49 protein-coding genes (1 of these 49 running past the window's edge) are annotated in these 57,671 nt (G+C 37.7%); 19 read left to right on the top strand and 30 right to left on the bottom strand.

The window, feature by feature from the left end:
- Positions 1-30 precede the first annotated feature (30 nt).
- The 7 genes from AC5YDM_RS01875 to AC5YDM_RS01845 all read right to left on the bottom strand — a co-directional run bounded on the left by AC5YDM_RS01875 (position 31) and on the right by AC5YDM_RS01845 (position 5,286).
- The gene (locus AC5YDM_RS01875; RefSeq protein WP_496150440.1) at positions 31-267 is read right to left on the bottom strand and encodes a hypothetical protein; all 237 of its coding nucleotides are present in this window, start codon (positions 265-267) and stop codon (positions 31-33) included.
- An 11-nt stretch (positions 268-278) separates the two neighbouring features.
- Complete coding sequence (locus tag AC5YDM_RS01870) at positions 279-515, bottom strand: hypothetical protein (protein ID WP_496150438.1); 237 nt, start codon at positions 513-515, stop codon at positions 279-281.
- A gap of 188 nt (positions 516-703) precedes the next feature.
- Positions 704-1,009 carry a hypothetical protein gene (locus AC5YDM_RS01865; RefSeq protein WP_496150436.1) on the bottom strand — a complete coding sequence of 102 codons (306 nt, stop codon included), beginning with the start codon at positions 1,007-1,009 and terminating at the stop codon, positions 704-706.
- Positions 1,006-1,482, bottom strand: coding sequence for a hypothetical protein (locus tag AC5YDM_RS01860; protein ID WP_496150435.1), 477 nt, complete (start codon positions 1,480-1,482; stop codon positions 1,006-1,008). Before AC5YDM_RS01860 ends, AC5YDM_RS01865 begins: the two co-directional genes overlap by 4 nt.
- A gap of 39 nt (positions 1,483-1,521) precedes the next feature.
- On the bottom strand, positions 1,522-2,619 hold the full coding sequence (locus AC5YDM_RS01855; protein ID WP_496150433.1) for a YheT family hydrolase: 1,098 nt from the start codon (positions 2,617-2,619) through the stop codon (positions 1,522-1,524).
- Positions 2,620-2,714: 95 nt separating this feature from the next.
- Positions 2,715-3,122, bottom strand: coding sequence for a nuclear transport factor 2 family protein (locus AC5YDM_RS01850; protein ID WP_496150432.1), 408 nt, complete (start codon positions 3,120-3,122; stop codon positions 2,715-2,717).
- 139 nt (positions 3,123-3,261) lie between these two features.
- On the bottom strand, positions 3,262-5,286 hold the full coding sequence (locus tag AC5YDM_RS01845; protein WP_496150431.1) for an oxidoreductase: 2,025 nt from the start codon (positions 5,284-5,286) through the stop codon (positions 3,262-3,264).
- Between the two features lie 146 nt (positions 5,287-5,432).
- On the opposite strand from AC5YDM_RS01845, the gene AC5YDM_RS01840 reads away from it, so the two are divergent.
- Positions 5,433-5,981, top strand: a complete 549-nt coding sequence (locus tag AC5YDM_RS01840; RefSeq protein ID WP_496150429.1) for a PadR family transcriptional regulator — start codon at positions 5,433-5,435, stop codon at positions 5,979-5,981.
- An 80-nt stretch (positions 5,982-6,061) separates the two neighbouring features.
- The gene (locus tag AC5YDM_RS01835; protein ID WP_496150428.1) at positions 6,062-6,973 is read left to right on the top strand and encodes an alpha/beta fold hydrolase; all 912 of its coding nucleotides are present in this window, start codon (positions 6,062-6,064) and stop codon (positions 6,971-6,973) included.
- Positions 6,974-7,043: 70 nt separating this feature from the next.
- Here AC5YDM_RS01835 and AC5YDM_RS01830 read toward each other — a convergent pair whose 3' ends face one another.
- From AC5YDM_RS01830 to AC5YDM_RS01820, 3 genes are all read right to left on the bottom strand, one after another.
- Complete coding sequence (locus AC5YDM_RS01830; RefSeq protein WP_496150427.1) at positions 7,044-8,294, bottom strand: CaiB/BaiF CoA transferase family protein; 1,251 nt, start codon at positions 8,292-8,294, stop codon at positions 7,044-7,046.
- Positions 8,295-8,374: 80 nt separating this feature from the next.
- Positions 8,375-9,817 carry an MFS transporter gene (locus tag AC5YDM_RS01825; protein WP_496150426.1) on the bottom strand — a complete coding sequence of 481 codons (1,443 nt, stop codon included), beginning with the start codon at positions 9,815-9,817 and terminating at the stop codon, positions 8,375-8,377.
- A gap of 227 nt (positions 9,818-10,044) precedes the next feature.
- Positions 10,045-11,265, bottom strand: a complete 1,221-nt coding sequence (locus AC5YDM_RS01820) for an acyl-CoA dehydrogenase (protein WP_496150425.1) — start codon at positions 11,263-11,265, stop codon at positions 10,045-10,047.
- 242 nt (positions 11,266-11,507) lie between these two features.
- Here AC5YDM_RS01820 and AC5YDM_RS01815 point away from each other — a divergent pair, with 242 nt between their 5' ends.
- Complete coding sequence (locus AC5YDM_RS01815; RefSeq protein ID WP_496150424.1) at positions 11,508-12,470, top strand: LysR substrate-binding domain-containing protein; 963 nt, start codon at positions 11,508-11,510, stop codon at positions 12,468-12,470.
- Between the two features lie 25 nt (positions 12,471-12,495).
- A complete protein-coding gene (locus AC5YDM_RS01810; protein ID WP_496150422.1) occupies positions 12,496-13,206 on the top strand; it encodes an SIR2 family NAD-dependent protein deacylase in 711 nt (236 codons plus the stop codon).
- A 171-nt stretch (positions 13,207-13,377) separates the two neighbouring features.
- On the opposite strand, the gene AC5YDM_RS01805 is transcribed toward AC5YDM_RS01810, so the two are convergent.
- The gene (locus AC5YDM_RS01805) at positions 13,378-14,289 is read right to left on the bottom strand and encodes a DUF4349 domain-containing protein (RefSeq protein ID WP_496150421.1); all 912 of its coding nucleotides are present in this window, start codon (positions 14,287-14,289) and stop codon (positions 13,378-13,380) included.
- 185 nt (positions 14,290-14,474) lie between these two features.
- Positions 14,475-15,932, bottom strand: a complete 1,458-nt coding sequence (locus AC5YDM_RS01800; RefSeq protein ID WP_496150420.1) for an aspartate ammonia-lyase — start codon at positions 15,930-15,932, stop codon at positions 14,475-14,477.
- Between the two features lie 424 nt (positions 15,933-16,356).
- On the opposite strand from AC5YDM_RS01800, the gene putP reads away from it, so the two are divergent.
- Positions 16,357-17,850: a sodium/proline symporter PutP gene (putP, locus tag AC5YDM_RS01795; protein WP_496150418.1), complete on the top strand. Its 1,494-nt coding sequence runs from the start codon at positions 16,357-16,359 to the stop codon at positions 17,848-17,850.
- 122 nt (positions 17,851-17,972) lie between these two features.
- Here the strand turns inward: putP and AC5YDM_RS01790 are convergent, their stop codons facing one another.
- Positions 17,973-18,461, bottom strand: coding sequence for an Lrp/AsnC ligand binding domain-containing protein (locus AC5YDM_RS01790; RefSeq protein WP_496150551.1), 489 nt, complete (start codon positions 18,459-18,461; stop codon positions 17,973-17,975).
- A 112-nt stretch (positions 18,462-18,573) separates the two neighbouring features.
- Here AC5YDM_RS01790 and putA point away from each other — a divergent pair, with 112 nt between their 5' ends.
- Positions 18,574-22,461: a trifunctional transcriptional regulator/proline dehydrogenase/L-glutamate gamma-semialdehyde dehydrogenase gene (gene putA, locus AC5YDM_RS01785; protein WP_496150417.1), complete on the top strand. Its 3,888-nt coding sequence runs from the start codon at positions 18,574-18,576 to the stop codon at positions 22,459-22,461.
- A gap of 266 nt (positions 22,462-22,727) precedes the next feature.
- Here the strand turns inward: putA and AC5YDM_RS01780 are convergent, their stop codons facing one another.
- Both AC5YDM_RS01780 and pepN read right to left on the bottom strand, forming a co-directional pair.
- Entirely contained in the window at positions 22,728-22,940 is a 213-nt protein-coding gene (locus AC5YDM_RS01780) for a hypothetical protein (protein WP_496150416.1), read from the bottom strand.
- A 234-nt stretch (positions 22,941-23,174) separates the two neighbouring features.
- Positions 23,175-25,784, bottom strand: a complete 2,610-nt coding sequence (gene pepN / locus AC5YDM_RS01775; protein WP_496150415.1) for an aminopeptidase N — start codon at positions 25,782-25,784, stop codon at positions 23,175-23,177.
- Positions 25,785-26,167: 383 nt separating this feature from the next.
- Between pepN and AC5YDM_RS01770 the strand changes: the two genes are divergently transcribed.
- Positions 26,168-27,328: a hypothetical protein gene (locus tag AC5YDM_RS01770; RefSeq protein ID WP_496150414.1), complete on the top strand. Its 1,161-nt coding sequence runs from the start codon at positions 26,168-26,170 to the stop codon at positions 27,326-27,328.
- Positions 27,329-27,355: 27 nt separating this feature from the next.
- A complete protein-coding gene (thiM, locus tag AC5YDM_RS01765) occupies positions 27,356-28,219 on the top strand; it encodes a hydroxyethylthiazole kinase (RefSeq protein WP_496150413.1) in 864 nt (287 codons plus the stop codon).
- 95 nt (positions 28,220-28,314) lie between these two features.
- Here thiM and AC5YDM_RS01760 read toward each other — a convergent pair whose 3' ends face one another.
- From AC5YDM_RS01760 to AC5YDM_RS01750, 3 genes are all read right to left on the bottom strand, one after another.
- A complete protein-coding gene (locus AC5YDM_RS01760; protein ID WP_496150412.1) occupies positions 28,315-28,683 on the bottom strand; it encodes a 5-carboxymethyl-2-hydroxymuconate Delta-isomerase in 369 nt (122 codons plus the stop codon).
- 163 nt (positions 28,684-28,846) lie between these two features.
- Positions 28,847-30,562 carry an AAA family ATPase gene (locus tag AC5YDM_RS01755; RefSeq protein ID WP_496150411.1) on the bottom strand — a complete coding sequence of 572 codons (1,716 nt, stop codon included), beginning with the start codon at positions 30,560-30,562 and terminating at the stop codon, positions 28,847-28,849.
- Between the two features lie 229 nt (positions 30,563-30,791).
- Positions 30,792-32,858 carry a hypothetical protein gene (locus AC5YDM_RS01750; protein ID WP_496150410.1) on the bottom strand — a complete coding sequence of 689 codons (2,067 nt, stop codon included), beginning with the start codon at positions 32,856-32,858 and terminating at the stop codon, positions 30,792-30,794.
- A 261-nt stretch (positions 32,859-33,119) separates the two neighbouring features.
- On the opposite strand from AC5YDM_RS01750, the gene AC5YDM_RS01745 reads away from it, so the two are divergent.
- The 3 genes from AC5YDM_RS01745 to AC5YDM_RS01735 all read left to right on the top strand — a co-directional run bounded on the left by AC5YDM_RS01745 (position 33,120) and on the right by AC5YDM_RS01735 (position 36,983).
- A complete protein-coding gene (locus AC5YDM_RS01745) occupies positions 33,120-33,950 on the top strand; it encodes an SDR family NAD(P)-dependent oxidoreductase (RefSeq protein ID WP_496150409.1) in 831 nt (276 codons plus the stop codon).
- Between the two features lie 601 nt (positions 33,951-34,551).
- Positions 34,552-35,724 carry an iron-dependent methanol dehydrogenase gene (mdh, locus tag AC5YDM_RS01740; protein ID WP_496150407.1) on the top strand — a complete coding sequence of 391 codons (1,173 nt, stop codon included), beginning with the start codon at positions 34,552-34,554 and terminating at the stop codon, positions 35,722-35,724.
- A 209-nt stretch (positions 35,725-35,933) separates the two neighbouring features.
- Positions 35,934-36,983 carry an alpha/beta hydrolase gene (locus AC5YDM_RS01735; RefSeq protein ID WP_496150406.1) on the top strand — a complete coding sequence of 350 codons (1,050 nt, stop codon included), beginning with the start codon at positions 35,934-35,936 and terminating at the stop codon, positions 36,981-36,983.
- 81 nt (positions 36,984-37,064) lie between these two features.
- On the opposite strand, the gene AC5YDM_RS01730 is transcribed toward AC5YDM_RS01735, so the two are convergent.
- On the bottom strand, positions 37,065-38,249 hold the full coding sequence (locus AC5YDM_RS01730) for a transcriptional regulator (protein ID WP_496150405.1): 1,185 nt from the start codon (positions 38,247-38,249) through the stop codon (positions 37,065-37,067).
- A gap of 202 nt (positions 38,250-38,451) precedes the next feature.
- Between AC5YDM_RS01730 and exaC the strand changes: the two genes are divergently transcribed.
- The 4 genes from exaC to eutC all read left to right on the top strand — a co-directional run bounded on the left by exaC (position 38,452) and on the right by eutC (position 43,861).
- Positions 38,452-39,963, top strand: coding sequence for an acetaldehyde dehydrogenase ExaC (exaC, locus tag AC5YDM_RS01725; RefSeq protein ID WP_496150404.1), 1,512 nt, complete (start codon positions 38,452-38,454; stop codon positions 39,961-39,963).
- Between the two features lie 227 nt (positions 39,964-40,190).
- On the top strand, positions 40,191-41,630 hold the full coding sequence (eat, locus tag AC5YDM_RS01720; protein ID WP_496150403.1) for an ethanolamine permease: 1,440 nt from the start codon (positions 40,191-40,193) through the stop codon (positions 41,628-41,630).
- 26 nt (positions 41,631-41,656) lie between these two features.
- The gene (locus AC5YDM_RS01715; protein ID WP_496150402.1) at positions 41,657-43,039 is read left to right on the top strand and encodes an ethanolamine ammonia-lyase subunit EutB; all 1,383 of its coding nucleotides are present in this window, start codon (positions 41,657-41,659) and stop codon (positions 43,037-43,039) included.
- A 9-nt stretch (positions 43,040-43,048) separates the two neighbouring features.
- Positions 43,049-43,861, top strand: a complete 813-nt coding sequence (eutC, locus tag AC5YDM_RS01710) for an ethanolamine ammonia-lyase subunit EutC (RefSeq protein WP_496150401.1) — start codon at positions 43,049-43,051, stop codon at positions 43,859-43,861.
- Positions 43,862-43,987: 126 nt separating this feature from the next.
- Here eutC and AC5YDM_RS01705 read toward each other — a convergent pair whose 3' ends face one another.
- The 3 genes from AC5YDM_RS01705 to AC5YDM_RS01695 form a co-directional block, all read right to left on the bottom strand.
- Positions 43,988-45,037 (bottom strand): NAD(P)-dependent alcohol dehydrogenase, encoded by a 1,050-nt coding sequence (locus tag AC5YDM_RS01705; protein ID WP_496150400.1) that lies wholly within the window; start codon positions 45,035-45,037, stop codon positions 43,988-43,990.
- Between the two features lie 166 nt (positions 45,038-45,203).
- Positions 45,204-45,803 carry a 2-hydroxychromene-2-carboxylate isomerase gene (locus tag AC5YDM_RS01700; protein ID WP_496150399.1) on the bottom strand — a complete coding sequence of 200 codons (600 nt, stop codon included), beginning with the start codon at positions 45,801-45,803 and terminating at the stop codon, positions 45,204-45,206.
- Positions 45,804-46,051: 248 nt separating this feature from the next.
- On the bottom strand, positions 46,052-46,816 hold the full coding sequence (locus tag AC5YDM_RS01695; protein ID WP_496150398.1) for an SDR family oxidoreductase: 765 nt from the start codon (positions 46,814-46,816) through the stop codon (positions 46,052-46,054).
- A 207-nt stretch (positions 46,817-47,023) separates the two neighbouring features.
- On the opposite strand from AC5YDM_RS01695, the gene AC5YDM_RS01690 reads away from it, so the two are divergent.
- The gene (locus AC5YDM_RS01690; protein ID WP_496150397.1) at positions 47,024-47,740 is read left to right on the top strand and encodes a glutamine amidotransferase; all 717 of its coding nucleotides are present in this window, start codon (positions 47,024-47,026) and stop codon (positions 47,738-47,740) included.
- Between the two features lie 157 nt (positions 47,741-47,897).
- Positions 47,898-48,521 (top strand): LysE family transporter, encoded by a 624-nt coding sequence (locus tag AC5YDM_RS01685; protein WP_496150396.1) that lies wholly within the window; start codon positions 47,898-47,900, stop codon positions 48,519-48,521.
- Between the two features lie 111 nt (positions 48,522-48,632).
- Here the strand turns inward: AC5YDM_RS01685 and AC5YDM_RS01680 are convergent, their stop codons facing one another.
- The 5 genes from AC5YDM_RS01680 to AC5YDM_RS01660 form a co-directional block, all read right to left on the bottom strand.
- Complete coding sequence (locus AC5YDM_RS01680; protein ID WP_496150395.1) at positions 48,633-49,220, bottom strand: YceI family protein; 588 nt, start codon at positions 49,218-49,220, stop codon at positions 48,633-48,635.
- A gap of 131 nt (positions 49,221-49,351) precedes the next feature.
- On the bottom strand, positions 49,352-49,804 hold the full coding sequence (locus AC5YDM_RS01675; RefSeq protein ID WP_496150394.1) for a GNAT family N-acetyltransferase: 453 nt from the start codon (positions 49,802-49,804) through the stop codon (positions 49,352-49,354).
- A 164-nt stretch (positions 49,805-49,968) separates the two neighbouring features.
- On the bottom strand, positions 49,969-50,184 hold the full coding sequence (locus AC5YDM_RS01670) for a hypothetical protein (protein WP_496125891.1): 216 nt from the start codon (positions 50,182-50,184) through the stop codon (positions 49,969-49,971).
- Positions 50,185-50,376: 192 nt separating this feature from the next.
- Positions 50,377-52,365: a transketolase gene (tkt, locus tag AC5YDM_RS01665; protein ID WP_496150393.1), complete on the bottom strand. Its 1,989-nt coding sequence runs from the start codon at positions 52,363-52,365 to the stop codon at positions 50,377-50,379.
- 187 nt (positions 52,366-52,552) lie between these two features.
- Positions 52,553-53,710, bottom strand: coding sequence for a GGDEF domain-containing protein (locus AC5YDM_RS01660; RefSeq protein WP_496150392.1), 1,158 nt, complete (start codon positions 53,708-53,710; stop codon positions 52,553-52,555).
- Positions 53,711-54,173: 463 nt separating this feature from the next.
- Here AC5YDM_RS01660 and metK point away from each other — a divergent pair, with 463 nt between their 5' ends.
- A complete protein-coding gene (gene metK / locus AC5YDM_RS01655; RefSeq protein WP_496150391.1) occupies positions 54,174-55,340 on the top strand; it encodes a methionine adenosyltransferase in 1,167 nt (388 codons plus the stop codon).
- Positions 55,341-55,470: 130 nt separating this feature from the next.
- On the opposite strand, the gene AC5YDM_RS01650 is transcribed toward metK, so the two are convergent.
- Positions 55,471-55,716, bottom strand: coding sequence for a hypothetical protein (locus AC5YDM_RS01650; protein ID WP_496150550.1), 246 nt, complete (start codon positions 55,714-55,716; stop codon positions 55,471-55,473).
- Positions 55,717-56,077: 361 nt separating this feature from the next.
- Here AC5YDM_RS01650 and AC5YDM_RS01645 point away from each other — a divergent pair, with 361 nt between their 5' ends.
- Positions 56,078-56,284, top strand: a complete 207-nt coding sequence (locus tag AC5YDM_RS01645) for a hypothetical protein (protein WP_496150390.1) — start codon at positions 56,078-56,080, stop codon at positions 56,282-56,284.
- A 41-nt stretch (positions 56,285-56,325) separates the two neighbouring features.
- On the opposite strand, the gene AC5YDM_RS01640 is transcribed toward AC5YDM_RS01645, so the two are convergent.
- Positions 56,326-56,967, bottom strand: a complete 642-nt coding sequence (locus tag AC5YDM_RS01640; RefSeq protein WP_496150389.1) for a LysE family transporter — start codon at positions 56,965-56,967, stop codon at positions 56,326-56,328.
- A gap of 169 nt (positions 56,968-57,136) precedes the next feature.
- Positions 57,137-57,671 carry the 3' portion of an FxsA family protein gene (locus AC5YDM_RS01635; RefSeq protein ID WP_496150388.1) on the bottom strand. Its footprint extends 47 nt past the window's final position, so only the last 535 of its 582 coding nucleotides appear in the window; the start codon falls outside the window, past its right edge; it ends in the stop codon at positions 57,137-57,139.

Raw genomic sequence — 57,671 nt, 5'->3', positions numbered from 1 at the left:
ATCTACAAGCTTTATAATTTCTTCTAAAAATTATTTTTTATATTGATCAGTTGTATTTAATTCCAACTTTAACAATTCATTTCTAACTTGAGTCAAATCATCCCCATTGAATAATTCATGATCTATAAATGTAATTTCAGATAGTAATGGAAAATCAGTACTATCTAAATCTAACAACACAGAAGCAATTTCTGCCGAAACAACAATATTTTCGATAGCTTTTTTGCTTTCTATAGCATTTACATCAAAAATATGGACTGCGAACACTTCTTTACCTCTTACAATCCAAAACCTTGGATTACCTCATCCACAATGAAGTAAAAATCACTTAATCTAAATTTAAAACGAACATCATTCTTATCTTGATAAAATAGGTGGAAAAACTCTATCTCAATATTCTCTTCCCTTTTTTCTTGACTAATTAGACATAAAATTTGTCCATCAAAGGAAATTTCAGCAGTTAAATGTTTATGAGATGAATCACTTACATGATCAATATTAAATTTTGATTTCATTATTTGACCTGTGTTTTTTTGTTTAAATATCACCATCTTTGAAAAAATATTTTTAATATTGGATTATCAATGCACCAATCTTTCCACAATCAATTAACTTCAAATTCAATTTCTTTTTTATCAACTGTCTGTAAATAATCTAACCATTTATTCAATATTTCCACAAACGAATCAAGATTAAGTTCATCTTAATAGGAATCACCAAAGCGCTCTTTAAAAATAATATTATCTTGTTGAATAATAGCTTTAGCAGAATCTGTCAAATTAACAAGTTCAACTCTCCACATCATATTTTCAAGCTTATATAAATTTATGATATTTAATATTCTATATACTGAGTCAGTAGTATCCATTGAACCTATGAAATTAGCTGCAACACTCCAATATTTTTCTTCGTCATTTTCAATTTTCTGCGTTATATTCAAGTAAGGAAAGTGAATGATTTCACCTCCTTCATATTCTTGAGTCCAATTAAAAAAGAACTTCACTTTCATAAATATTTATCCTGCATTAAACCTAATTTATATCGCTGAATCATCTCATCTATTGCATACACAATATCATTATCCTCAGCACTCAAATTCAAGCCTATTGCAATTTTTTTCATATCTGTCATGGCTTTATAATTAAATTTTCGTAAAAATAGATCTAAAATCACATATCTAAACTCATCATTCATTTTATTTTTTGAAACTTTTATCAAACTTTCTTTTAATCGTTCAAATTGTTGATCATTGATTTTTTCAAAGTCAGAATACAAGTGGTGTGCAAACCACTCAATACCTTTAGTCTTTAGTAAATCCTCATCAGATAAAACATCCATATAGAAATTAAATATATTTTCAGGAAAGCTCTGCTCCAAAAGCATAGAATATTCAATTTCATGTACGAGATTATTCAAAAATTTACTATTTCCACTTTTACCCTTTCTACAAAAAACTTCTTTTTCAATTTGATCTAAATTCACATACCCTCGCTAAAATATCCAACATATTAAACAGCACTTTTATCTAGTCTTAGTTTGAGTTAATAAAAACTCAGCCATCAATTTATTCGCCCATGAATGTGTTGATCTTGTTCCTTCATAAAACCCACAATGACTTCCCTTTTTGGTCGTCACAACCACAATATTATCCATATTTTGGATCATATCTTTATAGGGTTCTAAATTTTGAATATGACACACAGGATCATCTTCAGCATTTAAAATCATCAGAGGAATTTTGACATTTTCAAACACATAAACAGGGTTCACCGCTTTGTGATATGACTCAAGGCTTTCATAGCCCGCCAAGTGATAATACCGTGACTGAAAGTCTTGCAAATTGGTGGTGTGTAGAACATGAGCGACATCCGATAAAGATGCCCAAGTAGTTTTATAAGGATGTATAAAAGCTTTAAATAACTTCTTGGTCATCACTTTTGAATAAAATGGATGAACAAGGTTAAAACCTGTTTCGGTGTTATAGCCTGGGCACAAAGCAAATGCGGCTTTTAATGGTGTCTGTTCACCCTCTTCACCCAGATAACGAACCAGCAATCCAGTTCCTGCAGATGAACCCACACCATATAAATCAGACTTTGGAAATGTAGTTTGAATAAATTCAATTTGCTCTTTTAAATCTGCTGTAGATCCAAATAGATTAATTTTTGGTACAGGCATCGGCAATTTTGCATGACCACGGCGAATACAAAGTGCAATACGCCAACCTGTGTATTGATTCAAGTCTTTTACCAATTCACGCATGCTTTCAGGTGACCCTGTAATGGTATGCATGAGAACAATCGTGGGCGTATCCTTTGGAAGATCATATCCAAACCAAACCACTGCAGTCACTCCACCATCTTGCATGGTCAGTTGATCAACTTTGTCATATTCAAGCTGAATCGTTCTTTTACGAATCAAATCAAAATACAATAAATGAATATGGGTATTAGCTAACCACGGTGTAGGACGATACTTATTTTGAAGTTGATCCAATTGTTCAATAATTTTGGCTGACGAGCTCTGAGACTTAAAATAAAGCTTAGGACGTTCAGCACCTGTCAGCTGATCAAGGACATTTTCTATAACAAAATTCAGTTTTTTAATCATGATATTCATGCTTTCTAAACCTTATACTTTTCACATTAATTTTAGTTTATGTACAAAATCTATGCAAAAGTCATTCCCTGATCAACATATTCAACTGTATTAACTTAATTAGACGGCGCTTGAGCCATACGCTGTCCCATTAAAGTCGCTAATGCTTCAATTCCACTTTTAGGACGAATCATCACCTCAAAATCAACCATTTTACCCTCTTCATTGAAACGAATCATATCAATCCCTTTGAGTTTTTTATCTCCAATATTTGCAGAAAATTCTAAAACTACATTTAAACCATCTTCGGTATAAAATTCACGGTGATAAGTAAAGTTTTCAAAAATTTGAATCACATTGCTCAAAATAAAAAATACGACAGGCTTTCCTGGATAGGGATTAAATGCAACAGGTGAACGGAACACAATGTCATCTTCCAAAAGCTCATTGAGAATAGACATGTCACGATTGGCCAACATTTCATGCCAGCGTGCAATTGATTGTTGAGTTTGTTGAATCGCCATATAAAATTCCTTTTCAAATATTCTTCATTTTAGGTTTTAATTCATGCTGAGTAAGAGTCGAAACTATCACTCAAATACCCTCTATTAAACTTAATCAGAATAGAAAATTTAATAGAGGATTTATCTTATTGAGTAATGCTTAAATTACAGCTGCCAATTCAGCACCTTGACGTATTGCGCGTTTTGCATCTAATTCACCTGCTTCTTTAGCCCCACCAATGAGGTGTACAGACTTCCCTGCTTGCTGTAACTGTTCATACATCGCTGTAAATGACTCTTGACCTGCACAGATCACCACATGATCTACATCAAGTACTTTAACTTGCCCATCAACTGAAATATGCAAACCTGCATCATCAATTTTTTCATAGTTCACACCGGGAATCATATTTACATTGCGATTTTTTAAACCTGTACGGTGAATCCAACCTGTGGTCTTGCCTAGCCCTGCACCTACAGATTTCGCTTTACGTTGTAATAGATAAATTTCACGCTCAGATTGTTCAACCACAGGTTCTTTTAGACCACCGACATGTGCATAGCTCGTGTCGATTCCCCATTCATCATAGAATTTTTCAGCATTGAGACTTGAACTTTCACCTGAATGAGTTAAATATTCCGCTGTATCAAAACCGATACCGCCGGCACCAATAATCGCTACACGTTTTCCAACAGGTACGCGGTCTTTCAGAACTTCGATATAAGACAAGACTTTAGGGTGATCGATTCCTGGAATATCTAATGAACGTGGGGTTACACCTGTCGCCACAACGATTTCATCAAACTCAGAGTCATTTAACTCTTCAAATGTCGCGGTATGCTTCAACTGTAATTTGATATTTGGTTTGAGTTCAATTTGACGTTTGAAATAACGTAATGTTTCGTAGAACTCTTCTTTACCCGGAATCGTTTTCGCAATATTAAACTGACCACCGATTTGATTTGCCGCATCAAAAATGGTGACTTGATGTCCACGATCAGCGGCATAGGTTGCAAAACTTAATCCTGCTGGACCCGCACCAATTACTGCAATATTTTTAACTTGTTCACTTTGTTTGAAAATCAGTTCCGTTTCAAAACACGCACGTGGATTGACTAAACAGGTTGCTATACGCAGTGAAAAAATATGATCTAAACATGCTTGGTTACAACCGATACAAGTGTTGATCTCATCACTTTTACCAGCTTCAGCTTTATTCACAAATGCAGAGTCCGCCAATAATGGTCGCGCCATCGACACTATGTCTGCATGACCTGAAGCCAATACATGCTCAGCCATTTCAGGTGTATTAATTCGGTTTGAAGTAATTAATGGTACCTTGACATGCCCTTTTAGTTTTTCAGTCACCCATGTAAATGCTGCACGTGGTACTTTGGTAGCAATCGTCGGAATACGCGCTTCATGCCAGCCTACGCCAGTATTGATAATGGTTGCACCCGCTTTTTCGATTTCTTTAGCGAGATAAATTACTTCATCTAAAGTCGAACCACCTTCAACCAAATCCAGCATCGAGAGACGATAAATAATAATGAAGTTCTCACCCACTTCTTGGCGGGTACGTCTCACGATTTCGATTGGAAGTCGAATTCGATTTTCATAACTACCTCCCCATTCATCATCACGATGATTGGTACGTGCAGCAATAAATTCATTAATTAAGTAACCTTCTGACCCCATGATTTCAACACCATCATACCCAGCGTGTTGTGCCAATTTGGCACAATTGGCAAAATCTGCGATGGTTTGATTCACTTCAGCAGAGGTCAAAGCATGTGGCTTGGTTGGGTTAATCGGGGCTTGAATGGCAGAAGGTGCTACGTTTTCAGCTTGATAAGAATAGCGACCTGTATGCAGAATTTGCATCGCAATCTTACCGCCTGCATCATGCACCGCCTGTGTAATGACTTTATGTTTTTCAGCTTCTTCTAGCGTATCTAATTTTGAACCACCTGCAAAAGTCACCCCAGCATCATTTGGTGCGATGCCCCCTGTCACAATCAAGCCTACACCACCTGCCGCACGCTCTGAATAAAATGCAGCCATACGATCATAACCACCGGGAACTTCCTCTAAACCGATATGCATTGACCCCATCAAGACACGGTTTTTTAAGGTAGTAAATCCTAAATCTAAGGGTGAAAGTAAATTTGGATAATTTGACATCAGTACTCCTTGGCTGGCTTTTGCTGGCATTTTTGTTGTTTATTGCACTTTGTTGCATTCGCATTCAATAACTTTATAAGCGAGAATTGCATTTTGTGCAACATGTTGCATAATAGACTTTAATCAATTTTGTTAGAAAAATTATAATGTCGTTGTCCCATGTACTACTCACCAGTTTAATCGAAAGACCTAGCTCAGGTTTCGAGCTTGCTCGTCGCTTTGATAAGTCTATGGGATTTTTCTGGAAAGCGACGCATCAACAAATCTATCGTGAATTGGGCACAATGCAGTCCAAAGGATGGATATCAATTTTAGAAAGTGAACAAGATACTGGTCGTAAGAAAACCTACCAAGTTGAATTGGCAGGACGAATAGAACTCACTGAATGGCTCAATAAACAAGGTCAACCGGCTCAATTACGTGAAGAGCTCATGGTACGTCTACGGGTCGAAGCCCAATTGGGACAAAATACCCTACTTCCAGAGTTAGAACGCCATTTAATTTTGCATCAAAATCAGTTAAAACTTTATCAAATCATTTTTGATAAAGACTTTGCTCAATCCAATGATCAAGATCGAAAACTCTATATTCACAAAATGATTTTACAACTGGGTATTGAATTGGAACAAGGTTGGATCAATTGGCTAGAGCGTGTTATTCACCAGCTTAAACAGTTTGATCAAGCATCTAAATAAATGAGTCTGCCTATAGTTCTGGTTTTAAACATAGATTCTATAGCTGAAATACCATCTCAAAATAAAAACAAGGTACAACTATGCCTCATTTTAAAATGCCTGACGGCGAACAACTTTATGTCAGAATCATTGGACGTGGAGAGCCTGTATTGGTGCTATCTGGCTTAGGCATGCAAAGTTGGCAATGGTTGCCTTACTTAGCAATGAATTTGAATAAATTCCAGTTCATTATTCCAGATTGGCGTGGTTTTGGTGGATCTAAAAATTGTGCGATCCCGCAAGATTTAAATGCCATAGAAAATCATTGGCGTGATGTTAAAACCCTAATCGAACAACTTAAATTAGATCAATTTATTTTGATGGGATATTCCATGGGGGCAACTACTTCCATGCATGGGTTTCACTATGGAGATTTAGCTTCAAAAATTAAGGCATATTTACATATCGACCAAACGCCAAAAATTAGCTCTGATGAGTCTTGGCGTTATGGATTAATGGGCGATAAGCATCTTCAAGTTAAACAATTATTAGCCTCACTTGATGATTTTCTGAGTCAAAGAGTATCAATTCAATATATTGACGAACTCTCGACTCAAGATCATCAAGACTTAACCGAAATGTGGCTGAAGTTCATTAGCTTACAAGCCTCAGATAACATGACACCGAAAATATTTAAATTGGCATTCAATACGCCCAAACTGAAAAACCATCTTTTACCGATAAAACGATTAGATTATTTGAAATGGTATATTTCTAATTATTTAAATCACACAGAAGACTATCGCCAAGCAATAGCGAAATTGAATTGTTCAACGACTTTCTTTATTGGCGAACAGTCAACGCTTTACCCATCTATCGGGCAAATCCAAATTGCAGAATCTGTTCAAAACTCTAAATACGTCCTATTTAAGCGTTCTGGGCATACACCCTTGACGTCTGAGCCGATTAAATTCACCCAAGAAATTTCAAAGTTTTTGAAAAATAGTATTTAAAATGATGCTTCATTAATAAAGGCTCAAACGCTGAGCCTTTATGATTTACTTTTGAAAGGATGAGATTTAACTAGCTCGTTTTATCCATTTGAATAAAGCCAAAATGCTCAATCACGCCTTTATTCTTTAGGGCTTGAATTTCAGACTCATTGCGATATCGACTCAGTATTTCGGCTGTATGCTCGCCTAACATTGGTGGTGCACGATGGTATTCTACTGGCGTGTCCGACATTCGAATGGGCGATGCAATCATTTTGAATTGATCGTTTAAAGCATGTTCCATTGAAACAACCATATTACGATGCCGAATTTGCGGTTCTTCAAATGCATCTTCAATGCTATTAATAACGCCAACTGGAACTTTGTATTGGTGAATTGCATCAACCCAATGTTTAGCTTGCTGACTCAGAAAGTGCTGACTTAAACATTGAATCAATTCTACTCTATTTTTGACACGATCTTGATTTTTAATATAGCGGTGATCGTCTAACAGTTCAGTCAACCCAATCGCGATGCACAAATCCTTAAATTGCTTATCATTTCCGCATGCAATAATAAATTCTTTATCCTTTGCTTTAAATGTTTGATATGGAACAATGTTGGGATGACTATTCCCCATACGCTTTGGCGAAACACCTGTAGTGAGATAGTTCATACCTTGATTGGCTAAAGTTGCAACTTGGACATCTAATAATGAAATATCGATGTATTGCCCACGACCCGTATGTTGTCTTGCCAATAGCGCTGCTTGTATAGCAACTGTAGCATACAGCCCAGTTTGAATATCAACAACAGCAACACCCACCTTTTGAGACCCTGCTCCAGGCTCACCTTCTTTTTCACCTGTGATACTCATTAACCCTGACATACCTTGAATCACAAAGTCATAGCCAGGTTCTTCAGCGCGTGGTCCAGTTTGACCAAACCCTGTGATTGAGCAATAGACCAGTTTCGGGTTAATTGCACTCAAGGTTTCAAAATCTAACCCATACTTAGCCAGTGAACCAACTTTATAGTTTTCAATGACCACATCTGAATTCATCGCAATATCTCGAACCAATGCTTGTCCTTCTGCTGTCGCTATATCAATCGCAACTGAATACTTATTACGATTGGCACATTGAAAATAACCAGACTCACGTGTCATTTCACCCGATGCATCCATCATCCAAGGTGGCCCCCAAGTACGCGTATCATCACCTACTTTTGGACGTTCGATTTTAATCACTTCAGCACCTAAATCCGCTAAAATTTGACCACACCATGGTCCTGCCAGTACACGGCTTAAATCTAATACTCGAATTCCTTGCAATGCACTCATGATTTTTGCCTCCTTTTATTTCAAGCTTGGGATTTAAAGCGCTTCAAGAAAGCTTCCCAAGCTTGAAAATTTTATTATTTTTAGGTTTTACTGGTGGTTAAGGTATCAGCTTTGACGGTCGTTTCAGTTGTTACACCGTCAGCAACACTGGCATCCTCTTTGTCTTGATTGACCAATGAAGATTGTTGCGGATCGTATTGACGTTCACGAATCAATAACCCTGGAATCACACCTGCAATGAAGTAAGCAGCCCCCATTACGATAAATGCCATGGTGAATGAACTACCAGCCGCAATCATACCAATCGTCGCTGGAGCAATCGCAGCACCCAAACGCCCCATATTATATGCACCACCAATCGCAGTCCCACGTACATCCGTTGAGAAACTTTCTGCCATATAGGTTGCATTTACACCATATGGAATACCGTATAAGAAACCAAAGATCACCAATAAATATGCAATATTGTCAGGTGTATTAAAGAAGATAATCACAGGTAAGAATGCTGCCGTCGTGACGGTACCAAAAACAAAAGTTATTCGTCGTCCTAACTTATCTGCTGCATAACCTGCTAAAATTTTACCCAAAATCATCGCTGTATATGCACCCACCATATAACCCGTTAAGGCTTTAAAGTTCATATTCAGTTCAGTTTCAAGATACATTGGCATCCAGTTATTTACACCATAATAACCAAACTGTAAGAATGCAGCCGTGGTCATCCAAAGCAAGAACATTTTACGATGTTGGGTATGACTGAAAATACGTTTGTAAATACTTTCAGATGCTTTAGCAGTCGGTTGTCCTGAAACAGGCTGATTAACCTGTGTTGTAATAGGATCAAGCTTTAATTGTTTTTGCTTAAGCTGATTAATTTTTGCTTCTTGCCATGATGCAGGCTCAGGTACATAGCGCATAAAGATTAAAGCAAATGCTGCTGGAATAATGGTGACATAAAACAACATACGCCAGCCATGATCAGGAATGATCGCACCTGCCATTAAAGTCGCCACGATATAACCCACGGTTTGACCTGTTTGAAGTGTCCCCAGTACGGTTGTGCGATATTTGGTCGGAACGTATTCAGCCATTAAAGTATTACACGCCATATAAAGTGAACCTAAACCAAAGGCACCAATAAAGCGTAAAATCATAAATTGCTCGTAGCTTTGAGTAAAACCCAAAATACAGGTCATAATCGAAAAGAAAACCACTGACCAAGCAATCGTTTTTACACGACCAAATTTGTCACAAGCCCATCCACCCGTAATACCACCTAGCGCCATACCTGCCAATGAAGCACTGCCTAACATCCCTGCTTCAAAATTGGTTAAGCCAAATTCAGCTTTTAAACTGGTTAAACTAAATGACAGCAACATGATATCTACGCCGTCGATTACCAGCGAGACAAATGCAAATATAAAAGCCAGCTTCCATGTTTTCGACGTGATCTTATGGGCAGTACCCACATTTGAAGGCAGTTTTAATCCGATCACATCACTGTTTTGTATTTCATTATTCATCATCCATACCCTCATTTTCCCAAATGAGTCATCGGATCTACATCTAAATGCTTTTAAATATAAATATTTGATTATTATTATTTTTATAAAAATTTACACTTTCAAAATAACAAAGCATCTCTATAGACTCTCGATGAATCCTTTTTCGATCTATTATTGAATTGACTAGAATTTAACATTGAGGGAATTATCCGTATTCCCTCAAAGGGTCTTTTAAAGAGGTATTTCTAATTCGCGAATGCTGCGATACCTGTTTGGGCACGACCTAAAATGAGTGCATGAACATCATGTGTACCTTCATAAGTATTCACGACTTCAAGGTTCACTAGATGTCGAGCAACACCAAATTCATCACTAATGCCGTTACCGCCCATCATGTCACGTGCAACGCGTGCAATATCTAAAGCTTTACCACAGTTATTACGCTTAATTAGAGATGTGCCTTCAACAGAGGCAATGCCTTCATCTTTCATCCGACCAAAGCGCAAAGCCACCTGTAGACCTAAAGCGATTTCAGTTTGCATATCTGCAAGTTTCTTTTGAATCAATTGATTCGCAGCAAGTGGACGACCAAATTGTTTACGATCCATCGTATATTGATGTGCAGCATGCCAACAGAATTCTGCTGCACCCATCGCGCCCCAAGCAATCCCATAGCGAGCACTGTTTAGGCAAGTGAATGGACCTCTTAATCCACGCACTTCTGGAAAAGCATTTTCCTCAGGTACGAAAACATTATCCATCACAATTTCACCTGTGATCGATGCACGTAAACCCACTTTGCCATGAATGGCTGGTGCAGAAAGACCTTCCCAACCTTTTTCTAAAATGAAACCGCGTATGTCGCCAACGTTGCCTTCAGCAGATACTTCTTTAGCCCAAACGACAAATACATCTGCAATCGGACTATTGGTGATCCACATTTTGGCACCTGTTAAACGGTATCCACCCTCTACTTTTTTCGCTCGAGTAATCATACTGCCGGGATCAGAACCATGATCAGGCTCCGTTAAGCCGAAACATCCGATATATTCGCCTGTTGCAAGTTTTGGTAAATACTTTTGCTTTTGCTCTTCAGAGCCGAATTCATTAATGGGAACCATCACCAAAGAACTTTGCACACTTGCCATTGAACGATAACCTGAATCGACGCGCTCAATTTCACGCGCAACTAAGCCGTAGCTCACATAGTTTAGCCCTGCACCGCCATATTGTTCTGAAATCGTTGGACCTAAGAGGCCAAGCTCACCCATCTCACGAAAAATAGTCACATCCGTTTTTTCATGACGAAATTGTTCAAGTACACGTGGTGCAAGCTTATCTTGGCAATAGGCAAATGCAGTATCGCGAATCATCCGTTCATCTTCGGTTAACTGTTGTTCGATCAGAAATGGATCTTGCCAATTAAATTGAACTTTTGCTTTTTTTGTCGTGACCATTTGATTCATAGCATCCTCTGCTTATTTAGATCATTATTTTCATCTTGATGCTATGTCTGTGTTCGCTATAATTCAAACGATATATATGCATGCAGATATGCTATTTTGGAATATCTAAAATTAAATTGAATAAATAAGCGTGTTTTAAATGTCTAATTTCAAATCAATGCTTTTAAAATTTGAATATTTTGCATAGATTAAAGCACTAACTATGTATTTAACTTATACCTAAATGGATCAAGGACTCTTCCATGCGGCGAACTATTCCATCTCTACAGGGACTGTTATGTTTTGAATCTGCGGCAAAACATCAGAGTTATACTCACGCATCTCAAGAGCTTTTTATTACTCAAAGTGCTGTATCCCGACAAATCCAACAGCTAGAAGACTTACTGGGTTTAAGCTTATTTAACCGCACACGACATGGCGTTGAATTGACTCAAGCGGGTCAGCAGTATTATCAAAGTATTAAGCCTTATTTAATTGGCTTGGAGCAATGTACTTTAGATGTCATTACACATAAAGGTTTAGGTGGAACTTTAAAATTAGGTGTTGTGCCGACATTTGCCACCCGCTGGCTACTGCCTAAATTACAACGGTTTAATCAGATTCATCCTGAAATCACCATTCATTTAGAAACCAGTACCAAACCTTTTTTATTTAATGAAAATATATTTGATGCTGCTATTTACGCAGGTACACAACAACAAATTGATCATTGGCCAGGTACACAAACCCATTTTTTAATGACTGAAGATGTCGTACCCGTCTGTTCACCACAACTGATCGAAAAACATTTTCCTGATGCTAAAAAGATAAATCCTCATTGTTATGATCTCGACTCAGAACAGATCATTCAACTGCCTCTGCTACAACAAACGACACGATTGAATATTTGGCAAGAATGGTGTGAAAAACATCAAATTGAACACCCCAAACCTTTTGAAGGACAACGCCATGAGCTTTTTTCCATGCTAGCCGTAGCGGCAACACATAGCATGGGAATGGCACTGATCCCTCAAATGCTCATCAAGAAAGAATTGGAGTCTTCAGAACTGGTGATCGCCACCAATAAAACGCTCACAGGAGTAAGATCCTATTATCTCGTGCATTCTAGTCAAGAAAACTCAATGCTCATTGAAAAATTTGTAGATTGGATTCAACTCGAATTAAAAAATGAAGCACTTCCTTATTCTTTTGGAACTATTGAGTAAACAGAGCTATTAAATGAATAAACTAATGAAAAAGCCAATAAGAAATATAGTCATTTTCTCTGGTGCAGGCATGAGTGCTGAAAGTGGCATTAGTACTTTTCGTGATAGCAATGGTCTATGGGAAAATTATGATATTCAGCAAGTCGCTACACCTGACGCTTGGGCGAAAGATCCTAAACTTGTGCAACGATTCTATAATGAACGGCGTAAAAATATTTCCGAAGCTGAACCCAATGCAGCGCATCAAACCATCGCAGGATTAGAATCGAATGATCAGTATGATGTACAAGTGATTACCCAAAATATTGATGATTTACATGAGCGTGCAGGAAGTTCAAACGTATTGCATTTGCATGGCAATATTCGTCTTGCTAAAAGCTCTGGGCCCAATGCTCAATATAGTCAGGAGTTTTATCCCATTACAGGAGATGAACTTAAATTAGATCGTGATTTATGTCCATTGGGTTATCCCTTAAGACCGCACGTGGTCTGGTTTGGCGAAGCCGTCTCAGCTTACGATGAAGCCATACAGATTATTCAAAATGCCGATATTTTTATCGTGATTGGTTCTACATTGACGGTATATCCTGTTGCAGGATTAATCCATGAGATTTCTAAACAATGCCAAGCATTCTATATTGACCCTCAGGCAGATCACTCTCGTGTACCACATCAGTACCAATGTTTGAAGATGACTGCAACTGAAGGAATGCATCAAATTCTAAAACTTATTTAAAAGTTTTAATCCGTTAGAGCCCAATTTTTTCGGCTAAAATATTTGCATCTACACAATTCAAGTTCAGAAATAATTACAACCCATTTCGCATAAAACAAAAACCAGTGATCAACTTTGATTTAAAGCTGTCAATCACTGGTTCATATTGATGAAGGCTAACCCTCTACCATTTTATTTAATTTTATTGATCCACGGTTTGCATAGACGATACAGAAGGAAAATGACCATCGCCAACAGATAGAGTGGCCAAATCGTAATCATGATCACCAATAAGTCTAGAACAAAACGCCAGCCATATTGAATTCCATTCCACGCGCGTTTCCAGAAACTATCAGCATTCAGTCGTGCAACTGCATCAACATCAATATCTATACGCTCACGAACCAAGGTAGGCTGACTGATCGCAAGCGTAATGGTGCTATAACGAACTCGATCTTGTACTTCCATACGAGTCAGTCGTGCAATTTCATTCATCTGAGCATTACGTGTATCGCTTGGAACAGTTTGCGTTTGAGAAATTTTATCTTCAAGCAGTCTGAGTTCATAACGTTTAGCTGAGTATTGTTGTTGATTTAAAAAATACATCAAAGGTAAAAGTTGATTTACCACATTGGCTGCACGTTCACTCGGAACACGAATCACCATAGAGGCAAGTGGATCAACCTTTTCAAAGACTTTGACCTTAGCTTCTGCGATGCTTTGACGATTTGAATCGACAACATTAAAGTCGATATTCTTTTGTTCAATGAAACCACCCGCTTCTAAGGTGATTTTTTCAATCGCAAGGGTAGTTTTTACAACATCCTGCGCACTAAAGTTAATATTCGCTTCTCGAACCATACGACGTGCTGATTCAGCAGGATTAATCTGCGTATTCAATATCACATCAGGCTTTTGTTCAGTAACAGGCGTTGTATTTGGCTCATTGGTCATTGCATCGACAGCAGCTTTAGCATCCGCCGCATCTGCAGCGACAACCTGTTCAGCATTTGCCTCAACATCTGCCGATGCTTCTTCAGTTCTTTTTGAACAACCCGCTAAAGTAATCGCACATAAAAGTGCAATTAAAAATTTATTATTCATTTCAAGTCTACTTCATTTATAAGAAAAATTTAAAAAATAGTTATTTTGCTGGGCAAGTATAAATGTTGATTATTCGTTCTAAAGTAATGAATTGTTATAAAAAAAAGATGATGCTTATGCATCATCTTTCTGAAAAGTCTGAAATTAGTAAAATCTTAAAGTTGATCTATAAAGCGTCAATGCAATTAACTGACACGATCAACTTCAGTTTCTTCATAAGCCTCAACCGCAATTTCAGAGATCATATTTTCAAAAGAGAAAATTTGATCAAGCTGAGCTTGTGTTAATAAACCTTGCTCCAACACAACTTCTTGAATCGTTTTATTTTCAGCAATACATTGTTTTCCAATTTCATCACACTTTGCATGACCTAAAATTGGGTCGAGTAAAGTAATAATCCCAACACTACGCATAACAGCATCGAAACAAGTTTGTTCATTCGCGACAATGCCTTGAACACATTTTTCATCAAGTGTTCGAATCGCACTGATCAACAGCTCAATCGACTCATTCATCGACACCGCAATCACAGGTTCCATTACATTTAACTGTAATTGTCCTGCCTCTGCGGCAAAGGTAATGGTTAAATCATTTCCAATGACTTTAAATGCAATTTGATTCACCACTTCGGGAATAACAGGGTTCACTTTTGCAGGCATGATTGAAGAACCTGCTTGTAATTCAGGTAAGCGAATCTCAGCCAGACCTGTTCTCGGTCCTGAACTTAATAGACGTAAGTCATTACAAATTTTTGAAAGTTTAACTGCCAAACGTTTTAAAGCACTAGATAAAATAATAAAGACACCACAGTCACTGGTTGCCTCTACATAATCTTCTGCACCAATTAAATTTAAATCTGTAATTTTAGATAAATATTGATTGGCAACATTTGCATAACCATGCGGTGTATTTACCCCCGTACCAATCGCAGTTGCACCCAAATTTATTTCTAATAATAAATTACGTGTTTTTTTGATGAGTCGAATATCTTCTTTTAATAATGTCGCAAATGCATGGAATTCTTGACCGAGTGTCATCGGAACTGCATCTTGTAATTGCGTTCGCCCCATTTTTAATACGAAATTAAACTCGCTCGATTTTAAAATCAGACTATTAATCAAATTATTCATCTCTACAAATAATTGATCTAAAGCATAATACGTTGCGAGTCTTAAAGCAGTCGGATATACATCATTGGTTGATTGAGATTTATTCACATGGTCATTTGGATGAATAATATCGTATTTACCTTTCTCATAACCCAGTATTTCTAGAGCAATATTGGCAATAACTTCATTGCTGTTCATATTAATGGAAGTACCCGCGCCACCTTGATAAACATCACTTGGAAATGACGCCGCCCATTGTTCAGGATGATCAATTAAAACATCACAGGCTTTTTGAATTGCAATACTCTTATCTTCAGCCAATAAACCAAAGTTTTGATTGGCTTGTGCAGATGCTTTTTTGACTTGTGCCAAAGCACGAATAAAATGACTCTGTTCACCTACTGTATGCTTAGAAATCTTAAAGTTATCTAATGCTCTTAAAGTGTGAATACCATAATACTGATCCATTGGAACTTCACGGTTTCCCAATAAATCTTTTTCAATACGAACTGCTAGAGGCTGAACCGTTTCCATGTTGTGACTCACTCATTAGAATTGTAATTTGTACCCAAACATCATATGCCTACTGTCCATTTCGAATAGGCACAATTGATACACTTTTGGCTAAACATTATTATTAAGTATAGGTAGATTGTACCCATTGTTAATTCTTGTAAATGGCATAATTTTATTTAAAAAATAATTTTTAATATGTGTATAAATGATTTATTTAATGGATTAATAAACCAATATTTATTTAAAACAAAAGGGATAATAAAAATGCTTTTTTTCATTTGTATCCATTTGTACAATCAGATACATAAGATGCTCATAATCGCATTATAAAAATCACAGTAAAAAAAAATGATTTTATGGTTGAATCAGCTGATTAATTCGCCACACATAATTAAAAATCAATGCTTGGAAGAATTGACTCAATATGACAAAAGGATAAGTTATGAATTTTACCCACCCCACCGTCGTCACATTTATATTTTATATTATCGTGATGGTCTGTATTGGACTTTACGCTTATAGAAAAACCACCGATTTCTCAGATTATATTTTGGGCGGTCGTAGTCTTGGTAGTTTTGTGACTGCACTTTCGGCAGGTGCATCAGATATGAGCGGTTGGTTGCTCATGGGTTTACCTGGTGCTATTTTTTTAACAGGGCTTTCTGAATCTTGGATCGCAATCGGTCTGATTATCGGCGCATGGCTAAACTGGTATCTGGTTGCAGGTCGTCTACGTGTGCACACTGAAGTCCAAAACAATGCATTAACCCTACCCGATTATTTTACCAACCGCTTTGGCGATAAAAAGAAATTACTGCGCATTTCCTCTGCACTGATTATTCTTGTATTTTTCGCCATTTACTGTGCTTCAGGCATGGTTGCAGGTGCACGTTTATTTGAAAGTATTTTTGGTCTGTCTTATACCACTGCATTATGGGTCAGTGCGATTGCCACCATTAGTTATGTGTGTATTGGTGGATTCCTTGCCATCAGTTGGACGGATACATTCCAAGCAGGTTTAATGATTTTTGCATTATTGCTTGCTCCATTTATGACCTATTTGGCTTTGGGTGATACAACTCAACTGTCAATGCTGATTGAAACTGCTCGACCACATGCATCTAATATGTTTACAGGTATTAGTGCGATTGCGATTATCTCATCCATGGCATGGGGCTTAGGCTATTTTGGTCAGCCACATATTTTAGTGCGCTTCATGGCAGCCGATTCTGTTAAATCTATTCCTAATGCTCGCCGTATTGGTATGATTTGGATGATTTTATGTCTAGGTGGTGCTGTAGCCGTAGGTTATATCGGTATTGCATACTTCCAACTTCATCCTGAACTGGCAGCAACAGTTAATGCCAATCCTGAAACTGTATTTATGGAATTGACTAAAATTCTATTCAATCCATGGGTTGCAGGTGTCATTTTGGCTGCAATTCTTGCTGCAGTGATGAGTACTCTGAGCTGTCAGCTCCTAGTTTGTTCAAGTACTTTAACGGAAGATTTATACAAATCATTCCTTCGTAAAAATGCTACTCAAAATGAATTGGTTTGGGTTGGACGCTTGATGGTACTTGCAATTTCTGTTCTTGCGATCGTTCTTGCGATGAATCCTGAAAGTAAAGTACTCGGTCTAGTTGCCTATGCTTGGGCAGGTTTTGGTGCTGCATTCGGCCCTCTGATTCTGTTGTCATTGTTCTGGAAACGTATGACCTTGAATGGCGCATTGATTGGTATGATCGTAGGAGCTGTGACCGTGATCGTTTGGAAAAATACCATGGGATACCTTGGATTATATGAAATCGTTCCAGGCTTCGTATTGTCATTGATCAGTATCATCGTTGTGAGCTTGATGGGTAAAGCACCCGAAAAAGAAGTTACAGATCGTTTTGATGAATCTGAAGAAATCTATAAACGTGAAATGGGTTAATCAATTCCACCTTTAGATTTCTAATCTGTACATTTCAAACTATAGATGTTAAATAAAAAAAGAGGCTTTTAAAGCCTCTTTTTTATATTCAATTGATTTAATATTAATTCTGAGCATTAAAACTATTTTGGCTTATAACTCAATTTAATTTGAGAGCTGTCTTTGATGACTTCCATAACTGGATAACTACGCGTTTCTTTCACCCCAGGCAGCTGCCAAAGGACTTGTCCTGAAATACGGCGAAATTCTTCCATATTGGCACAACAGATCTTCACCAAGAAATCAAAACCGCCACTGATCATGTGACATGCCATGATTTCAGGATATTCAAAAACAGCTTCCGAAAATTCTTCAAGTACATTCGGCGTCGTTTTGTCGAGTAATATTTCAACAAAAACCACAAAGTTTGCTTGTAGTAAATTGGGATTGAGCTTTGCTTCAAAGCCTAAAATATAACCTTCCGCAGTGAGTTTTTGTACCCGAGCAAGTGCTGCCGTTGCAGATAAATTAACTGCTTCTGCAAGTTTGATATTTGAGATTTTTCCATCCTTTTGGAGAATATCTAAAATTTTTATATCGATTCGATCTAGTGTCAGTCCAGTGTTTGACATACGCATTATTCTCTAAAGATAACTATAAATATAGTGAGTTATTCGTCATATTTTCTGTAATGATAAATTATATAAGGCGAATTATTCAACAATTTTTAATGCTTCACAGGATGTGGATATGAATACCATAGAATCTACTCAAGCCACGAGATCAAACCCAAGCTTTGATTATATTACCGAATTTAAAGATAAAAATGATTATGAAATCGCAGTCAATACCGCTTGGCGCCGTGATGAATCTGAATGCGTGCAAAATCTCATTGATCAAACGGAAATTGATCAAGAATTAAATCAAAAAATTTATGATTTAGCTTTTAATTTGGCACATAGCTTACGTGACCGTAAGAGCTCAGGTGGTAAGGCAGGCATCGTACAAGGTTTATTGCAAGAGTTTGCCCTATCGTCTCAGGAAGGTATTGCCTTGATGTGTTTAGCCGAAGCACTTCTTCGTATTCCTGACAGTGCAACCCGTGATTTATTAATCAAAGATAAAATTAATCAAGGCAACTGGAAAGATCATTTAGGTCAAAGTAATTTGATGTTTGTGAATGCTGCGGCATGGGGTTTAATGCTGACAGGCAAGTTAATGGAAACGCCGAAACAGCAAAGTCTTTCAAGCATGCTTACCTCCCTTCTTGCACGTAGTGGTCGTGGCATCATTCGCAAAGCTGTTGATGTCGCTATGCGTATGATGGGCGAACAATTTGTCACCGGTGAAACCATTGAAGAAGCTTTAGAACATGCTGAAAAATTAGAAGAAAAAGGCTTCCGTTATTCTTATGACATGCTCGGTGAAGCTGCTCTCACTGAACAAGATGCAGATCGTTACCTAGAAGATTACACCCAAGCCATTCACGCGATTGGTAAAGCATCACAAGATAAAGATGTGTATACAGGTCCTGGAATTTCAATCAAACTTTCTGCGCTTCATCCACGCTATCAACGTTCTCAAATTGCACGCGTACATGATGAACTTTATCCCAAAATTCTTGATTTAGCGATTTTAGCGAAAGATTACAATATTGGTTTAAATATTGATGCTGAAGAAGCAGACCGTCTTGAAATCTCACTCGAATTACTAGAACGTCTATGTTTTGAACCTGCTTTAGCAGACTGGAAAGGCATTGGCTTTGTGATTCAAGCTTATCAAAAACGTTGTTTCTACGTGGTTGATTACATTGTTGATTTAGCGAAACGTAGCCGTAAACGTTTAATGATTCGTTTAGTGAAAGGTGCGTATTGGGACAGTGAAATTAAAAAGGCACAAGTCGATGGTATGTCTGACTACCCTGTGTTTACACGTAAAGTGCATACAGATTTGTCTTATATTGCTTGTGCGAAAAAGCTTTTAGCTGAACCAGACTATATTTACCCTCAGTTCGCAACGCATAATGCCCAAACCCTCGCAACTATTTATCACTTGGCAAATCCTGAGCAATATTATGTTGGTCAGTATGAATTCCAGTGTTTACATGGCATGGGTGAACCTCTGTATGAACAAGTGGTTGGACCGAAATCTGAAAATAAATTAAATGTCCCTTGCCGTATCTATGCGCCAGTGGGTAACCATGAAACCCTGTTAGCATATTTGGTCCGTCGTCTGCTTGAAAATGGAGCGAATACCTCTTTCGTCAATCGTATCGCTGATAAGACTTTAAAAATTGATGATTTGATTGAAGATCCTATTCATGAAATCATGCAAACAGCGAAAAGCACCTCTAAAATTGGTGAAATGCATCCTGCTATTCCTTTACCTGTCGATGTGATTTTGCCTGTACGCCAAAACTCAAAAGGCTTAGATTTAGCAGATGATGCAACATTATCCATGCTTAATCATGCTGTTGTAGAGAGTGCTACGCAACAATGGCATTGTGAACCAATGCTTGCTGAATCAAAACCAGATACACAATCTGAAAATACATCTGCTCATGTAGATTCTTCAAACGAAACATCAAGTTCGAGTGCTGAAATCAATTTTATACCTCGAAAAGATTCTGCACCAGCTCAAGCAATTATCAATCCATCCAATCATGCTGATCATGTTGGTACGGTGATTGAAGCAACACATGAACAAGTTAATCAAGCTTTAGATCATGCACTACATGCAAATCAAACTTGGAAATTGGTGACGACTGAAGATCGTGCCGCGATGTTATTTAAAGCTGCGGACTTGATGGAATCACGAGTCCAAGAACTGATGGTTTTACTGAGCCGAGAAAGCGGTAAGACTTATGCCAATGGGATTGCAGAAGTTCGCGAAGCCGTCGATTTTCTAAGATATTATGCATCCCAAGCCATGTCATTTGGCAATCCAACGCAATTACAAGCTTTGGGAACAATCTTGTGTATTAGCCCATGGAATTTCCCATTGGCTATTTTCTCAGGGCAAATAGCGGCTGCACTGGCAGTTGGTAACTGTGTGATTGCAAAGCCTGCCGAGCAAACACCTTTAATTGCAAGTCTAGCTGTAGGAATTTTACGTGAAGCAGGTATTCCAGAAGCTGTCTTACAACTCTTACCTGGTCGCGGTGAAACTGTGGGTGCTCAACTTTCAAGTGACGACCGCATTCACGGTATCATGTTCACAGGATCGACTGAAGTTGCCAAAATTTTACAAAAAACCGTAGCGAAACGCTTAAGTCATTTAGGTCAACCGATACCACTGATTGCAGAAACAGGTGGTCAAAATGCCATGATTGTTGACTCTTCTGCCCTCACTGAACAAGTCGTGCTCGATGCCGTCAATTCAGCATTTGATAGTGCGGGCCAACGCTGCTCTGCCCTTCGCGTACTCTGTGTACAAAAAGATAACGCTGATGTTTTAATTCAAATGCTGAAAGGCGCAATGGCTCAATTAAAATTGGGTAATCCACAATTATTAAATACCGATGTGGGACCTGTGATTGATGCCGAAGCACAGCAAAATATTCAAAATCATATTGAAATGATGCGTTCAAAAGGCTATTCCATTCATCAGTTCAGTTTTAATCATGCTAAAAAAACTGAAAATGCTAAAAATCCAGAGCGTTTGAGTCAAGGTACTTTCATTGCGCCGACTTTGATCGAATTACCCAACTTGAATGATTTGAAACGAGAAGTTTTTGGTCCCGTATTACATGTAATCACCTATAAATACGGCGAACTCAATCAATTACTTGAGCAAATTAATGCTAAAGGTTATGGATTAACCATGGGCTTACACACTCGTATTGATGAAACCATTCAAACCGTCATCCAAAAAGCACATGTAGGAAATCTCTATATCAACCGTAATATTGTGGGTGCGGTGGTCGGTGTTCAACCGTTTGGTGGTGAGGGCTTGTCTGGTACGGGTCCTAAAGCAGGTGGTCCGCTGTATCTTTATAAATTGATGCAGCCAAATACACTTAGCTTTAAGCAACCTTTTGGTACCTTAAATCAAATGACTGAAGTGAACCAAACTGCAAAATATACGTCAGAACACCAAGATACAGCCTACTCAGCATTTAGAACTTGGGCGAAACAACATTTTTCTCATGTGGATTTAGCGGAAGTTTATTCGCCAGTAGGAATCTATGAATTACCCGGCCCCACAGGTGAATCAAATCAATATACTGTTTTACCGCGCGAACGCGTATTAAGCATTGCACAGAATGAAACACAGTATTTGGCACAGATGAATACCATTTTTGCTGTAGGTGCTCAACTGAGTGTATTGGCTGATAATACCTTTGTACTTCAACATCTGCCTAAAATGCCTGAAATCTTGCGTCAGAATATTCACAGTATTCCAAATGTTGAAACAGGTCAGTTTGATGCTATCTTCCATCATGGTACTCATGCTGAGTTGACTCAGCTACAAGATCAAATTGCAAAACGTGAAGGGGCAATTATTGCCATTAGTCATTTTAACAATGACCAAACCCAATTATGTATCGAGCCTTTAATCATTGAACGTGCGCTCAGTATCAATACGGCTGCTGCAGGTGGCAATGCGAGTCTGATGACTTTAGAAAGTTAATTTCTAAAGATTCGATAGCAAAAAAAGCAGTCTCAGGACTGCTTTTTTATTTTGAGTGGCTTATTTTAAACGATATAATTTTTAAATAAGAAATTTGGTTTTAATCATATCTATATCTTAGATTACCAATAACGAAAAACAACCTTAGATTTCAAGAATTAAACGATCCGTATCAACTCTATCAATCTAGTAACTTAAAAAATATTTCAATCTATAAAGAATCTTGAAATCAATCATTTAGGAGAAAGATTTTAGACAAAACTGCTTTATTTCGGTAGCGCCTGATTCAGCGTTTGCAAATAACGTTCAGCATCAATCTTTGTTTCAAATGCAATTTCATACACTCCTGCTTTATGTGCGCTATTTGGTGTGTACTCAATATTGACAATAAATTGCCCTTTTGCTTCTGATCGTGAAACCCGCACAGCAATAATATGTTGTGCATTTAAATAAAACCCATTTTCTATTTTAACTAACATAGTTCACTCTGACGTCTTTACGATGCTCATCCAAAAACTAGATCAGCTAAGCATGACCATTAAAACTGGACGAACCAATATTATTTTGTGTAATTTATCACAAAATATAAACATTTTACAAAGCATATCTCAATAATAAACTATCAATTTTTATAGCTTTTTGATAAAAAAACAGCCTGAGCGTGCTCAGGCTGTTCGTCAAAATGCTTCTGCTAAATCAAATGTTCAATAATTTTAAACATTCAACATGCTATTTAAAGTCTCACTGACATTCTTCGATTTCACCAAAGGTTTCAAAGCCTCTAGATCAGCTTTTACCTGACTACGTTGCGGTTCAGCCAAGGTATACCAACGAGACAATACTTGGAGTAAACGTGAACCAATAATTGGATTCTTCTCATCTAAATATTGAGCCAACTGAATATAGTGCTGAACACCAAAGCTCCATGTATTGACAGGATTGGCATTTAAACCACTACTTACAGAGCGAATGCGATTCGGCACTGCCAAATCATAATCTGGATGCGATGTTAAATATTCAATCGTTTTAGCATCTGCTTGCGGATGTGCAGCCTGAACCATAAACCACTGATCCATAGACAATGATTCATCTTTAAAGCGCATATAAAAATCAATCAAGGCCGCTTCGGCTTGAGGAGCATCATTCCAAACCAATACTTTTAATGCGCCTAAACGCTCAGACATATTACGCGTTGATTTATATTGTGCATCAGCCAATTCAAATGCTGATTCATCACCTTGACGTGCAATCATGGTCAACATGATATTTTTAAGTGCACGTACGCCCATCGCTTGAGAAAATTCTTTTTGTACACTTGGGTCAAGACTCAGATAAGTCTCTTTACAGAATGAACCAAATTCTTGAGCAAGTTTGGTCAACAATGCATTACGTTGCTCTTGGATTTTGGCAGGTTGATAATCCGAATCAATACGACTGCCTAAGTAACCTTCTGTTGGTACATCAAATAATCGAGAAACCAACAACGGATCTTGATCAATCAATGTCGGAATGGTCTCTTTCATTGCTTGCAAGTAAATCGTTGCATCATGACCATTTAGCAAAATACGTTCTAGCAAAGTTTGTGTCGCTTGCCACTGGTTAAAACCATTGGTTTCATACTGGAGTAAGAATGCTAGTTCTTCATCTGAATAGTTAAATTCAAGATTTACTGGTGCAGAAAAATTACGAAGCAACGAAACTACCGGCTTTTCTGTTAAGCCTGTAAACTCAATCGTTGCTGTATCTTGATCAAACAGATACACGCCATCTTTTACGCCATTTTCAAACAATGCTTGCGAATTTAACGTGAGCTGTTCACCTGTTTTCGCATCAAATAATGCCAAAGCCACAGGAATCGGAACCGCTTTTAAATTTGGATATTTAGGATGAGCTTTCAGAGTTTGCTTTAAGCTGAGTGTGTAGCTTTGTGACGTTGCATCATACTCACCTTGAACTTCGAGCTTTGGTGTCCCTGGTTGGTTGTACCACGTTAAGAAATTGGATAGATCGACGCCAGAACCTGCGGTCAACGCTGCAACCCAATCTTCGACCGTCACTGCTTGTCCATCATGGCGACGGAAGTATTCATCTGTACCTTTGCGAAATTTTTCTTTACCCAACAATGTCGCCATCATACGGTTAATTTCAGCACCTTTCTCATACACTGTCGCAGTATAGAAATTATTAATTTCTACAAAATGATCTGGACGCGGTGGATGTGACAATGGACCTGAATCTTCTGGGAATTGATGCGCTTTCAGTACTGCAACATCATCAATACGCTGTACCGCGGCAGATTGTAAATCCTCAGAGAATGACTGATCACGGAATACCGTTAGACCTTCTTTTAAACACAGTTGGAACCAATCACGGCAAGTAATACGGTTGCCTGTCCAGTTATGGAAGTATTCGTGCGCAATCACCGCCTGAACTTGCATAATTGCAGCATCAGTGGTGTATTCTTCATCTGCCAAGACACAAGACGTGTTGAAAATATTTAAGCCTTTATTCTCCATTGCCCCCATGTTAAATGCACTGGTGGCTACGATCATATAATTATCAAGATCGTATGGCAGACCATAATGTTCTTCATCCCAACGCATAGAATGCTTTAGCGCTTCCATTGCGATATGGCATTTTGGAATATCTTTTTCTTCTGCATAAATTTCTAAAGCAACATTACGACCTTCGGAAGTAACATAGTGGTCTTTTAATACAGCCAAATCACCAATGACACAGGCAAATAAATATGAAGGTTTATGGGTTGGATCTTCCCAAATTGCATAATGGCGATCTTCACCTGCTTCACCTTTTTCCAACAAGTTACCATTGGCAAGTAAAACTGGGAATTTCTTATCCGCTTCCACACGTGTGGTAAATACTGACAATACATCTGGGCGATCAGGATAGAAGGTGATTTTACGGAAACCTTCAGGCTCATTTTGAGTTACAAACAAGCCTTCACCTGCAAGATATAAACCTTCGAGCTGAGTATTGCTTTCAGGATAAATCACCACTGAGGTCGCTAGAATCACATCATCAGGTGCATTTTCAATCACCAATTGCTCTGCATCCAAACGGTATTGTGATGCATTCAGTAATTCACCGTTTAATTGTAATGATTTCAACTCTAAATCACGTCCCAGTAGGACCAAATCACCTACTGTATGGCGCTTCATTACTAGCGTTGAATTTACAATGGTATGATCTGCAAAAACTTGAATATCTAAATGAATGGACTCTACAAGAAAAGAAGGTTTTTGATAGTCTTTTAAATAAACAGTTTGATCTGCCTCAATCACTGGATTTGCCGCGATATTCATATAATGTCCTGATGCTGTTGTCTAAGCAGAGAAATTCTTTACGATGACTTTTAACACACGTTGATTTTTAACACACAAGGATTTTTATCAAGCATTTGATCATACGCCAAGATTTACAATCTGTCTGTGCTATTGCTTTATGGTCTGATATGGGAACTCGAACTGATTTTTTCAATAGATTTTCAGTATTTAGTCGACGTTTGTGTTTTTTTTATTCATCGCTAAAACTCATCTAATTGTTTCAAAATACTTCTATATCGAATGTTCAAACTAAAATGTAAATAAGCTCATCAAAAATTAAAAACCGCAACATCTCGCCAGTTTCAAATCATTGGCTTTAAATGTGTATAATCAAAAACACTGTTTAATTTATTGATTGATTTATGCTTCAAATTCTGCAAAAACAGCTTGATGAAAGTACCCGTTGCCCGCTCTGTCAGGCTGCGATGCTGTGGATTGATGCAGAACAATATGATCAACCAATTCAATTTCACGAATGTTCACATTGCCAACACCGTGTTTATCAAGATAATAAAGGCAACTGCCACTGTGATACTTGTTTAGCGAAAAGAAAGAAACTCCTCGCGGAAACACGTGTCCAAGAACAGCGGAAGTACAGTAAAAAAACCAAAGAAAATTATGAATACGAACTTGATCAATTAAGCTTCATCAATAAGCTATTTTTGCTCAGCATCTTGAATCAACAAGTTCGTGAAGGCAGTTTATATAACGAATATATCGATTGGACTGTTATTAAATACCATCCAATTAGTCCCAATTATCTCTTTCAAAATGGTCTGATTAAAAACCTATTAAAAGACCAAATTTTAGTCCCTAAAGTTTTTTCAGATGAAGTTAATCAGTACTATTTGAATGTACGTTTAGATGGTTATTCTGAACCCAGCTTATTTAGTTTAACTCAGCATTTACGGCATTTATTTTTCCATAATTTGACAATGGGTATCCCATTTAAAGATGCGGATGAAGTTAAAAATGCTCTGTATATGTTGCTATACCAAGAAATTATTCAGTTCGCACAGCATTACTGTCGTACTTGGGGCATTCAAATCGCTGGAAATAATAGTTTCCAAGTGTTTTGTTTCCGGCTCATGGATTCACTTGCTGTCGGGCAAATTTATTACATGATTCAAAATGCTTTAGAATATTTGTATAAACAAAATGCACTGAAAACGCGTAATGAAAATTTCATCAATACCAATTTGTTAAAAAAGACCTTAGAACAGTATCGTGAACGTTCATTGAATGAAAAATGGGAAACCTATACCCTGCCACGTCCTAGCAATATTCCACTGAGTCGTATGAGTGAAATCTTGTTTTATCAATTTCTAGGCTATGACGAAAATATCTTTTTCCAACCGATTTGGCGTTCTTGGAAAAAGATCGAACCTCGATTAAACTTTTATTCTCAAAAACGCTGTATGCACTGCGGTTCAAATGAACTGACGGTTGAATACGATGCCAATGATTATGTTTCTTTATTCTGCCGAAGCTGTAAACATCAAGACCACTATTTCACACGTTAAACTATTTTTACCCGATAAGGGATTATGATGAATCATCCTGAACAACTCTCAGCATCATCTAGCCATAAATTGCAATTGGATACTCAAACGATTTTGCAAATGGTGATTGAAGCATGGAAAGCCTTACAGACTCAGCAACCATTAGTGCAATGTATTACCAATACAGTTGCTGCGAATTATGTTGCTAATATCCTTTTGGCATCGGGTGCTTCACCGGCAATGATTGACAATCCGTTTGAAGCTGAAGCCTTTGCCAAAATTAGTGGTGCTGTGAGCATCAATCTAGGCACGCCGACCACTGAGCAAATGCAAGCCATGACCATTTCAGCGCAAACAGCGCAACAGCATCAAGTGCCGTGGGTGCTTGATCCTGTCGGTTATGGTCCTATTCTAAAATGGCGCTCAGAAAAAGTAGATGAATTATTGTCGTTCAAGCCTACTATTATTCGTGGGAATGCTTCTGAAATAAGTACTTTAGCAGGTAATCAGGTTCAATCTAAAGGTGTGGATAGCACCTTAAATAGTGCTGAAGTCTATGAGCATGCAAAATCATTGCTTGCACATGCCGAATGTATTGCGATTTCAGGTGAATCAGACTTTATCATTTCAAAAGAATACAACGCGGTCATTCAAATCAACGGCGGCTCTTATTTACAGCCCAAAGTGACTGCAACAGGCTGTGCATTAGGTGCCTTAATTGCGGCTTATACTGCGGTGAGTACGCCTACAATTGCTGCAATTTCAGCACATGTACATTTTGCAATTGCAGGAAAATTGGCTTTTGAAAAGACTGAAAATGTCGGTAGTTTTAATGTGGCATTTATCGATTATCTACATGGAATGAATACTGAAATGTTTCAGCAATATGCAGACATTCAAGTACTGAACTAAAATTTTAGGGGCTGATTGTCCCGATTCTAAATTCAATGCAATAAAAAGGGTTAATGTATTCAACATCAACCCTTTTTCAATCCATATAAAACTGATTATTTTTGCACTTTAATTTTACGATAAATCTCTTTTGGCATTTCAGCGAATTCAACACAGAGTTGTACTTCTAACCCGTCAGCAGTATAGCCTTTAAAAGTCTGTAAAAATTTAGACAAATGGTCAGTCATTAAATTTTTCTGCTCATCAGTACGACCACTTAAACCTTGTAAACGTACAAAAATGAAGGCTTGGTTGTTTTCTCCGAAACCAATTAAATAGTCTGAAACTGCATGAATGCGAGATTTAATATCAAATTCATGTCCCACTAATCCTGTATCAAATAATGCTTTATTTAAGCCTAACAAAAGTTTTGGCTTATCTACATTTTGAATATTATCAGAATAATCTACAAACATTTGTGGCATGACTAATTTTCCTTAATTTTTAATGCATTAACATCGATTAAATCAGCAGAGTATGACTAATATGAATCTATTAACTGCTTTATTAACACTACAAATTGACCATATCTGTAAATCTAAATATCTACTGACAGAATAAATCTACATGACTCATCTATTTAACCGCTTACTCTACAAATAACAGCGCCAAACGAACTTGGTCATAGCCCATGCGCGGTGCAGTGGCTTCAACAATTGGACGTAATTTAATACTACCGTCTTCGTTTAAATGCTCTGGGCTTTGGCGTTTCATCAATTTCTTATAAATCTTACGGACTTGTTCCACCACTTCATCACCTGGATGTGCAACAGAAATATCCAAGCCTTGCTCACGATGTAGTTTCGCCAAATGATTAATAATGGTTGCAGGGGTCAAACCGCGTTCAACGGCAATATCTTGAATTTCATAACCACCAATAAACAGTTCTTTGGTTTCATCTAAAGTGGCGGTTGCGTAATTCTGCTTGCCTGCATTTTTCGCAATTTTCTTCTCATTACGCGTAATCTCAGTTTCATTCAGCGTTCCGCCACAATGACGAATGAAAGCCTTATGCTGAGGTTCTAGATTTACATCTGCATAATGCGTTTCAGCCTCTTCCGACAACTCTTGAAAGCGACGATCCGCTTTAATCGCAAGACTATCTAGCTCTAAGGCTTGCTCATTAAAACCAAGTAGTCTGAGTCCATCAATAGATTTTAGACGTGAAATCGCGACATAACCTTGCCCTTTCTCAAAGGTGTTGGATAGGTTAATTTCAGCTGCTGCTAAGGTCATCCCTTGTGATTTATGAATGGTGATTGCCCATGCCAAACGAAGTGGGATTTGAGAAAAACTCGCGATGGTTTTACCAGAATCATTATCCACCGACCACGTTTCTGGTTCGACCAATAGTACCGTTCCATCGGTTAATTTCACTTTAGGTAAAATACCGTAATCATCGACTTCTTCAAAACCAATGACTTCACCTAAACTTCCGTTGATATAACCCATGTCAAAGTTGTTTTTGACAAACATCACTTTGGCATGTTTTTTTAAGGTCAGTTCTTCTGGTGCACGAACTGAAGATTTTAAGGTTTCAATCAGTTTTTCATTACCATCCATTTGTGCACAAAACTGATGCCCATCGCCATCAATTTCATTTAAATGACGATAGTTAATGCTATCGACATCCATATTATGGGTATAAAGGCGCGTAAAAGTATCGCCAATATCTTGCTGGCGCGTCTGTTGTAATGCTTGAATGTGCTGTTGATTAATACTCTGTGAACGGATTGCATTTAAAATGTCATTCAGTGCTGAATCATCTTGGCGATGTTGCTCAGTCAAATAACAAACGCGGAATTTTGCCTCAACCCAAGCCTGCGACATAAAACAAAATTTATCACGGTTCTTTTCATCGTTACGACCCACAGGCGGTAACTGAAAAAAATCTCCTGCTACAATGACTTGGATACCGCCAAATGCATCATCTGATTCTTTAAAGTACTTTAGAACTTGGTTTACCAAATTGAGTTGCTTAGCATGCAACATGGATATTTCATCAATAATCAGTACTTGGGCATTTTCTAAATGCTCTTTTAAATATTTACGTTCTTTCATACGCTTTAAGTCATCATCTGACAAAAAGTCTTTAATACCAATGCCTGCCCAAGTATGAATGGTCATTCCATTCATATGGGTTGCTGCGATACCTGTTGACGCGGTAATCGCGACCGGCACTTTGCGAGCTTTCAAATAATTAATATATTGATTTAAGGTATAGGTCTTTCCTGCACCGGCGGAACCTGTCAAAAAGACACTTTCACCTGCTTTCATGAGTTTTAGTGCAGTTTCTTGCTTCATAACAACCTTAACCTTATCAGACCGTCATAGACTAACGATTTTTGCATTAAAAGTTAAGTTCAAATTAAGATTCTGCATTCGTCTTGATGCTATTTACACACTTTCAATATTGAAAATCGGCTTTCGATAAGTGTGCATGATTACGATAAATGTTTAGGCAATCCTAACTACAGGACGTTTCTAGATTTTAAAATGACTCATGTTTTAAGTAGCTTCGCAAATTTAACATTTATTGAACTTTCTGCTCTTTAAAATCCCAAATTAAATGCTGATTGACCTTATCAATAAAAGCTTGGGCTTCTCGTTCGGTTTTCTTATCTGCAATTTCATTATTCGGTAAACGCAACTGATCAAAATGCAATTGATCAAATTTAAAGAAACACCCCAAAGTCAGATGAATATTTTCATCTTCTAAATGGGTCATGTGAAATGCCACATATTCACCTGCTGCAATTCGCTCTGTATAAGACAGTGCCAAGCAATGTTTGAACCGAATAGATTCATGAATAATCATATCTAAATCATTAAGTTCTTCAAATTTCCAATGCTCAGTAAACATGATCTGTTGTGGACTGACTCTTTTCCATGAAGTAATCGAAATACGTTTGCGTAAATGATTCAACGTTGCATCAAAATAGGCTTGCTGATGCCAACGAACCGCTTGTTGAAACAATCCGCCCCATGTTAGGTTTTTAGGAAAATTGGTATGATTCAAAAATAAATCATTCAAATAATCGGCAACATACGAATCAAAAATACTGATTTGATGATCAATACGTGTCGATGGATGTTTAAAATGTTTCCTAAATTGTTGTACATCGATTTGATTCTTTTTGAGCAAATGTTGAAAGTGCGGATCTTGCTGCATTTGCGGATGCATAAACTGAATCAACTCTTCAGGTAAATCATGTATAGCGCGTTGTAAAAAGACCATATAAGCATGAATCACCCGAGATAGAGCGCTATAAGCGTGCTTGGCAATACGTTGATCATCCTTGGTCATTAAAAACAGTAAATTCAACCATTCTTCTACATAGAGAACTGAATCACTAATGTAAATCTTATTTTTTATTTGAGGGTTTGGTTGATTCGCTGTTTTTAGAATATATGAATGCATCGCATAAAAATGATGTTCAACCTGATTAGAATCATTAATCCAATGCTGTTGTATAGCAAAATGACTCATCTCAGCAACAAACCAATGCGTGGTCACCGATTCAAAATATTTTAAGCTGTGTAAGATCACCTGTGGATGGATTTGACTACTGTCCATAAAACTAATTGCAGTTACAGCAATTCGAACATTTAAGTTATCTAAGTTTTGAGCGACCCAATCGATCACCTGTTTATCTTGTTTAAATAACCAATTGACCGTTCGTTTGTAATAAAACAAGGGAAACTGATTTGAAATTCGCTCGTCCCAATAGACTGAATCTGTGGTGGTGAAATTTTTCTTACTTAAAATATCGCTATATTGCCAATAACCGCGTTTCATCCATTGAGTAAAGCCCAACAAATGCGGCTGTTCTTTGGCATGCCCCAATAACAATTGAAAATCATTTTGATGTTCAATGACCTGCGATAAAGTAAATTGATCTTCAAAAGCCGATTCTACAATACGATACAGCGGTTTCGGCATGAACTGATCCGCTGAAAAACACAGCTGATCATAGTGAGGAATCAGTTGTTGAACAGGTAAAAAGTTTGCACCTAAAACTGAATTGACTAAGCTGAGATGCTTAAAGTTCAGTTCAACATGTAAGGGAATTTCTTTGCCGAATTTTGCAAAATCTGTCAGATGTGCTTCTTCGTAGTAACCCGCATCTAGCATGATCCCATCAATGATTTCAGCTTCTGCCACACTCAAGTTGTATAAAAAATGCTCTACCCGATTTTCACCATCCACCCATTTAAAAGCTTCTTCCACCAAAAGTTGTCTAAATAGCTGAACTTTAGTTTGTAAAAACAATGAATGTTGCGCTTTAAAATCACGAATCAGGAAAGTCATTTGGTTGAAAATAAAATCGATAATATTTTCAATATTGATATTCTTATGAGTACTCGAAATTTGCACCAAAGATTTAATATTTTCAGAAAATTTAACTTTAACCAATCCATCTGCAATCAGAAGCTGCTTATTTTTAGTATCAATCACCCATAAATTTTGGGGTGTTAAAGTCCACAAATAAAACCATTGGTCTTGAAACAGCTGCTTCAACGTCGCTGAATGATCCAATAGGCTTTGTGCCGTTTGTTGGTGGTTCTGATTCGGTGTTTTAAGCATGTTTTGACTCATGACAGCACCCAATACAGGCAGATAGTCGAAAGAGATGAATCTTAACATTATTATGAATTTAGAGAATGGTACAGTTCATATTCTGTAAAGATTAAATATTGAGTGATTGAACTTGGTCGGAAAGCATGATATTCCGTCTTAACTGTCTAACAAGCTAAATTGACAATAAGAAATGCCTATAATAAAACTAAACAATGATGCTGAACGCTATTTATAAACCAGTCTTAAAATAACGAAACAACAAAAAGGATGTCATAAGAAATGAAAACAATCATTATTACTGGTGCAAACACTGGTATTGGATTTGCGACAGCCAAAAGCTTCATTCAAGATGGTCACCATGTATTTTTAGCCTGCCGAAATCCTCAAAAAGCTGAACATGCAAAGCAACAATTAGAAAGCCTAGGCACAGGTAAAGTTGAATTACTTGCACTCGATCTGGATAGTTTAGATCAGGTCAACCAAACTGCGAATGAACTCCTTGCGAGACTCGATAAAATTGATGTTTTGGTCAATAACGCAGGCATCATGTCACCGACTTTAGAATCAACCAAAGATGGTTATGAAAAACAAATTGGCGTGAATTATATTGGACATTTTTTATGGACCTTAAAACTTCTACCTTTATTAAAAAAATCAGAAGCGGGTCGAGTGGTTAATCTTGCTTCTATGATGCATTTCATGGGTTCAATCAAATTTGATCAATTTAAAGCTGAGGAAGTGAAAAACTATAATGGTGTACTTCGTTATGGCAACAGCAAATTAGCCAATCTACTCTTTAGTAATGCTTTAGCAGATAAACTTAAAAATACCAGTATCACTTCTAATGCATTACATCCGGGTGGCGTAGATTCTGAAATTTATCGTGAGTTGCCTAAGTATCAATATATGGTGATTAAATTATTTTTAATTCAACCCAATAAACCAGCAGAACTGATTAAAAAAATTGCCTTAGATCCGTCATGGGCAAAACGCACAGGTCAATATGTCAGTCTGCAAACACCTGCCATTCGTTCATCTAAAGCTAAAGATTTAAAACTTGCACATCAGCTCTATGATCAAACTTTAGGTTTAGTTAAAAACTATCTTTAAAATACTTTTAAATGTTTAAGAGTGCTAAGAATAATCAAAGTAAAAAACTTAGTTGCAACTTAGCACTCAGCAAGGCTCTAATTCATCAAACACGCTTTAAATCCAATTAATACAACGTAATCCTGTCTATTCAGTTTCTGCAAACTCATCCAGCATTTAGGTTGTATTGTATATAATTTGGAAGAAACACATTCAATATCATTTCATTGTAATGACATAAGAATTACGTTTTAAAATATTTAATGAGATTTAAAGCCAATTATCGTTGTTATATTTTAATATTCTTTTGTCTCTAAATCCTTTGTATTTATTCAAACATCCAAAAACCAAAGTTTAGATTTGGATTCAATAATTACTTTATTTTTTTCATCCAATTTCATATTTAGACTTAATTTTGAATCCATAATGACTAAATTCACTGCCCTTCTAAAATTTTTTGGTTCTAAATATTCCTTTAAAATCTTAGCCTTGTAATCCCATTATGTTTATATGTCTTTGGTAGGTATTAGGTAGGTACACTTCTGAATCCCCTTATTGAATACTCAAGACACGGTATAGAAATCACCGATAACAATACAATAATGGCATAAGGAATCGCACCATGGCTTTTAAGAATATTTCAGATCAAACTAATGGCTTTTACATCCCATGTGTTTCACTTTTTGGACCGGGTTGTTCAAAAGAAGTCGGTGAAAGAGCGCATAACTTAGGTGCTAAAAAAGTACTGATCGTAACCGATGAAGGCTTATTTAAATTTGGTGTTGCAGACACGATTGCAAGCTACCTTAACGCAGCCAATGTGGACTACCATATTTTCCCAGGTGCAGAGCCAAACCCAACCGACATCAACGTTCTAAAAGGTGTCCAAGCTTATAATGACAATCAATGTGATTTCATTATTTCTCTAGGCGGTGGATCATCACATGACTGTGCAAAAGGTATTGGTTTAGTCACTGCGGGTGGCGGGAATATCCGTGATTATGAAGGGATTGATAAAAGTACTGTGCCTATGACACCGCTGATTGCAATTAACACCACAGCAGGTACAGCTTCCGAAATGACACGTTTCTGTATTATTACCAATACCGATACGCATGTAAAAATGGCGATTGTCGATTGGCGTTGTACTCCACTCATGGCGATTGATGATCCTAAACTCATGGTTGCCAAGCCAGCTGGACTGACTGCAGCTACAGGTATGGATGCACTCACACATGCAGTTGAAGCTTATGTTTCGACTGCAGCAAATCCGATTACAGATGCATGTGCTGAAAAAGCCATCACTATGATCAGCCAATGGCTTAGCCCTGCTGTTGCGAATGGTGAAAATATCGAAGCACGCGATGCAATGAGTTACGCACAATATCTTGCGGGTATGGCATTTAACAATGCATCACTAGGATACGTTCATGCAATGGCGCATCAATTGGGTGGTTTTTACAACCTTCCACATGGCGTATGTAACGCGATCTTGCTACCGCATGTATGCGAGTTCAACCTGATCGCTTGTCCAGATCGTTATGCAAAAATTGCAGAACTAATGGGTGTAGATATTCAACATTTAACAGTTAATGAAGCTGCATATGCTGCCATTGATGCGATTCGTGAGTTATCAAAAGCAGTGGGCATTCCGTCAGGACTTACAGAACTGAATGTAAAAGAGTCTGACTTAACCATCATGGCTGAAAATGCGCAAAATGATGCATGTATGCTCACCAATCCACGTAAAGCAAATCATGCTCAAGTGGTTGAAATATTTAAAGCAGCAATGTAATTTTTTAAGCTGATTTAATCAAATCCAGTGTAAGAGAAATTTCAAATCCTATTCTCATCAATCAATTGTGAAAATAGATTTCTCTGCACTGGATTTTTTTATTTATTGTTTTAGAAATATGTTTAACCCTATTTTAAATTGACAATTCGCTCCATATCATCAAGGATAATATCGACATCTAAAATATGATAAAAAGAGAGTCTCAGCTCATGTCTCAAATTGATTCTAACTCGCCATGCTCTCCAAATACTGACACGTCTCATCAATCACCCTCACAAAATGCTGAACCCATTCCTTCATCTGATTACGTTGCTGATGTATTAGGTGATGGTTATGAACAATTAAAACTACATTTTCCTCATGATCAACAAGGCCAAGTGATTGCCACATTGGTTCGTAAAAAAGCTGAAAAAAGCACATCCAAAGCAGTTTTATATATTCATGGTTTTATTGATTACTTTTTCCAAAAAGAGATGGCTGAACAATTTAATCAACAGGGTTACGATTTTTACGCTTTAGATTTAAGAAAATACGGACGTTCTTATCTAGCTCATCAAGATATGTTCTATGTGCAAAATTTAAATGAATACGATGCTGAAATTTCCGAAGCTTTAAATATTATTGTGCAGGAAAATCATGATGCCATTGTATTAAGTGGACACTCAACTGGTGGTTTAATTACGACGTTATACGCCGCACACCATCCTGAAAATAAATTCATTAAAGCATTGTGGGTGAACAGTCCTTTCTATGATTTTAATATGAATATTTTTAAGAAAAAATTGGCATTACCACAACTCAGCAAAATCGGGAAACGATTTCCAAAACTTAAATTTCTAAGTGAATTAAATAAATTTTATGTCACCAGCCTGCATAGAAGCTTAAAGGGTGAATGGGATTTCAATTTGGATTGGAAACCGATGCAATATCCAATGGTGTATTTAAGTTTTGTACATGCAATATTTGAGGCACAAAAGGAGATTCACCACGGTCTTCAGTTAAATATTCCCGTTTTGGTGATGCATTCAGCTCGAACCACCTGCCCTCGAAAATTTAATCGTGATGCTCAATCGAGTGACGTTATTTTAAATGTTAAACACATCTCTAAATATGCTAAAAAAATCCAAGGTGATGTAAAAATCATTTCAATTCAAGATGGATTACATGATTTGATACTCTCTGCTCAACCTGTTAGAGCTCAGGTTTATCACACCTTATTTGAATGGTTAGAACAAAAATCTAAGACCTTTAATACGTGAATCCAATCGTAATGTTATTTATTTCATGGATCATTTATTACATAAATCACTAATTTCTTGAACAATCAAAATGAATAGATCTTAGTCAGACTCACTTTTATATTTCATCAATAGCTGATGTGCAGGATGTTCTAATGGTGTCAGCTCAACCAAGCGCTCAACGGCGTCAATTGCATCTGGGTATCGTGCGATATGCTTCAATAGCACATCAGTATCATTGGCTTTGAAAATAGCATCACTCAGCCGTGATTCCATACAGTCACGCCATGAACACAAAAATGGGCTTTCTGTCTTTGCAAGCATTACACCGCTACATAGTTTTAAAGCAGTCTGAATATATGCAGCATCCAATGCTTGCTCTGCTTGTAAAAAGTCCGCCTCTACATGTGCCAAAATTCGATACGGTCTAGATCCAAGCATGCCACCGAGTAAATCCCTTAACTGAGACATTTCCGCCTTCAATGTCCCCATGCTGACTTTTCGCTCGCCATATAAAGCTTGGTGCAAGGTATCTAAGGTTAAACCTTGAGGACACAGTGCCAAAATCGTCAAAATTTCAATTTGACGTGGCGTTAACACCAAAACCTTACCGTTAAACAAGACTTGAGGCATACCAAAAGTACGAATATACAGTTGTTGGCTTTGATATTCGGTTAATGCTGTTTGAATAATAGAAGCACAGCGTTCAGCGGCCAATAATCCAAGGCTATTATGATTCTTCCAAGTGGTGGATAAATCAATCACACCCAAGACATGTTTCGAATACGGATCAATAATGGGGGCTGCATAACAAACCCAGTCATGCACTGAACTCATATAGTGTTCATTGGAAAAAACACAGCTCGACTGTTGTGTTTTTAAAGACAGTGCCAAGGCATTGGTTCCAACCAATTCTTCACGCCATTGCCCACCCTCTATAAAATGCACACTTTCCGCAGCCTTACGCATTTGTCGGCTAGATGCACTCCAAATAATCGTACTACCAATATCACCCACAGCAACCACCATCGAAGATTGCTGTGCAATATGCTTTAACTCTTCTGAACAGGATTTTAACGCATGCTCTAATGCTGTTCCTTTAGAAATAGATTGATCAATAATCGGAGCAGCTGAACGATCTTTTGGAATAGCGGCTAAAGTTGAACGCTTCCAAGAGCTTAAAATACTTTGTCCAAGTTGTTTTGCTTGCGCTGCAGAGCCACCGATTTTTTCTTTAAAACTTTCTATTTGTTGTCTTTTCAGCAATAAATGTTGCATTATTATCATTCCTTATTCTTTTAACAATTCCTGACATACATCCACTGTATTGAACTTGGTTGTAAACAATTGTTGAATGCTTGTAAACCTTCATCATTCCAACCTTTTTCCAACCTTATATTGGTTATCCTAATCAAATATAAGACAGATGTACCTTATACCAAAGCTGTAGATGCACTTAATAAATTCAATAAGCAAAGGAAGAATTCACATGCGCTATGTAGATCCAAATCAACCCGGTTCAAAAGTCCAATTTAAAGCACAGTATGACAACTTTATTGGTGGCAAATGGGTTGCTCCTGTAAAAGGTGAATATTTTGAGAATATTTCACCTGTCGATGGTCAAGTTTTCACTAAAGTTCCACGTTCTTCAGTTGAAGATATCGAACTCGCACTAGATGCAGCACATCAAGCCAAAGACGCTTGGGGCAAGACTTCAACCACCGCTCGCTCAAATATTTTATTAAAAATTGCTGACCGTTTAGAAGAAAATTTAGAATTATTGGCTGTAGCTGAAACTTGGGATAACGGTAAACCTGTTCGTGAAACTTTAGCAGCAGATATTCCACTGACGATTGATCATTTCAGATATTTTGCAGGGTGTATTCGTGCTCAAGAAGGCGGTATTTCTGAGATTGATGACGACACAATTGCTTACCATTTCCATGAGCCTTTAGGGGTTGTTGGTCAAATCATTCCATGGAATTTCCCAATTCTGATGGCTGCGTGGAAACTTGCTCCTGCGTTGGCAGCGGGTAACTGTATCGTGCTTAAACCGGCTGAACAGACACCAGTCAGCATTTTAGTCCTTGCTGAACTTATTCAAGACATTCTACCGCCTGGCGTATTAAATATTGTGAATGGTTATGGTGTGGAAGTAGGTCGCCCACTTGCAACCAATCCACGCATCTCAAAAATTGCCTTCACTGGATCAACAGCTGTTGGTCAAATGATTATGCAATATGCGACTGAAAACATCATTCCAGTAACACTAGAGCTTGGTGGTAAATCTCCAAACATCTTCTTTGAAGACATCATGGACAAAGACGATGAATACTTGGATAAAGCTTTAGAAGGCTTTGCCATGTTTGCATTGAACCAAGGTGAAATTTGTACTTGTCCTTCACGTGCGCTTGTACAAGAAAGTATTGCAGATAAATTCTTAGAAATGGCTGTTGAACGTGTTAAACGCATCAAAACGGGTCATCCACTAGATACCGAAACCATGATTGGTGCTCAAGCATCTCAAGAGCAACAAGATAAAATCTTGGGTTGTATCGCGACAGGTCGTCAAGAAGGTGCAAAAATCTTAACTGGCGGTGAAGAACGTCATGATGTCAATGGTGGTTTCTATATTGAACCGACTATTTTCAAAGGCACCAATGACATGAAAACTTTCCAAGAAGAAATTTTTGGACCTGTACTTGCTGTTGCAACATTTAAAGACTTTGATGATGCTATTAAAATTGCCAATGACACCATTTATGGTCTAGGTGCTGGAGTTTGGTCACGTTCAGCACATACGTCTTATAGAGCAGGTCGCGCAATTCAGGCTGGTCGAGTATGGACAAACTGTTATCACATCTACCCTGCACATGCTGCCTTTGGCGGTTATAAAAAATCAGGGATCGGTCGTGAGAACCACAGAATGATGCTTGATCATTACCAACAAACCAAAAACTTATTAGTCAGCTACTCTACTAAAGCGATGGGCTTCTTCTAAAAACAACCAAGGGTTAGTACTGATAAAGTGCTAACCCTTTTCTTTAATCTCTTAAATAATCAACTCAACAACTCAACAACTCAGCAACAAACATCAGCAGTCTTAAAACGAATAATAAAAAACCGAGGGGAATTTCCCCCATGCATAACACGGATGTGTGATCTGTCTTTGGTATTGAATTTGCATTCCTTAGCGGATCGAAACATAACAATATCTAGGAGCTCAACATGAGTGAACTCAATAATAATGGAATACAATCTCCTACTCCCACAGACTCCCAACACGAATATTTTGAAAAAAGACAACTCAAACAAGGTGCTGTAGGCTGGCTTTTATTGGTCGGACTCGGCGTGGCTTATGTTATCTCAGGTGATTTTGCAGGTTGGAACTTCGGCCTAGCCCAAGGTGGTTGGGGTGGAATGTTTATCGCCACAGTCGTCGTTGCCATCATGTATCTCTGTATGTGTCTGTCTATGTCAGAAATGTCGACTATGCTACCTACGGCTGGCGGTGGATATAGTTTTGCACGTACCGCATTTGGCCCTTTTGGTGGTTATCTAACAGGGACAGCGATTCTGATTGAATATGCGATTGCGCCTGCGGCGATTGCCTGCTTTATCGGTGCATATTGTGAAAGCTTATTTGGTATCGGTGGTTGGAAAGTTTATCTCGCTTGTTACATTATCTTTATGGCAATCCATTTAAAAGGTGCAGGTGAAGCTTTAAAAATCATGTTTGTGATTACAGCGATTGCTGCTGTTGCCTTATTTGTTTTCATTATTGCGATGATTCCACATTTTAATAGCACCAATTTATTTGATATTGCGGTATCCAGTGAAAAAGCAGGTGCAAGTGCATTTCTTCCTCTTGGATATATGGGCATTTGGGCAGCTGTGCCGTATGCCATCTGGTTCTTCTTAGCCGTAGAAGGTGTACCGCTCGCAGCGGAAGAAGCCAAAGACCCAACAAAATCATTACCGCGTGGACTCATTGGCTCTATGTTGATTCTTGCCACTTTTGCGATCTTAATTTTAGTCTTAGGTGTCGGTGCAGCAGGTGCAAATTTATTGAAAGACTCAGGTGCACCACTGGTTGATGCTTTAGTTGCGGTCTATGGGCAAAATACATGGTTAGCCAGTTTTGTGAATTTTGTCGGACTTGCAGGTCTCGTTGCGAGTTTCTTCTCGATCATTTATGCCTATTCACGTCAGATCTTTGCCTTGTCTCGTGCGGGTTATCTACCAACCTCGCTTTCCTTGACCAATAAAAATAAAGCACCCTACCTTGCCATTATCATTCCAGGCATCATTGGTTTTGGCTTATCACTCACAGGTGAAGGTGATTTACTCATTTTAATGGCCGTTTTTGGTGCAACCATTTCTTATGTCCTGATGATGCTATCGCATATCAAATTACGAATGAGTCGTCCTGATATGCATCGCCCCTATAAAACGCCCGGTGGCATCATCACTTCAAGTATTGCACTAGTTTTAGCAGCAATTGCAGTGATTGCAGGCTTCTTAGTCAATCCTAAAGTTTGGTTCATGGCCGCAGGGATCTATGCTTTGTTTATTGCTTATTTTATTTTTTATAGTCGCCATCACTTGGTCTCTGGCACACCAGAACAAGAATTTGAAAATATTCGTAAAGCGGAACAAGAGCTTTAACAGAATCGCTTTAAGAGGATCGTTTTATGACGTATAAAACCTTAATTGGTCATCAGCATTATGTATTTTCAGATCTAAAAATGCTGATGGCCAAAGCAACACCTCTGCGTTCAGGTGATGAACTTGCAGGGGTTGCAGCAGAAAATGCGACAGAACGTGTTGCAGCTCAAATGGCTTTAGCAGATGTACCACTCAAAACATTTCTGAATGAGTCATTAATCCCATACGAGCAAGATGAAATCACACGATTAATTATTGATGATCATCGTGCAGATTTATTTGCACCGATTTCACATTTTACCGTGGGTGATTTTCGTAATTGGCTATTAAGTGATGATGCCACCACTGAAAAACTACAAAAGCTCTCAATGGGTTTAACCCCTGAAATGGTTGCTGCGGTCAGTAAAATTATGCGCAATCAAGACCTGATCTTGGTTGCGAGCAAATGTGAAGTGATTACTCAATTTCGTAATACCATTGGTTTAAAAGGACATCTTTCCACGCGCTTACAACCGAATCATCCAACTGATGATCTGTTGGGTATTTCAGCCAGTATTTTAGATGGTTTAATGTATGGCAATGGTGATGCGGTCATTGGAATCAACCCTGCTACAGATAATTTACAGAATTTATCTGAACTACTAAAGCTCATGGATTATGTGATTCAAGAGTATCAAATTCCAACCCAATCTTGTGTTTTAACCCATATCAGTTCTGGGATTCAATTGGCTGAAAAAAATGTTCCGATCGATCTGATGTTTCAATCCATTGCAGGAACACAGCTTGCCAACAATGGATTTGGGATCAATCTCAACCTATTACAAGAAGGCTATGAAGCAACGCTTGCTTTGAAACGAGGTACTGTCGGGCAAAATGTGATGTACTTTGAAACAGGTCAAGGCAGTGCACTTTCAAGCAATGCGCATCATAGTGTCGATCAACAGACCATTGAAGCAAGAGCCTATGCTGTCGCACGTAAATTCAATCCTTTACTAGTAAACACAGTGGTCGGCTTCATTGGCCCTGAATATTTATATAACGGCAAGCAAATCATCCGTGCAGGACTAGAAGATCACTTTTGTGGCAAATTGCTTGGCTTACCGATGGGCTGTGATATTTGTTATACCAACCATGCCGATGCCGATCAAAATGATATGGATGTCCTGTTAACGCTGTTTGGTACAGCAGGCTTGAACTTCATCATGGGGATCCCAGGTTCGGATGATGTCATGCTGAATTATCAAACCACTTCATTTCATGATGCACTATACCTACGTCAGCTTTTAGGACTCAAACCCGCGCCTGAGTTTGATATATGGCTTGCACAGCAAGGCATTTTCAAACAACAAAATCAACGAATTGAATGGGCAGAGAAAATGCCTTCGCAATTTTCAAGACTTTTGGCATAGGAGGAAAAAATGAACCTTATTCCAAATGATTCTTTTAATCCATCATCTCACCAAGATGAATGGGAAAAACTTAAACAATTTACCGATGCGCGCATCGCCATTGGACGTGCAGGCTCTAGCATTCCTACTCGCCCCATGCTCGAATTTCAATTGGCGCATGCTCAAGCTCAAGATGCCGTGTACCAAGTGCTTGATGTAACAACTCTTGCAGACAAAATTCAAAGCTTAGGATTAGAAACCATCACCGTCAAAAGCCAAGCTGAGGACAAACAAGATTATTTAAAACGTCCAGATTTAGGACGATTATTGGATCAAGATTCAGTTGAAGCTTTAAAAAAACATTCTCAACAGTCAGCAAAATTTGATGTCTGTATCGTGGTGGGTGATGGTTTATCAGCTCTTGCGATTGAAGAAAATGCATTTAAGCTCATTCAATCATTACAACCTGAGATACAACAGGAAAACTGGACGATTGCTCCAATCGTGATTGCTACAGGAAGTCGTGTCGCATTGGGTGATCAAGTCTGTGAAATTTTAAATGCCCAAATGCTGATTATGCTCATTGGAGAACGCCCCGGTTTAAGCTCACCTGATAGTTTAGGCATTTATTATACTTTTGAAGCAAAATCAGGAGATTTAGACTCGAAACGAAATTGTATTTCCAACGTTCGACCCGCAGGCTTAAGCATTCCAGTTGCGACTCAACGACTGATGAACTTGATGAGGAAATCAAAAAGCTTAGGCTATTCTGGTGTAAAGCTTAAAGATGATCATGAAATTGAAGTTTTAGATGTATCCACTGAGCAGAAAAGACTATTTTAAAATGCTTAAGCTTCATTATTTTCAATCATCACAGCTCAATACCGTCCATAAAATATAGCCTATAACGCCCCTACCATGAAATAAAAAATCCCTGCTCAGGAGCAGGGATTTTTTATAAAGCGTGTATCAATCTTTTAATGATTTTAAATCAATCACAAAACGATATTTCACATCACTTTTCAGCATACGCTCATAAGCTTGATTGATATTTTGCATATTAATCATTTCTACATCAGATACGATATTGTGTTCACCACAAAAATCCAACAACTCTTGCGTTTCCTGAATGCCCCCAATCACCGAGCCTGCAATTGATTTACGCCCCATAATCATCGGCACAGAATTGGTTGAGAACTCACCGAGATAACCTACAAGCACCAAAGTTCCACTTAACGCCAGCGTCGGAATATACGGCTTTAAATCATGATCATAAGGCACAGTGTCTATGATGAGGTCATATTGATTTTTGACCGCTTTCATTTGGTTTTTATCCGTCGATAACACCACATGATCTGCACCTAAATCTCTAGCATCTTGTTCTTTATCAGGTGAACGCGTGAAAAGTGTTACCTCTGCGCCTAAGGCATGCGCAAGTTTAATCGCCATATGGCCTAAACCGCCCAAACCAACCACAGCAACTTTTGATTTTGGACCAATGTTCCAATGACATAACGGCGACCACGTGGTGATCCCAGCACATAAAATTGGAGCTACCGCTTTAGTGTCCAAATTTTCAGGGACTTTAAGCACAAAATCTTGACTGCAAATGATGGTTTGCGAGTAACCACCATAAGTCACAGTCTGATCATGACGATCTAGACTCCCATAGGTACCTGTATTGCCCTGTTCACAATATTGTTCTAAGCTTTGATTGCAGGCTGAACATGTGCGACACGAATCCACCATACAGCCGATACCGACCAAATCACCAACTCTAAATTTAGTCACTGCATTGCCAATACTTTTCACTCGACCAATCACTTCATGACCGGGAACAATCGGATATCGACTAAAGCCCCAGTCATTGCGTGCTTGGTGTAAATCTGAATGACACACACCACAATATTCAACATCAATAATCACATCATCAGGACGCGATTGACGTTGTTCAAATTTAAAAGGAACCAATGGGCTTTGTGCATCGAGTGCAGCATAGGCTAAAACGTGTTGTGTCATTTTTTGCTTCCTTTATTGCTGATCTTTCATCAATATATTGGCTTAAGCGCTATAACTTAGCGATAAATCATTTTTCAAACTATTTAAACCCTATCTATTCAGTGCATATTCAGCTTTTATCTACATAAAAGACATAAAAAAGAGATGCTGAAATATCGAATTCGATCTACGTCTGAATATGACTTAATGCACTTTCAACAAAATGTAGATGATCAATACCCCAATACAACTCATCTTTCACAATAAAGCTTGGTGCACCAAACAGCCCTCGCTCAATGGCTTCATCGGTAATAAATTTAAGCTCACTCTTTACTTTTTCATCATCAAGCCATAATTTAACTTTTGCTTCATCTAAACCATTGGCTTTAGCCACATCGATCAATTCATCCCGATCATTTAAATTTCGAGGATGTGCAAACATCGCATCAAAAAATCCAGTTAATACTTGATGGAACTGTTCAGGAGCAAATAATTGAACTGCTGTCACCAAACGCATTACAGGCAATGTATTAATCGGGAAATTAGGATTCATTCTAAATGGAATATCCCATAATTTTGACCAACGTCTTAAATCAATCATCGAATATTGTGCCTTGGCAGTTACCATAATCGGACTGCTATTCCCTGTTGCTTTTAACACAGCTCCCAACAGCATCGGTTTATAGATGATTTCAGCCTGCTGCTTTTCAACGATTTTTTGTAATTGATGAAATCCTAAATAACTAAATGGACTACCCAAATCAAAATAAAACTCAACAATGTTCATTCTATTCATTCCTTGACGATTTCTTCGTATAAATATCTATGTGTAATTGCAAAATCAACAGCCACTTATATTTCCCTTTTTAGATTTATTCTTACATTCTGTTTATCAGTTATTCCTACATTAAAATTCACTCAATACCTGATATTTAAATTTCTTTGACCAACACTTTTTATATTGGGATTACTTCACTTAAACACTAAGCAATGTAATTCAAAAAGTTTTAGGCTTTATTCAAAACACCAAAAACCTCACCATTTTTCATTCCAAGGTCTTAAATCTAATTCATGCGTCCAAGCATCCCGGGGTTGATGTGCAATATTCCAATAATTTTCAGCAATATGTTTTGGATTTAATATGCCATCCTCAGCTTTTCTTTCATAGATAGCAGGAAAACTATCTTTGATAAAATCAGTATCTATTGCACCATCTATGACCACGTGCGCAACATGAATATTTCGTGGTCCTAATTCCCTTGCCATGCTTTGTGCCAATGCACGTAGCGCATGTTTCGCCCCTGCAAAAGCTGCAAAATATGCTGAACCCCGAATACCTGCCGTCGCACCTGTAAAGATGATTGTGCCACGTTCACGTTGTACCATACGTTTCGCTGTTTCACGACCTGTGAGAAAAGCCCCAAAACACGCCATTTCCCAAATTTTAAAATATTTCCGTGCGGTTTCTTCTAAAATACTACAAGGAACATTCGCACCAATATTAAAAACCATGACTTCAATAGGACCAATTTCGGATTCAATCTGTTCAATCAACTGAATGACTTGCTCTTCTTTACGAGCATCCGATGCAAAACCAAATGCTCGTCCGCCTTCTTGTTCAATGGATTCAATCAAAGGCTGTAATTTATCTGCATTACGACGCGTCATACAGGCGATATAGCCACCACGAGCAAATCGTATAGCAATCTCTCCACCTGTGGCATCACCAGCTCCAATCACCAATGCAACTTTATCTAAACTGCAATTTATTAAATCTGATTCCATCTCTATGTGTGGCATGTCCTTTCTACGCTTTATTATTGTGATTCACTTCGATCTTATGTGCTAAAAATCAATCCGTCAAAGACATTCATCAACCTGATGATTCACATTAAAAATGTGCAATGAGCATCAAAAATTACGACTTATTTCACAAAATAATCATTCTTTTTTATTCCAATTGCGCTTAAAGTGAGTTGTATATTTCGAACGATTTAAAATTTCACAATGACTGCTTTTGAACACTTACCTAAAACCATCTATGCCATTCAACATCTTGCTTTTGAAGACCTTGGCTCACTTGAAGATGTCTTTTATCAACTCGGATTTCGGGTGCGTTATTTTGAAGCAGGCATTGATGATTTAACCAAAGCCCTAGATTATAAAGGTTTAACCATCATTTTAGGTGGTCCGATAGGTGTTTATGAAACAGATGACTACCCATTCTTACAACAAGAAATAGACTTACTCAAAGTTCGTTTAGAAAAAAATCTCCCAACTTTAGGTATCTGTTTAGGTGCTCAATTGATTGCACATGCACTCGGAGCACGTGTTTACTCAGGACATGAAAAAGAAATTGGATGGAGTCCCTTAGAGATCCGCTTCGCAACCAATAATATTCTCAAGCCTTTGGCTGATACCCCTGTACTGCATTGGCATGGCGATACTTTCGACTTACCTGAACAAGCGACTTTATTAGCAAGCTCTAAAGTTTATAGCAATCAAGCCTTTCAAGTCGGAAGCAATATTCTTGCATTGCAATTTCATATCGAAGTCGCTTCTGAAAGTTTGGAAAAATGGCTCATTGGTCACACCACTGAATTGCGCCATGCGAAAATTGATATCCCACAATTACGTCGCGACAATCAACATTATGCTCAACAGCTTGAAGACGTAGCTGATTTAATTATTCGTAATTTTATGCAACAACTAAAACTTTCTTAATAGGTTTGCTGAATTGAGCAAACGAAAAGATTGCTTTTGAATTTAAGCGTTAAAATTCAATCTATAAAGAACTTTTAGATTTTAACTATTCTAAAGTCGCCTTTTACTCGCTTAAACATTCTCCTAATATAAGTTTAAATTTTAAGATGATTTTGATATGACGCCTCTCATTAGTATTGCCATTATTCATCTTTTTGCATTGATTAGTCCTGGCCCTGATTTCTTTTATGTAACACAAAGTGCTGTCCGCCAATCTCGTACCCATGCACTTTTTGCAGCTTTAGGTATTTCGCTGAGCATTTTGGTTTGGGCTTTGTGTGCGATGAGTGGTCTCCACTATTTATTTCAAAAAATGGCATGGCTTCAACAAGTTCTGATGATCTGTGGTGGTCTTTATTTATTTTATCTTGGTATTCAATTGTTAAAATCAGCGTGCAAAAAATCCGATGCAGTTGTCGTAGAAGATAAACCACATACTGAAAAATCTTATGCAAAACTTTTGATTCAAGGCTTTCTAACCAATATGGCCAATCCCAAAGCATTGGTTTATTTTAGTAGTGTCTTTGCAATTGCTATCAATACCGATGCAAGCCTGTTTCAACAGAGTTCATTATTGGCACTGGTCTTTATTGAAAGCTTGATCTGGTTTGCTTTAGTCGCTTATTTATTCTCAGCAAGTAAAGTAAATGCCTATTACCAAAAATTCAGTAAAAAGATTGATGCTGTTACAGGTGGCATTTTTATCAGTTTTGGTTGTTTACTCATTTTAAATCGAGACTAACATTTTTATTGATATTATCTACATTAAAAATGGAATGATATTCCAATAAAAAAGCACCCTTAGGTGCTTTTTTATTGGATTGATACAACGATGAATCAATCACCAATTCAATTATTTTTTCTCAGTCGGTACAGATGCTTCAGTTGTAATATTTACTGTGATTTTATCGCCCACGTTCGGCACATAAGCACCTACACCAAATGCTGAACGATCAAAACTTGTTGTCGCATTAAAACCGATTGTTTCTGCTTTACTCATTGGATGGACAGCTTGTTTATTTAAAACAGCATCCAATACCACAGGTTTAGTGACATTCTTAATCGTTAAATCACCTGTGATTTTGTATTTAGTTTTACTCACCGCTTGAACTTTTGTACTTTTAAAAGTGATATTTGGATATTTTTCAGCATCAAAAAAATCAGCTTTTAATAAATGCTCATCCAGCGCTTTAACATTGGTATTCAAGCTAGTTAACGGAATCGTTACATTTACAGAAGAATTTGCAGGCTTTGCGTTATCTACAGAAATAGTCCCTTGAATGTCACTAAAATTCGCAGATGGTGTAGAAAAACCGAAATGATCCCAAGTAAATACTGTTGCAGTATGTGTTGGATCAATTTTATAGTCGACTGGTTTTGCTACAGAAAAAGTTGCAACTGAGGCTACCGTCAAACCCAATGCTAATGTTTTAAAATTCATGATTTTTCTCGCTTTAATGATTCATTTTAGTCTATAGGATTTTCCCACGATTACACCCTTAAACATAAAACGTTTTGTTGCATGCTTAGAACGATAAAAATGTAATTTTTTATATTATAAATATGATGAGTCTAAGGACAACGATACTGAATAAACCCTGTTTTTCGTGCGATACGATCATACAAAATCTGCGCTGATTGATTCGACTCGTGCGTTAACCAATATAATCGGTCACAATTTCTCTCATTTGCCACTTGCTGAACATATTCGATTAACTTTCTCGCGATACCTTGATTTCTAAATTGCTCATTGACATACAAATCTTGCAAATAGGCATACGGCTGAATCGTCCAACAACTTTCATGCTCAATAATATGCACAATACCGACCACTTGCTTATCTACCAGCGCAGCAAAACCATACATATGCTGTTGATCAGGATCTGTCAGCTTTTGCCATGTCGTTGCAGTGACATGATCAGGAATATCTGCTTGATAAAATGACTGATAGCCTTTCCATAGAGCCATCCACTCATTCAATTGTTCTGACCTAAGTGGTTTAATTTGAATATGATTCTGTTTCATCAAATATGTAATTCAATTTATATGTTCTTATTTTTATAAATGAAAATTCAAACAAAAGCGACTATTTTTAAAACGTATTCTATTTAAATTCTTATTTAATTAAGGACATAAAAAAAGGTCATATCCTGACTCAAATATGACCTTGATTTAATATTGAAGCAATCTTAAAGTTTTTTCACCAAAACGCGATCTACTTGCTTACGACCAGACGTCGTTTCACGGTTTTGACGGCGAACTTTAATAATTTTATCTTCTTCCATATCTTTAAGAAGTAAAACCACCGCAACCATGCTCTCTAAAGGCAGATCCTGACCAATCCACTTCTCTTCACCCGCATCCATTAAGGTAATTTCATCACTAATCTGGTTATACAGGCTCATATTTCCTCACTTGTGATCTTTAAAATCACACTAAAATGTATTCCGAATGATTCGGCGTGCATATTATACGCCTGAATCATAAAATTAAGCAGATTATTCCTGTCTTGATCGTGACCTACAATATTCTGCTTAAATCCTCTTAAAAAAAAACGCTCCGTATGGAGCGCTTTTCCACTGGCTAAATCTTAACGATTAAGCAGTTAACTCTTTTACAGCAGCAACAACTGCTTCAGTCGTAATACCAAAGAATTGATATAAGTCTTTTGCAGGTGCAGATTCACCATAAGTCGTCATACCAATCACTTTGCCATCTAGACCTACAAACTTCCACCAGTAGTCTACATGAGCAGCTTCTACAGCTACACGTGCACGGATGTTAGATGGAAGAACTGCTTCACGGTAAGCAGCATCTTGCTTAACAAACTCTTCAGCACATGGCATAGAAACAACACGCACGCCATCTAGTTGAGCATAAGCTTCCATTGCAAGTGATACTTCAGAACCAGTCGCAATGATGATTGCTTTTAATTCGCCTTTTTCCTTAGCCAATACATAACCACCTTTAGCAACATCTGCAATTTGAGCATCAGTACGCGTTTGGAATGGTAAGTTTTGACGAGAGAAAATTAACGCTGTTGGGCCTTCAGCACGTACAAGAGCAGATTTCCAAGAAATTGCAGCTTCAACAGTGTCACATGGGCGCCAAGTGTTTAAGTTAGGCGTACCACGTAAAGATGCAATTTGTTCTACAGGTTGATGTGTAGGACCATCTTCACCAAGGCCAATTGAGTCATGCGTATACACATGAATCACGCGTTGCTTCATCAATGCAGACATACGTACTGCATTACGTGCATATTCCATAAACATCAGGAATGTTGCTACGTAAGGGATGAAACCACCATGAAGTGCAACACCATTGGCAATTGCAGTCATACCGAATTCACGTACGCCGTAATGTACATAATTACCAGCAGCGTCATCTTGAACGCCTTTAGCACCTTTCCAAAGGGTTAGGTTAGAACCTGCAAGATCCGCAGAACCACCTAAAATTTCAGACAATAATGGCGCAAATGCTTGAATCGCATTTTGACTTGCTTTACGCGTTGCAACAGTTTCAGCTTTTGCATTCACTTCTGCAATGTAGGCATCCGCTTTAGCAACGAAGTCACTTGGTAATTCACCTGACATACGACGTTTTAGATCAGCCGCTTCAGTTGGATATTTTGCAGCATAAGCAGCAAACGTTTCATTCCAAGCTGCTTCAGCCTGTAAACCTTTCTCTTTTGCATTCCAAGCAGCATATACATCTGTAGGAATTTCGAATGGACCTTCAGTCCAACCTAAAGCTGCACGTGTTAATGCGATTTCATCATTACCGAGTGGAGCACCGTGGCAATCTTCTTTACCTTGTTTATTTGGTGAACCCAAACCAATAATCGTTTTACAGATGATTAATGTCGGTTTAGCCGTTTCAGCTTTTGCTTCTAAAGTTGCAGCACGTAATGCATCTGCATCATGACCATCAACTTTAAGTACTTGCCAACCGTAAGCTAAGAAACGTTGTTCTGTATCATCAGAGAACCAACCTTCGACTTCACCATCAATCGAAATACCATTGTCATCATAGTAAGCTACAAGTTTACCTAGACCTAAAGTACCCGCCAATGAACATGCTTCGTGAGAAACACCTTCCATTAAGCAACCATCACCCAAGAAACAGTAAGTGAAGTGATCAACTACAGAAATATCAGCTTTGTTGAATTGCGCTGCTAAAGTTTTTTCAGCAAGTGCAAAACCAACTGCATTGGCAATACCCTGACCCAATGGACCAGTTGTCGTTTCAATACCTGGCGCATAACCTAATTCAGGGTGACCAGGTGTTTTAGAGTGCAATTGACGGAAAGACTTTAAATCTTCGATCGAAAGATCATAACCAGTCAAATGTAACAATGCATAATGAAGCATTGAACCATGACCATTAGACAACACGAAACGGTCACGGTTTGCCCATTGTGGATTTGTTGGGTTGTGACTTAGAAATTCGCGCCATACAACATCAGCAATATCAGCCATCCCCATTGGTGCACCTGGATGTCCAGAGTTTGCTTTTTGCACAGCATCCATTGCCAGTACACGAATTGCGTTTGCAACACGACGTTCATTCAGCGGGGTTGTCATAGATCAGAGTCCGATATATTTAAAAATGTGGAAAGTTGAATTAAATTCAAAACTGCGCGTATTGTCTTAAAAAAACGATACAGCGTAAAGACTAGAAACGTATATTTAACCTATATTGAGGTAAATAATAGCAAAAACAAGATTAGTGAAAATTATACTACATCTTGAATATGCATTTCTGATGAATTTAAGCAATACTGACCTGATTACGTCCTCGTGTTTTCGCCTCATATAGTGCTTGATCGGCTTCATTCACGACTTGCAAAGAACTTTGACTGGCATGTGAAAATGCAACCCCTATACTACATGTCACAAATATTGATTTCATTGGATCTACAGCATGGCGATGGCTTGCCAAGGCAGAGCGACAACGTTCAGCTAAACGCTGCACTTCATAAGGATGGGTATTTTCGATAATAATGAGAAACTCTTCTCCACCATATCGTCCCAATACATCACTTCTTCTAATGATTTGTTTTAATGTATTGGCCGAACTGACTAAAATCTGATCGCCCATCAAATGTCCATAGGTGTCATTTACCGATTTAAAATGATCTAAATCAATCAATAAAATCGCATATGGATAATTTGAGGTATCGGTCTCATCCAGTTGCAATAAAAACTCATTCAACATACGGCGGTTATAGATAGACGTTAGACCATCTTTACGACTTAGTTGCGTGACATAAGACTCACGTGCAGACCACTGTTTTAAAATCGTGTTGAGAATAAAAACACCAAGCAAGAAAGGTGGTGCACTAAAATAAATGGTACTGCCTAACCAAAATGAATTTTTAAAATTCGGATAACCAATCTGATCGATGTCAAACAACGGTTTAAATTGGACTTGACCGTTAACAAGACCACTCGATAAAAAATAGATAAATACAGCAATCCCATACGTCAGTGTAAAAATGAGCATCTTACGATCAAACAATACGATCAGTAAGTAAATAAAACTCATTGCATTAATGACGATGCCAGCTTCAAGTAAGCCCGACGAGTACCAATCGAAGACCATCGAGCTAATGAGCAATACAGCACAAAAATACGGGAAAAAATGTTGCGCCCACTCCTTTTCACGATTGATCAATAAAATAAAGATAACAACCAATGTAAAGAAAAACTCAACGATCTCGATATTCAGATGGAAATATAAGGTTTCCAAATTAACAAATTGTTGTACTTCAGGCGTGAGTAATGTAAATCCCTTCCAACTGATCCATAGCGCACGTATAAAAAGATAAAAAACGAGGACTAAAATACACTTATTGACCTGACTCCAATTTAAAATTTTTGAATCAAATACAAACCAGCGTACATAGCCTAATAACGATTTCGACATTTTATATTTGACTCTTTACGACCTACTTCTTAGTCATATTTATTAGTATTGTTTAACAATCTGCTTAATATAAAACTAATCTGCAAAAATTCATTCAATTTGATACAAAAAAACAAACAAATACTTATTTTATTTTTTAAGCTAAGGCTTGGTTTTTATTTATAAATCTCGTGAAAAAATCCAACGATTTGCCTCAACCTCGAATATAGCTTATTTTTTTGCTCAATTATTTTTAGAAGTGACATAATGAAGAATAAGATCTCTCTTAATGTGCTTGAGCATTTATCTATTTCAAACTGAAATCAACATCATTTGACAGCTTTATCAGTTTGATAGATGTACATATCAATTAAAAAGGCATTAAATTGACATAATTTCATGCTTTTTAGTCAGGTTGAGCTAGTCCAAAAGTCTAACTCGATGTACCATATTGCGTCTTTTAAATTTAACTGTGATAGGACTTATGCGCGAGTACGCTGTATTTACTTCAGAATCTGTAAGCGAAGGCCATCCAGATAAAATGGCTGATCAAATCAGTGATGCTATCTTGGATGCAATCTTAAAAGAAGACCCATATGCGCGGGTTGCTTGTGAAACGCTTGTAAAAACAGGTGCTGTAGTTCTTGCAGGTGAAATCACAACAACTGCAAACGTTGACTTCGAAGCAATCGTTCGTCAAACGGTAAATAACATTGGTTATAACCATTCTGAACTCGGTTTTGATGGTTCGACTTGTGCTGTATTAAATATGATTGGTAAACAATCTCCTGAAATTGCTCAGGGTGTTGACCGTCAAAAGCCTGAAGATCAAGGCGCAGGTGACCAAGGTTTAATGTTTGGTTATGCAAGCCGTGAAACTGATGTGCTAATGCCTGCACCTATTTCTTATGCGCATCGCTTAATGGAAAAGCAGGCTGAACTTCGTAAATCAGGTCAATTGGCTTGGTTACGTCCAGATGCGAAAAGCCAAGTTACTTTTTCTTATGAAAATGGTTTGCCTGTTCGTTTAGATGCAGTGGTTTTATCTACACAACACAATCCAGAAATTTCACAAGCTGATCTTAAAGAAGCGGTGATTGAAGAGATTGTTAAAAAAGTTATTCCTGCTGAAATGTTCCATGCAGACACTAAATTCCACATCAACCCAACGGGTATGTTTGTGATTGGTGGTCCAGTGGGTGACTGTGGTTTAACAGGTCGTAAAATCATCGTTGATACATACGGTGGTATGGCACGTCATGGTGGTGGTGCATTCTCTGGTAAAGATCCATCAAAAGTTGACCGCTCTGCTGCTTATGCGGGTCGTTATGTTGCAAAAAATATTGTAGCAGCGGGTCTTGCAGACAAATGTGAAATCCAAGTGTCGTACGCAATTGGTGTTGCAGAACCAACTTCGATTTCGATTAATACATTCAACACAGCAAAAGTGTCTGAAGAATTAATTATTGCACTTGTTCGTGAGCATTTTGACTTACGTCCATACGGCATTACACGTATGCTTGACCTAATCCAGCCAATGTACCAACAGACTGCTGCTTATGGTCACTTTGGTCGCGAAGGTTCTGATACTGCATTTACTTGGGAAAAAACGGATAAAGTTGAAGCATTACGTGCTTCTGCTGGTCTGTAATTTTCATTTAGTATTTAGCATAAAAAAAGCTCACAAATTTGTGAGCTTTTTTTATATCTATTTTTTTGTATTGATATGCGATTTTATGACCTGAGCATTCAGTTTTCGAAAATGATAAACTCAAAAATCTTTAATTCTGTTTTTGATTGCCCTGCTCTAAGGAGTTTAAAAAACCTTGTTGTATCGGTACACTTTGGTGGTCTTGTAAATAAACATGTCCTACCTTAAAGACAATCGCTACCATCAGACATGCAAAAATGCAAAACATCCAAAATCCATAAGGTGTTCGAATATTCTGTGATCCGCAGCTCTGACAAACTTTCTCGGAAGACTGTACAGTCTTTTCGCAACATGCGCAGTGATACTGATAATGCATCATTTTTTACTCCCAGCTTGGTCGTTATTTTTATTTTAGCTATATTATTTTAACGCTTTAATTATATTATGAGACATGATTTACATTATCAACATATATTTTAATCAATAATCATCGCGATCATATCAATAATATTTAAATGATAAATTTCAGATAGATAAAAATATATCAGTTAAATTTAAAAAATCTTACAAACGTAACAAAAAATTCACTCATTATTATTTCTAATTAAATAATTTAATTAAAGTAAAAGAATAAAAGTCTAATTTCAGATCGTTCATGTTGAGAAATAATAAATCACCAACTCTCAAATAGTAAATTATTATAGAATGTCCTTTTACAGAGCAATTTGGAGTTCGAAATGGTTCAATTGATTAAAAAAGGTGGTTTGCGTGAACGAGCGAATCGTAGCCGAACTTATCAAGGCTCTGAAAATACAGAAACTACCCTTCGCCCAAATTCATATCACGATCCTAAGAAACAAGACTCAGTTCACGACAAAGCAATGAATGACGCAGAATTAATCACAGTAAAATCGGTTGATCCATCCAAACCTGATTCAGTTTAAGCTTGATATTAGGTTATATGTAGTAGATTCTGGGTAATCACTTAGAGCATTAAAGAAATAGCATCCGACCATAAAATAATGGCGAAAATTAAAAAGAGCGCGCCCGATAGAACATCAATATAACTCCCTGATCTTTGGTAAGCAGCTTTAATTTTTGGCATAGACATGATTAACATAAAGAGCGCAAAGACCAAAAAAGTTTGAATCGGGATGATCACAGCCAATTGTGTTTTTAGGTCACTTGAAGCGGATGAACTCAATGCCAACGAAAAAACACTACTAAAATAAATCAACGTTTTTGGATTAGATAAGTTAGTGAACAGACCCAATAAAAAATAGTTCTGAGATTTACTTTCTTGATTTGCTTGAGAGGTGTCGATTTCAAAGCTCTGGTTTAATGTAGCCAAACCGCCCTTTAACATTGCCCAACCCATTTTGGCGAGAAATAATCCGCCGATCAGCATCAACACCTGTTGAATCCAAGGAAACTGCGTGATTAGTACAGTGAAGCCGAGTAGAGTTAGAACGACCCAGACCAAAATCCCAACTGAAATACCCAAAATAATTTTAAGTGTATTCATTCGAGTGTTAGAAGCTGAGCTTTTTGCAATCAGTAACACATCAGGACCGGGGGTAAACTGAGCCACAAAATGCAAAATACAGATCGTCAGGAGCAAGGACATAAATTGGCTTAAACATAAAATAATGCGTGAATTATAACAATTCTAGATTTCGTCTTGCGCAATCTCTCTAGCTAAATTGCAATTTTTATGCTCATCCATTCCAATGAGAACATAAAAAAGCCAAATCAAATGATTTGGCTTTTATAAAAAAGAAAATGATCCAGCATGTTTATTTAGGATTCACATCTTTCATTTGAATTTGCTTTGCATCTGGCGTAACTTCGCGCGCTTCGCCATCAATAATAGTTGAATCACGACCACCACGACCTTGTTGATTTTGTGCTTCTTGCATCTGGCGCATTAAATCTGCAAATGGGTTTTGACCTTGAGCATTGCCGCCCATACCATTCATATCGCCCATCATACCACCCATCATTTTTTCCATCATGGCTTGTTGACGATTCATCATGGTTTTCATCATGATCGCTTTAAACGCACGTTGTACAGGTGGGATTAAAATTAACAAAGCAATTAAATCAGTCATCAAACCCGGAATCATCAAAAATAAACCCGCGATAATTTTGGGTAAATTATTGGTTAAATTCGGATCTGCACTCATTTGACCTTGTTGCATTTGTTGCATCTGTGGCATTAGACCCGCAGCATGTGTACGAATCATATTCATACCAATAAAAAATGCTGCAATGAACCAGAAGAATACGTACCACATACTTCCGACGAGATCACCTACCCCGATCCATACG

Source organism: Acinetobacter sp. CY81, assembly GCF_059515925.1.
Note: the sequence above shows the minus strand (reverse complement) of the source record. Positions and strands in the feature narration are given on the sequence as shown.

Bases quoted from the DNA above. Each gene is read 5' to 3' on its own strand.
- thiM (WP_496150413.1), top strand. From the start codon at position 27,356: ATGAATCATCCTGAACAACTCTCAGCATCATCTAGCCATAAATTGCAA.
- AC5YDM_RS01845 (WP_496150431.1), bottom strand. From the start codon at position 5,286: ATGTCAAATTATCCAAATTTACTTTCACCCTTAGATTTAGGATTTACT.
- AC5YDM_RS01815 (WP_496150424.1), top strand. From the start codon at position 11,508: ATGCGGCGAACTATTCCATCTCTACAGGGACTGTTATGTTTTGAATCT.
- tkt (WP_496150393.1), bottom strand. From the start codon at position 52,365: ATGACAACCCCGCTGAATGAACGTCGTGTTGCAAACGCAATTCGTGTA.
- AC5YDM_RS01745 (WP_496150409.1), top strand. From the start codon at position 33,120: ATGAAAACAATCATTATTACTGGTGCAAACACTGGTATTGGATTTGCG.
- AC5YDM_RS01835 (WP_496150428.1), top strand. From the start codon at position 6,062: ATGCCTCATTTTAAAATGCCTGACGGCGAACAACTTTATGTCAGAATC.
- AC5YDM_RS01695 (WP_496150398.1), bottom strand. From the start codon at position 46,816: ATGCCACACATAGAGATGGAATCAGATTTAATAAATTGCAGTTTAGAT.
- AC5YDM_RS01850 (WP_496150432.1), bottom strand. From the start codon at position 3,122: ATGGCGATTCAACAAACTCAACAATCAATTGCACGCTGGCATGAAATG.
- AC5YDM_RS01660 (WP_496150392.1), bottom strand. From the start codon at position 53,710: ATGTCGAAATCGTTATTAGGCTATGTACGCTGGTTTGTATTTGATTCA.
- AC5YDM_RS01650 (WP_496150550.1), bottom strand. From the start codon at position 55,716: ATGCATTATCAGTATCACTGCGCATGTTGCGAAAAGACTGTACAGTCT.
- AC5YDM_RS01810 (WP_496150422.1), top strand. From the start codon at position 12,496: ATGAAAAAGCCAATAAGAAATATAGTCATTTTCTCTGGTGCAGGCATG.
- AC5YDM_RS01770 (WP_496150414.1), top strand. From the start codon at position 26,168: ATGCTTCAAATTCTGCAAAAACAGCTTGATGAAAGTACCCGTTGCCCG.
- AC5YDM_RS01755 (WP_496150411.1), bottom strand. From the start codon at position 30,562: ATGAAGCAAGAAACTGCACTAAAACTCATGAAAGCAGGTGAAAGTGTC.
- AC5YDM_RS01840 (WP_496150429.1), top strand. From the start codon at position 5,433: ATGTCGTTGTCCCATGTACTACTCACCAGTTTAATCGAAAGACCTAGC.
- AC5YDM_RS01690 (WP_496150397.1), top strand. From the start codon at position 47,024: ATGACTGCTTTTGAACACTTACCTAAAACCATCTATGCCATTCAACAT.
- mdh (WP_496150407.1), top strand. From the start codon at position 34,552: ATGGCTTTTAAGAATATTTCAGATCAAACTAATGGCTTTTACATCCCA.
- AC5YDM_RS01730 (WP_496150405.1), bottom strand. From the start codon at position 38,249: ATGATAATAATGCAACATTTATTGCTGAAAAGACAACAAATAGAAAGT.
- AC5YDM_RS01790 (WP_496150551.1), bottom strand. From the start codon at position 18,461: ATGTCAAACACTGGACTGACACTAGATCGAATCGATATAAAAATTTTA.
- AC5YDM_RS01750 (WP_496150410.1), bottom strand. From the start codon at position 32,858: ATGAGTCAAAACATGCTTAAAACACCGAATCAGAACCACCAACAAACG.
- AC5YDM_RS01780 (WP_496150416.1), bottom strand. From the start codon at position 22,940: ATGTTAGTTAAAATAGAAAATGGGTTTTATTTAAATGCACAACATATT.
- AC5YDM_RS01670 (WP_496125891.1), bottom strand. From the start codon at position 50,184: ATGAGCCTGTATAACCAGATTAGTGATGAAATTACCTTAATGGATGCG.
- putP (WP_496150418.1), top strand. From the start codon at position 16,357: ATGAATTTTACCCACCCCACCGTCGTCACATTTATATTTTATATTATC.
- AC5YDM_RS01830 (WP_496150427.1), bottom strand. From the start codon at position 8,294: ATGAGTGCATTGCAAGGAATTCGAGTATTAGATTTAAGCCGTGTACTG.
- AC5YDM_RS01760 (WP_496150412.1), bottom strand. From the start codon at position 28,683: ATGCCACAAATGTTTGTAGATTATTCTGATAATATTCAAAATGTAGAT.
- AC5YDM_RS01685 (WP_496150396.1), top strand. From the start codon at position 47,898: ATGACGCCTCTCATTAGTATTGCCATTATTCATCTTTTTGCATTGATT.
- AC5YDM_RS01800 (WP_496150420.1), bottom strand. From the start codon at position 15,932: ATGGAAACGGTTCAGCCTCTAGCAGTTCGTATTGAAAAAGATTTATTG.
- metK (WP_496150391.1), top strand. From the start codon at position 54,174: ATGCGCGAGTACGCTGTATTTACTTCAGAATCTGTAAGCGAAGGCCAT.
- eutC (WP_496150401.1), top strand. From the start codon at position 43,049: ATGAACCTTATTCCAAATGATTCTTTTAATCCATCATCTCACCAAGAT.
- AC5YDM_RS01870 (WP_496150438.1), bottom strand. From the start codon at position 515: ATGAAATCAAAATTTAATATTGATCATGTAAGTGATTCATCTCATAAA.
- AC5YDM_RS01735 (WP_496150406.1), top strand. From the start codon at position 35,934: ATGTCTCAAATTGATTCTAACTCGCCATGCTCTCCAAATACTGACACG.
- AC5YDM_RS01820 (WP_496150425.1), bottom strand. From the start codon at position 11,265: ATGAATCAAATGGTCACGACAAAAAAAGCAAAAGTTCAATTTAATTGG.
- AC5YDM_RS01700 (WP_496150399.1), bottom strand. From the start codon at position 45,803: ATGAACATTGTTGAGTTTTATTTTGATTTGGGTAGTCCATTTAGTTAT.
- AC5YDM_RS01805 (WP_496150421.1), bottom strand. From the start codon at position 14,289: ATGAATAATAAATTTTTAATTGCACTTTTATGTGCGATTACTTTAGCG.
- AC5YDM_RS01715 (WP_496150402.1), top strand. From the start codon at position 41,657: ATGACGTATAAAACCTTAATTGGTCATCAGCATTATGTATTTTCAGAT.
- AC5YDM_RS01855 (WP_496150433.1), bottom strand. From the start codon at position 2,619: ATGAATATCATGATTAAAAAACTGAATTTTGTTATAGAAAATGTCCTT.
- AC5YDM_RS01865 (WP_496150436.1), bottom strand. From the start codon at position 1,009: ATGAAAGTGAAGTTCTTTTTTAATTGGACTCAAGAATATGAAGGAGGT.
- AC5YDM_RS01675 (WP_496150394.1), bottom strand. From the start codon at position 49,804: ATGAAACAGAATCATATTCAAATTAAACCACTTAGGTCAGAACAATTG.
- AC5YDM_RS01705 (WP_496150400.1), bottom strand. From the start codon at position 45,037: ATGACACAACACGTTTTAGCCTATGCTGCACTCGATGCACAAAGCCCA.
- AC5YDM_RS01825 (WP_496150426.1), bottom strand. From the start codon at position 9,817: ATGAATAATGAAATACAAAACAGTGATGTGATCGGATTAAAACTGCCT.
- eat (WP_496150403.1), top strand. From the start codon at position 40,191: ATGAGTGAACTCAATAATAATGGAATACAATCTCCTACTCCCACAGAC.
- exaC (WP_496150404.1), top strand. From the start codon at position 38,452: ATGCGCTATGTAGATCCAAATCAACCCGGTTCAAAAGTCCAATTTAAA.
- AC5YDM_RS01680 (WP_496150395.1), bottom strand. From the start codon at position 49,220: ATGAATTTTAAAACATTAGCATTGGGTTTGACGGTAGCCTCAGTTGCA.
- AC5YDM_RS01640 (WP_496150389.1), bottom strand. From the start codon at position 56,967: ATGTCCTTGCTCCTGACGATCTGTATTTTGCATTTTGTGGCTCAGTTT.
- AC5YDM_RS01645 (WP_496150390.1), top strand. From the start codon at position 56,078: ATGGTTCAATTGATTAAAAAAGGTGGTTTGCGTGAACGAGCGAATCGT.
- pepN (WP_496150415.1), bottom strand. From the start codon at position 25,784: ATGAATATCGCGGCAAATCCAGTGATTGAGGCAGATCAAACTGTTTAT.